The following is a 53,731-nucleotide window of genomic DNA, read 5'->3' as shown; positions in this document are numbered from 1 at the left end:
GGCCGGGGGCCGGACAACGAACCGCTCGTCGGGGACGTGCGGCCGATGTGCTGGATCGACCCCGGCGTGATCGACGAGGCGCGGGCCGCGGTGGACCGGGAGGAGAACCCCTGGGGGCCACTGCGCCGCACGGGCGGCCACTGAACGGGCCCGGTCAGCCGGACCCGTTCAGGCTCGCCCCTCAGCCGGACCTTCTCCGCGCGGCGGCCGCGCGGCGGGCCAGCGCACGGCGTTCCGTCTCGCTGGTGCCTCCCCAGACGCCGATGCCCTGCCCGGTGTCCAGGGCCCACTGCAGACACTGCCCCTGGACGGGGCAGCGCCGGCAGACCGACTTGGCCTGCTCCGCCTGCACCAGTGCGGGGCCGGTGTTGCCGATCGGGAAGAAGAGATCGGGGTCCTCGCGGCGGCACGCGGCATGGTCTCGCCAGTTGTCCATCAAAGTCACCTGCGATCTGGTCGTACGTGCCCTCGTGGATGCCTTACACGTTTTCGGGTCACCTGTCGATGCGCAGTGAAACAACCGGGTCCTGTGAGATGTGTCCGGTCACTGCTCGCGGATGCCCCACGGGGAGCCGTACGCGGTCAGCAGATCCAGGAAGGGGCGGGCCGGGAAGGCCTCAGGACCGAGGACGCCCGTGCCGGTCCAGGCGCCGCCGGCGAGGAGTTCGAGGGCGACGACCGGGTTCACGGCGGTCTGCCACACCACGGCCTGACAGCCGTACTCCGCCATGGACCACTGGTTGTCGACCACGTGGTAGAGGTACACCTCGCGCGGCGCCCCGTCCTTGACGCCCTTCACCCAGGTGCCCGCGCAGGTCTTGCCGTGCATCCGGTCGCCCAGCGTCGCCGGGTCGGGCAGACATGCGGCCACGACATCCCGGGGCGAGACGGCGACCGGCCCGGCGGGACTCGGCACGGTCACCGGCTCGGTGCGGTCAAGGCCCAGCCGGTGCAGCGTCTTCAGCGTCTCGACGAACTCGCGGCCCAGGCCGTACTTGAAGGTCACTCGGCGGGCGCCGACCTGGCGGGGCACGAGCAGCACCTCCTCGTGCTCCACGTTCACGCACTCGACCGGGCCGATGCCCTCGGGGAAGTCGAAGACCTCCGGCTCGCTGAAGGGCTCCGTCGTGAACCAGCCGCGGTCGGCCTCGTACACCACCGGCGGGTTGAGGCACTCCTCGATGGTGGTCCAGATGCTGAAGGAGGGCGCGAAGTCGTAGCCGTCGACGGTGAGGTTCGCACCGTCACGGACACCGATCTCCTCGATCTCGTCGAAGAGTTCGTCGGCCGCGTACCGGGCGAAGACGTCCGAGAGGCCGGGCTCCACGCCCATGCCGACCAGGGCCAGCGCTCCCGCCTTCTCCCACTCCTCGGCCTGGGCGAACTGCTCGTCGCCCAGCTTGACCCCGCACTCCTCGTACGGCCGCTCGGCATGCGGACGTGACAAGGACATCGCCATGTCGACATAGGCCGCCCCGGCCGAGCGCGCCGCCCGGAACAGGGGCATGACGAACCGTGGGTCGGTGGCGTTGAGCAGGACGTCGCAGGCGTGCCGCTCCAGCAGCGCGGTCACCGCCGACTCGTCGCTCGCGTCCACCCGTTCGGCAAGGAACCGGTCGCCCAGGTCGCCCAGGTCGCCCAGCGCGGCCACCGCGGCCTCGGCGCGGGCCGGGTCGTAGTCGGCGACGACCATCGTGTCGAAGAACGGCCGCCGGGCCGCGATCCGGGTGATCGCGGTGCCGACGCCCCCGGCGCCCACGAGCAGTACACGCATGACAAACACTCCCTTACGGGTCGAAGGCCGCAGATGTGCGGGGCCCTGGCGGAGATACAACGCCGTGCGCTCGTTTAAGGTCAATGGCGTTGGCATAAGGAGGCCTGCGATGCCGAAACCCGTGGTCCCCGAGGAGAAGCGCCGTCGGCGCAGGCCCACCAGGAGCGGGACCGTGCTCTCCGAGGAGCTGATCGTCGAGACGGCCCTGCGCATGCTCCGCGAGCACGGCAGCACCGGCCTCACCGCGCGCCGCCTGGGCCTGGCCCTCGACGCCGACCCGAGCACGCTCTACCGCTACTTCCGCGGCATGGACGACCTGACGCTGGCCATCGGCGACGCCCTGATGGGCCACGCGCTGGAGGGCTGGCGGCCGACGGGGGAGTGGCGAAGGGACCTGCGCGAGGTGGGCCTGCGCATCCACGCCGCCTACGTGGCCCACCCGCAGGCCGCTGTGCTGACGACCAGCAGGGTCACCGGCCGGGCCAACGAACTGGCCGCGGACGAGGCGGTCCTCGGCGTCCTGCGCACAGCGGGCTTCCCGCTGGCCGACACGGTCCGGATCTACCACGCCTTCATCGACCAGACGCTGGCGTTCGCGGCCCTGGACGCGGCGTCGCTGGCCCTGCCGAGCGCCGCACTGGACGCCGACGAGGACCAATGGCACTCGACGTACGCGCGCCTGCCCGCCGACCGCTATCCCCGCATCGCCGAGGCGGCACCCCTCCTGGCGGCCCGCATGGTCACCAGCGCCTACGAGACGGCCTTGGACATGCTCCTGGACAGCGCGGAGAAACAGCTCGGCGGCGCCGGCAGGTCATCGGAGGGTTTCTGACGCCGCCGCGGCCACCGCCTCCGCCACAGCGGCCAGCGCGGGTGAGTCCAGCTTCCACTGCTGCCAGTGCAACGGGACGTCGACCGGCCGGTCCGGCGCCAGGGCGATCAGACGTCCCGCACGCAGAAGGTCCACGGCCTGCACCTCCGGCACCATCCCCCACCCGAGCCCCAGTGCGACCGACTCCACGAACCCCTCCGACGTGGGCACCGCGTGCCGCACAGGGCTTGCCCCAGCACGTCCCAGCCCCCGCAGGAACCCGTCCTGGATGTCGTCACTCCGGTCGAAGGTCACCACCGGCGCCCCCGCGAGTCCGTCCGCGAGCGGCCCGCCGAGATACCGCTCGACGAACCCGGGACTCGCCGCCGCCAGATACCGCATCCGCCCCAGCAGCCGTACGGAACAGCCCGCGACGGCCTCCGCCGAGGACGTCACCGCCGCCATCACGACCCCCTCCCGCAGCAGCTCCGCCGTGCGCTTCTCGTCCTCGCGCCGGAGCTCGAAGCAGAGCCGCTCCCGCTGCGGGACCCGCGTGAGCGCCCCCAGGAACCAGGTCGCCAGGGAATCCGCGTTCACCGCGACCGAGACCCGCGTCACCTCCCCCTCGCCCGGCATGCCCAGCTCGGCGAGCGCGTCCCGCTCCAGGCGGGCCAGCTGCCGGGCGAACCGCACCACCACCTCGCCGGACTCGGTCGGCCGCACCGGCTTCGTGCGCACCAGCAGCACCCGCCCCGTGCGCTGCTCCAGCGCCTTCACGCGCTGGCTCACCGCAGAAGGCGTCACATGCAGAGCCGCCGCCGCGGCATCGAACGTGCCCTCGTCGACCACGGCGAGCAGAGTCCGCACCTGATCCAGCGGAAGCTCGGTCATCATCACGACAACTAATGATACGTAAGAATCTTTAGCTGTACGGGCAGTGATCGACTCCGTACCGTCGAAGCCATGCCAGCCTCTCTGTCCGCCGCCGCCGCAGGTTTCGGCACCGGCCTCTCGCTCATCGTCGCCATCGGCGCCCAGAACGCCTTCGTCCTGCGCCAGGGGATCCGCCGCGACGCGGTCCTGGCCGTCGTCGGCATCTGCGCCCTGTCCGACGCCGTCCTCATCGCCCTCGGCGTCGGCGGAGTCGGTGCCGTCGTGGTCGCCTGGCCGGGCGCGCTGAGCCTGGTCGGCTGGATCGGCGGCGGATTCCTGCTCTGCTACGGCGCCCTCGCCGCCCGCCGGGTCTTCCGCCCGGGGGAGTCGGGTCTGCGGGCCGAGGGCGAGGCGACGGGCTCCCGCAGGCGGGCGGTGCTGACCTGTCTGGCGATGACCTGGCTCAACCCGCACGTCTACCTGGACACCGTCTTCCTGCTGGGCTCGGTGGCCGCCGACCGCGGCCCGCTGCGCTGGACCTTCGGGCTCGGCGCCGTGCTCGCCAGCCTGTGCTGGTTCGCCGCGCTCGGCTTCGGTGCCCGGCTGCTCAGCCGGTTCCTCGCCAAGCCGACCGCCTGGCGGGTGCTCGACGGCCTGGTCGCCGCGACGATGATCGCCCTCGGCGCCGCGCTCGTGGCCGGAGCGTGAAGACTCGGGCGCACGGTCCACACCCTGAGACATCGCGTCCCGAACGCCTGACGATGCTGCGATAGTCGACCCTGGATCCGTTAGATGTAACGAGCAACCAGGAAGCGCGTGGACACCGGCGAGAGCAGCACCGAACCCCGGACACCGGCCGCGGACGAGGCGCCGCCACCCCGGCGCGGCCGGCGCCGCTGGGCGATGGACACCCGCCCGCTGGGCATCCCGGCCTACCGCCGGCTGTGGAGTTCGACCATCGTCACGGCCGTCGGCAGCCAGCTCACCGCGGTCGCGGTGCCCAAGCAGATCTACGACATCACCGGCTCCTCCGCCTGGGTCGGCGCCGCGAGCATGGCAGGACTGCTGCCGCTGATCGTGTTCGCGCTGTGGGGCGGCGCGGTCGCCGACAGCATGGACCGCCGCAAGCTGCTCCTGATCACCAACAGCGGTATCGCCGTCACCTCGGTCCTGTTCTGGCTCCACGCGGTCAGCGGGCTCGACTCGGTGGCGGCCCTCATGATCCTGCTCGCGGTCCAGCAGGCCTTCTGGGGTCTCAACTCCCCTGCCCGCAACGCCTCCATCGCCCGTCTGGTGCCCGAGGACCAGCTGCCCGCCGCCAACGCCCTCGGCTCGACGGTCATGCAGACCGGCCAGGTGATGGGCCCGCTGCTCGCGGGTGTGCTGATCCCGGTGATCGGCCTGCCAGAGCTGTATCTCATCGACGCCCTGGCGCTCTGCGTGACGGTGTGGGCCGTGTACCGGCTGCCCTCCCTGCCGCCGCCGGCGAGCGCGGTGGCGCGCCGGGCGGGCGTGCGCGAGATCGCCGAGGGCTTCCGGTACATCTCCGCGCACAAGGTGCTGCTGCTGTCCTTCCTCGCCGACATCATCGCCATGGTGTTCGGCATGCCCCGCGCCCTGTTCCCGCAGCTGGCCTCCGAGGCCTACGCCCCCTACGGCGAGGGACTCGCGCTGGGCCTGCTGTTCGCCGCGATCCCCATCGGCGCGGTGGTGGGCGGGCTGTTCTCGGGCACCTTCTCCCGGGCCCGCCGGCACGGCTGGATGGTCATCGGGGCGGTCGTCGCCTGGGGCGTGGCCATCACCGGGTTCGGGCTGAGCGGGAGTCTGTGGCTCGCCGTGGTGTTCCTGGCGGTGGCCGGGGTCGCCGACATGGTGTCGATGGTCTTCCGCGGGGCGATCCTGCTCTCCGCCGCCAGCGACGAGATGCGCGGCCGGATGCAGGGGGTCTTCACGGTGGTCGTAGCGGGCGGCCCGCGCCTCGCCGACGTCCTGCACGGCACCGCCGGCTCGGCCTTCGGTGCCCGCGCCGTGGTTGCCGGGGGTGGTCTTCTGGTCGTTGTCGTCATGCTGGCCTTGGCTTTCGCCGTGCCGGGGTTGCGCCGCTACCGGGTCTGAGGCCGGCCGTTCCTGCGGCGAGGTACGGCGTTGCCGGCTCGGTGTTCCGGGTCGGCGCCGCGGTTGCCGGGGGTGGTCTTCTGGTCGTCGTCGTCAAGTCGACCCCGGCTTTCGGGGTGCCGGCGCCGCGTCGCTGTCGAGCGTGAGGCCTGCAGGCCGTTTCTGCGGCGGGGCGTGGCACCGCCGGCTTGGCCTTCGCCGTGCCCGCGCTGCGCCGTCACCGCGTCTGAGACCTACAGGCCGCTCCTGCGGCGCGAACCGTACTGCTCCATCAGCTTGCCCCGGGTGGTCTCCAGCCGGTGGGCCAGGATCTCGGCCACGCTGCGGACCAGGATCATGCCGAGCTGCTGGTCCTCCTCGCACAGTCGCAGCACCGCCTGCGCGTCGAACTCGTGGGCCCGGACCGGGCTGAAGGCCTCCGCGCCGAAGTCCCACCGGTACGGCGGGAACAGCCACGACCAGCCGAGCAGGTCGCCGGAGCCGAGCGCGGCGACGGTGACCCGCTGATGGGTGGTGACCTCCTGGGTGAGCGAGACCGCCCCGGAGCGGATGACCCAGAAGCGGTCGGCCGTACCGCCCGCCTCGAAGATGTGGAAGTCCTCGGGGAAGGAGACTTCCTTGGCGAGCTTCATCAGGCTCTGGCGTTGCGGCTGCGGCAGTGCGGTCAGCAGTTTGATCGCTTTGGTCATGAGGCGTGGCTCCTCGCCGGCGATGGATTCCGGTGTTGTGCCTACGCCCATTTCAGCGGCTGCCGCCGTCCGGGGCACCTCGGCGGATGTGAGGATCTGCGCGGGGCATGAAAAAGCCCTGGCTGGACGGGGGAGGCCAGCCAGGGCAGTCATAGGTGGTGTCGGAGGACGGTGTGTCGACCCCGTCACCACGTATGGATGAACCGTAAACCATCCATGGCGATTTCGCGCAACCAAATCCGAGGTGCGTGACCGGTTTCACTGCGTGGGTGTGTTTACGACCCTGATCGTCTCCAGCTTCGGGTCGGCGGGATCGGGCAGATTCATGCCCGCGGCCAGCCCGGACCGCAGGTACTCCAGCACCGGCTTGGTCAGCAGCTCGCCGGGCAGCACGGCGGGGATCCCCGGCGGGTACGGCGTGATCATCTCGGCCGCGACCCGCCCGGCGGCATCGGCGACCGGGACGTTCTCGGCCGGCCCGAAGAACGCGTCCCGGGGCAGCGTGACCTGTTCCATGCGCAGCTCGGAGGGCGGCGGGACCTCCATCCGCGGGGCCGGGTCCAACCCGGGCGCGGCCCGGGCGAGATCCCTGAGCGCCGCGAGCAGCTCGCCGGTCGTCTCCTCGTCGTCGCCGTGGGTGATCTGCATCCCGATACGCCGGTGGTCGTTGAGATGGGCGTCGATGTGCCGGTGCCGGTGCAGCCAGTCCGCGGCCTGGAAGCCGCTGATCCCGAGTTCGGAAAGGTCGATGACGCCGGGCAGCGTGTCGAGATCGTCGGCCAGACCGGGCCCGCAGAAGTCGTCCCGGTCGTTGACATGCATTCCGTCGATCTCCTCGATCGCGGCATGGACGCGAGCCGCCAGGTCCAGCGCCCCGCCCATCAACTCCTTGCCCCGCAGCGCCATCTGCCGGCGCCAGCCGTCCAGGCCGGCGTACAGCAGCACCGAGGGGCTGGTGGTGCCCAGCAGGTCGGCGCGCATCTTCAGCAGGTCCGGCGGGACGAGATCGCCCCGCAGATGGAAGACGGAACCCTGTTCGAGGCCGCTGCCCATCTTGTGAATGCTGGTCACGCAGATGTCGGCGCCCGCGTCCATGGCCCACGACGGCAGGTCGGGATGGAAGGGAAGGTGCGCACCCCACGCCTCGTCCACGATCAGCGGGACCGAACGGCGGTGACAGACCTCGGCGATGTCCCCGAGCGCCGCGCAGGCGCCGTACGGGGTCGGGCTGGTGACCAGGGCGCCCTTCGCGTCGGGGTGGGCCTCGAAGGCCTGCTCGTACTCCGCGGCCGACGGCGGGTGCGCCAGGTGGCGCTCCGCGTCCCACCGCGGCTCGACCCAGACCGGCTCGATCCCGGACAGGATCAGACCGGACACCACCGACTTGTGCGCGTCCCGCCCGATCAGCAGCTTCTCGTGCGGTCCCGCCACGGCCAGCATGGCCGCCTTCACGGACAGGGAACTCCCGCACGTGGTGAAGAAGGTGTGGTCGGCGTGCACGGCGTCGGCCATCAGCTCCTCGGCCCGCTCCAGCACCCGTCCCCGGGTCAGCCGGTCGTCCAGACCGCCCGAGGCCAGCACATCCCCCAGGAAGACCGCGTCGCCCAGCGTCTCCCGCACCGCGGGATCGGCGCCACGGGCCTGTTTGTGTCCCGGCGGCGCGAAGGACAGCTGTCCCCTGCGGTGGTAGTCGGCCAGGGCTTCCAGAACCGGTGCTTGGGTGTGGTCGGCAGTCATTGCCTCCGGGTGCCCGGCCCGGACATGGATCAATCAGTACGGACCGGAGCCCCGGCGGCCAGGAGGCCGTACGGCACCGGGGTCAGCGACTGCCGGGCCTGAGCACCTCGTCCAGCACCCGGGTCACGGCCTCGTAGGCCAGGGTGCGTACGGCGGCGTCCTGGGCGGCAGCCGGATCGGAGGGCCGCAACTCCTCGCTCCGCGTCCGCCAGGACTGTTCCTCCTCCGCCGCACAAGCCCGGGCGCGCTGCAGCCGGCGCAGCAGTTCATCTGAGTCCACCACATCAGTCATGCGGTTCGCGTACCCCCGGAACGCGATCGAATGGCCGGGCATCCCGCCCGAATCGGGGAGGTTTGACCGGGCGGGGAAGGGTCAGCCGAAGAAGAGAGGTCCACGGAGAGCGCGCACCGTAACCGGCAGCCCCGCTGTCCGTGGGCCGGGCCGGGCCCGGCTTCTGCTTCTCCGACCTGAAAGCCAGTCGATCCATGATCAGGAGCCACGTCATGTGCGAGCAGCACAGGACCGAAGCCACCCCCGACCTCTCCATCCCACGTCGACGCGTTCGTTCCCGCCCGTGCAGGCCGGCCGAGGCACGCCAGGCGGTCGAGCGGGCCGTGTCCGAGCGGTGCCGCGCCACCCACACCCCGTGCGACGCGCAGGCACTGTCGGACGCGTTGCTCGTCGCCTCGGAGCTGACCACCAACGCCATCCTGCACGGCGGCGGCGTCACCGACTTCCACGTCACCGTGGAGGGCCGGGGTGTGTGCGTCTCGGTCAGCGACCGCAGCGCCGCACTGCCGGTCACCAAGGAGCCCGTCGACCCGAACGGCAGGTGGCGGCCCGGCGGCCACGGCTGGCCGATCGTCTGCCGGCTGGCCCGCGACGTCCGCGTGACCGACCTGCCCTCGGGCGGCAAGCGCATCACCGCCGTGGTGCCACTGAGCTGATCCGACGCCCCTGGGGAAACCGCCGGAAACGGAGTTTCGACAGCGGAGTTTGGGCCCCATACAGCAGGGCAGACGCAGTTTCGTGCTTCGGACCGGAGGCGCGCCAGCGGGAGCGGTATGGCTGCTGCGGGCCACCCTTCGGCGGCCCCGGCGTCGTTCCTCCCGCGGTCAGACCCTGAACCCGTTCTTCAGGAGCGAATCCGCATGCTCACCGACACGTCGACCAGCCGTCCCACCACCCAGGACCGTCCCACCACCTCTGGCAGGCGGCGGCACGACGACGCCCCCGACACCATGGCCCAATTCGCCCGGCTCGCCGGGCTGGAGGAAGGCCCCGAACGCGACGCCCTGCGCGACGAACTCGTCACCGCCTGGCTCCCCATGGCCCACCGCATCGCGGGCCGGTTCCGCGACCGCGGCGAGTCCCTCGAGGACCTGCGCCAGGTCGCCGCCCTCGGGCTCGTGAAGGCCATCGACCGGTTCGAACCGGAACGAGGAGCCTTCGAGAGCTACGCCGTGCCCACCATCACCGGCGAGGTCAAGCGCCACTTCCGCGACCGCATGTGGGCCCTGCGGGTGCCCCGCCGCGTGCAGGAACTGCGCAACAAGGTGCGGGTGGCCCGGCGCGAACTCACCCAGAACCCCGGTGCCCCCGAACCGACGCCCGCCGACCTCGCCGCCCACACCGGCCTCACCGAGGAAGAGGTCACCACCGGACTGGAAGCCCTCGAAAGCTTCAGCACCCTGTCCCTGGACGCCGAACTCTCGGCCGGCGACGACGGCTACAGCCTCGCCGACACCCTCGGCGGCCCGGACACCTCCTACGACGTCGTGGTCGACCGCGAGTCCGCCAAGGAAGGCCTGCGCAAGCTGCCCGAACGCGAGCGCGCCATCCTCTACATGCGTTTCTTCGAGGACATGACCCAGAGCCGTATCGCCGACCAGCTCGGCATCTCGCAGATGCACGTCTCCCGCCTCATCAGCCGCAGCTGCGCACGCGTGCGTGACGAGGCACTGGCCGACCGGGCCAGGCGGCAGGCCGACGGACCGGCCGAGGCCTAGAGAGCACGAGGAGGCAGCCGGATGCTGATACCCGATCGCACCTTCTTGCGGCGGCTCGTCGAGGAGTACGAGGCGCTGCGGGCCGAGGAGGCCGCGAGGACGGCCGAACCGAGTCCGCGCGCCCGGGACCTCGCCTACACGCTCTGCGTATCCACCGGCACGCGGGACGTGCGGCTGGCCCTGGAGACGGCTCACCGCCTGCTCGCGGCCATACCCGAACGCGCCCGGCTGGCCGACTGACCGTATTCCAAGGGACCGCCCGCCAGGGCGGTCCGGACTTCAGGGAGTCGACATGACCACGAGCTCCACGGCCGGTACCGGCCGGATGGAGGCCGGACGCGCGGCACGCGGCTCCGTCATGGAGGGCGCCGCCCGTGCGGGCTTCACCGCCCGCGGGGTGATCTACCTGCTGGTCGGTGTACTGGCGCTGCAGATCGCCTTCGGCGACGGCAAGCGCCAGGCCGACCGCGGCGGCGCCCTCGCCGCCCTCGCCGACAAGCCGTTCGGTTCCGTCGTCCTGTGGGCGCTGGGCATCGGGCTCGTCGGCATGGCCCTGTGGCGGCTGTCCGAGGTCGTCTTCGGCGCGGTCGGCCCCGACGGCGGCAAGGCCACGAAGCGGCTGCTGTCGGCGGCCCGCTGCGTCTTCTACGCGTTCGTCGCCTACTCGGTTCTCTCCTTCGCCGTCGGCTCCGGCAGCGGCGGATCCAGCGACAAGCAGTCCAAGGACGTCACCGCGCGGATCCTGGAGTGGCCGGGCGGCCAGTGGCTGGTGGGTGTCGCGGGCGTCGGCGTCGCGGTGGCCGGTGTGTGGATCGCCGCCCAGGCGCTGCGCAGGTCCTTCCACGACAAGCTCAAGCTCGGCGCGATGAGCCCGCGGGTCAGGAAACTGGTCGACGTGACGGGGGTCGGCGGCGGAGTGGCGCGGGGTGTGGTGTTCACCGCGGCCGGCGCGTTCGCCGTCAGCGCGGCGGTCGACTACGAGCCCGACAAGGCGAAGGGCCTCGACGACACGCTGCGTTCCTTCGCCGGCACCCCGCTCGGGCCGTGGCTGCTCGTCCTGGTCGCCGTCGGGCTGGTGCTGTTCGGGGTGTTCTCGTTCGCGATGGCCCGCTGGCGGCGGGTCTGAGCGGCGGCACACGGGGAACCCGGGGTACATGAACGAACCCGAGCTTCCGCCCGACGGTAGGCCCGTGGACGTCTACCTGGACCTTCTGCGCGTCCGCATGGCCTCGAACGACTACGAGTTGCTGCTCAGTGTGGTCCGGCCGGTCCTGCGGGCCATCGAGGAACATCAGTTGCCCGCGCTCGACTTCGCGCTGGAGGACAGTCAGCAGGACGGGCTGCCCCAGGAGATCCGCGACGAGGCCGCCCTGGTCATCGCCACCGCGGTGACCGGCCGCATGGACAACCAGGTGATCGAACTCCATGTCGATGACAGCCCCAGCCCGATCCGGGTGGTCACCGACGCGGACACGGCCTCCGACCCGGTCCGCCTCGGTGAGATCGCCGACTACATCCGCGAACGCCGGCGGCTCGACGACGAGCTGCGCGGCATCGCCGAGGTGAGCGGTCTGCCCACGGACCTGTGACGAGAAGAACCGCGCCCTAGCGCTTGGGCGCCGCGACCGGCACGTCCAGCGGCCGGGCCAGGCCCACCAGGGTCTCGTCCAGCCGCTGGACGTGCCGCAGTACGCGGTCGGTGACCCGGCCGAAGCGCGGGACGCCGGGCGTCTCGGACTCCAGGAGCGACGCGATGCTCGGCCCCGTCTCCACCCGGGCGGTGGAGCGCTCGTCGGCGACGTGCGCGGCGATGGCCGCGATGTTGTCCCCGATGCGCCGGCCGGCCCGGCGCAGCCGGGGATCCGCCGCGATCGAGGGGTGCGTGGGCAGCAGTTCGGCCGTGGCCGCCAGCGACCGCGCGTGGTACGCGCACGTCTCGAGGAGCGCCACCACATAGCGGGCCGTGTCGCGCCGGGCCCGCAGCGGCGTGATCGGGTGGGTGAGCGGCTGGGTGGCCGCCCGCAGATCGGCCAGCGCCTGGTCCAGGTCGCGCGCCTGGTCGAGCAGGTCGACGGGGGTACCGCCGCTGAGCTGGTCCACGGCGGCCTCGGTGACCTCGTCGAGCCGTTCCAGAACGGTGACGAGCAGGTCGTTGGTACGGCGGTCCGTGCGCACCGGAAGGACGAACGCCGCCGCGATGACCCCGCAGGCCGCGCCGAGCGCGGTCTCCTCCACACGCAGCACCAGCACCGAGAGGCTGTAGGTGTGCAGCAGCGTGTAGAGCAGGCCCAGCGCCGCGGTGACGAAGAACGACATCAGGGTGTAGGAGAGCGGCGCGGTGTAGAACATCGCGAACACCAGCACCAGCACCAGGGCGAACGCCGTCCAGGTGTGCTGCCCGACGGCCCCGGCCAGCACGATCCCTGCGAGCACGCCGAGGACCGTCCCGACCAGCCGGCGGTAGCCCTTGACCAGGATCTCGCCGGTGGACGCGGTGTTGATGAAGACGATCCAGCAGGTGAGCACCGCCCAGTACCAGCGCTGGCTGGACAGGAACTCGCCGCCGACGATGGCGAGCGAGGACCCCACGGCGACCTGCACCGCGGCCCGGGTCGTGGGCCGCCCGAGCCCGGTGGGTTCCTCCTGCGTCCCGTCGTCCTCCTCGCGGGCGTCCAGGACGGCGTCCTCGGCGTCCAGCTCCTCGCGCGAGCGGGCCGTCGCGGGGGAGTCGTCCGACTCGTCCTGCGGGCCGTCCAGCGCGATCCTGAGGCCCAGGACCGCGCGGGCGGCCTCGCCGACGCCCCGGAACACGTCCTGGACGGCGGGCGGCGCGGGCGGCAGGTTCTCCTCCTCGCGGTAGCCGAGGAGCCGGTTGCGGATCTGGGACAGGGCGGTGCCCGACCTGGCGGCCGCCGGCCGCAGCACCAGCTGCCGCAGTGCCTCCAGATCGCGGCGCACCCTGGCCATCGCCTCGTCCCGGCCGGGCATGCGGCCGGCCCGGGGGGCGGGCGCGCCCGGCAGATGCAGGGTGAGGGTGTCCGCGCGCTCGGCGCTGCGAGCAGACAGCAACAGCAGACCCAGCCGCTCGGCGGCGATCTCGGCGTCCGCGACACGCCGCTGCACGAGCCGCGCCGCGGCCTCGTCGGACGTTCCCTCCGCCAGCCGCCCCTGGATCATCAGCGCCGTCTCGTGCAGCCGCGCGGTGCCCTCGCGTACGTCCTTCAGCGCCTCGTCGATCTCCTCGGGCCCGGCGTCCAGCAGCTCGAGCTGCGCGGACACCAGCTGGGCCAGCCGGGCCCTAAAGGCCTGCCGCAGGCGTTCGAGAAGGCCCGCGGGAGTCTCCGGTACCAGCAGGAAGCGGGCCGCCGCGCTGCACAGGAAGGCGACGCCGAGGACGCCGTACAGCTCGGGCAGGCCGGAGACGGTGGCGCCGACGAACAGGGACACGAAGTAGATCTGGAAGCCGATCAGGCCGAGCGCGGTGCCCCGGTCGCCGAAACGGCGGCTGTAGACGGCGCAGAAGATCAGCGCGACGAAGAAGAGGTCACCGGCCAGCACCCGGGAGCTCAGGAGCGCGCCCAGGGACAGGGAGGTCATGGCCACCGGGAGGCCCAGCGCCAGCGTCACGGCCTGCGGGGCGCGCTGCTTCTCCCGGATGGCGAAGGTGGCGACCATCGCCGCGATGGCGCCGGCCACCAGATGCCGGACATCGACCCCCACCAGACCGAGCACGGCAAGGGTGAGCGCGATCGCGCCCACCGTGCGCAGGCCCGCGGCCAGCCGCAGCAGCCCGGGGTCCGACGCCGCCACCCGATCGCGCAGCCTCGCTGTGTTCACTCCGCCGTTCCCACTCCCCGTCTCGCGTCATGATCCGTTTCCAGCATGGCACGGCGGGGTGGATCACTCGCTTCAGCCCTCCGCGAGGGTGTGGGCGACCAGCGCGTTGGCGTGGCCGTGCCCGAGCCCGTGCTCGGACTTCAGCCAGGCGACCAGCTCCATGTGCCGGGTCAGCGGCGAGGAGCGGACGAGCTCCTGCCACTCGGCGATCGGGCGGCCGTACTTCTTCTCGATGGAGGGGAAGTAGCTCGCGGGGCCCTTCACGGTCTCTGCCATGGCGGTGTCCTCTCGGAAAGCGCTGTGCCGTCCCTCCTACGACCGCCGACCGGCCGGAAACCGATCGGCGGCCCGGGAGTGACGTCCGCCACACCTACTGGTCCAGCTGCCGCGTTCCCTCGACCTGCGCCCTGACCTGTTCCGGCGTCAGGTACGCGTCGGTGTACTCGAAGTCCTTCAGCTTGGCGGGCTTGCGGGCCTGGAAGCCGGTACGGACGAAGTCGTCGCCCGCGATGGCGTTGAGCGTCCAGTTCGTCGCCACGCGGACCTTGGCGACGTTGGTGCGCAGCGCCATCCAGTGGTAGCCGCGGGCGGCGAACTGGGCGGGCAGGCCGCGCAGTTCGATGCCGAGCGGCTTGGAGACGGCGTCCGTGCCGCCGAGGTCGACGACGAGACCGAGGTCCCTGTGGACGTACGGCTTCAGCGCCTGGCCCCGCAGGGTCGCGATGACGTTGTCGGCGACCACCTTGCCCTGACGCATGGCGTGCTGCGCCGTGGGCGGGCAGATCGCGCTGTCGTCGTCCTTCGCCTTGTCGGGTACGGCGGCCGAGTCGCCGAGCGCGAAGACGCCGTCCTGGCCCGGCAGGGTCATCTCGGCGGTGACCGCGAGCCGTCCGCGAACCGTTTCCGCGCCGAGCGTGGCGATGAGCGGGCTCGCGACCACCCCGGCCGTCCAGATCAGGGTCCGGGTGGGGATCACCCGGCCGTCGGTGAAGGTGACCTCCTCGGGGCCCGAATTCTCGATGGAGACGCCCAACGACACGTCGATACCGCGCCGGCGCAGGATCTCCTGCGCGCTGCGTCCCAGCTTGTCGCCCAGCTCCGGCATCAGCTTCGGAGCGATGTCGATCAGATGCCACTTGATGAGCGACGGGTCGATGCGCGGGTAGCGCTTGACCGCCGCGTGGGTGAGCTTCTGCAGACAGGCGGCCGTCTCGGTACCGGCGTATCCGCCGCCGACGACCACGAACTGGAGCCGGGCCGCCCGCTCCGCCGGATCCTGGCTGGCGTCGGCGAGGTCGAGCTGCGAGATGACGTGGTCGCGGATGTAGGCGGCCTCGGCGAGCGTCTTCATGCCGAAGGCGTGCTCGGTGAGGCCGGGGATGTCGAAGGTGCGGGTGATGCTGCCGGGGGCCAGCACGATGTAGTCGTAGGGCTCGTTGACGATCTCGTCCGTGATGGTGCGGATCACGCAGACCTTGGACTTGAGATCCACGCCGATCGCGCCGCCCGGGATGATCCGGGTGCGGTACTTCCTGCTGCGGCGCAGGGAGACGGCGATCGACTGGGGCGTCAGCACGCCGGAGGCGACCTGGGGGAGCAGCGGCAGATAGAGCTGGTAGGCGAACGGCGTCACCAAGGTGACGTCGGCTTCGTCCGGGGAGAGTTTCCGCTCCAGCCGGCGAACGCATTCGACACCGGCGAAGCCGGCGCCAACCACCAGGATCCTGGGTCGTGTCACGGTGTTCATCCCTTTCTGCGGCTCCAGGCGGTTTGCCTCGAACGCCCTTCGTCTGCCCATGCGGAGGCGACGAATGCGTCGAGGACCACCATGCCCGCCCTGGCCTGAAAGTGCACCGGGAGAAAGGTGAAGGAGGTGCGCGGACCGGACCGGGGGAAACCGCTTGTGAGGGTGCCGGTCGCCGAATGTGTGTGCGGCAGAGGGGTATGGGGTGCTGTGGGCCCGCCCGCAGCGGAGAGCCGGGCCCGTGCAGCGCTCGGGAGGGAAGGGAGCAGTGTGACCACCGACAGAATCTGGTCGTACGCGCCGGACAGCGGATACGTCGAGGGACAGGACCTGACCGGCTTCAGCGTCGTCGCGAGCGACGGCACGATCGGACATGTGGACCGGCAGGCCGCCCCCCACGGCCTGGCCCACCTCGTCGTCGACACGGGCGTCTGGATCTTCGGCCGCAGTGTTCTGGTCCCGGTGGGCGTGGTCACCGGCGTCGACACCGAGGGCCGGCGGGTCACGCTCGCCTGCACCGGGGCGGAGGTGAAGGCGGCCCCGCGCTTCCGCACCGACAGCGAGACCAGGGACCCTGAGTACCTCACGGGGGTCGGCGCCTACTATCTGCGGCTCACGGCCACCGCCTGACGAGAGCGGGGCACGTCACCACGGCAGGAACACGTGGACGTCCTTGCCCCGCTCGTCCGTCACCACGCTGACCTGGTCGCACAGCGCGTGGACCAGGTGCCAGCCGATGCCGCCCCCGCCCGTGCGGGGATCGAAGGAACGCGGGGCGGGCGGCGTCGGGTTGGTGTCGCGCAGGGTCACGTGCACCCCGTCGAAGGTGCGGCGCAGGCGCAGCACGAAGGGGCCGGGGGCGTACTGGACGGCGTTGGCGGCGAGTTCCGTGACCACCAGCAGGATGTCGTCCCAGTGCTCGGGGGCCGCCGGCGGCACGCTCTCGCCGAGGTCGCTCAGGAATTCTTCAGCGGCGAGCCGCGCACCCGTCACGCAATGCGGTTCGCCCGCGAAACGGGTGATGCGGCTCGGAATCGCCTCGGAAGTCAGTGTCTCGTCCCAATGCGGCTCGGTGCCGTGGCGCTTGCGCGGCCCCGGCGTCAGGTGGTCGTCGTACTCTCTCATGTCGCCACTGAGCCGTGTTCCCGAGGGCACGCGGCCCAATCGTCCGCACCTTCGGAAACGCGGCCCGCACGCGGAGTTCCGCCGGATCTTCACCGGAACACGTTGTCCGAGTCGTCCCAGCTCAGCACGTCCTCCACCGGAGCGCGCCGGGCGCCGGCCGAGCGGGCCTGGTACATCGCGTCGATCTCCATCGCGTACCGGCGCACGATCTCGTCCCGGCGCAGCTTCATCGACGGCGTCAGCAGCCCGTTGGCCAGATCGAACGGTTCCGGCAGCACGCGGAACACCCGGATCGACTCCGAGCGCGAGACCGTGCTGTTGGCGGCGGCCACGGCCCGCGCGATCTCCTCCCGCAGCGCGTTCTCCTCCCGGGCCTCCCGCGCCGAGGGATCCTGCTGGGCCACCAGGACCCCGCGCCAGTGCGCCAGGAACTGCGGGTCCAGGGTGAGCAGCGCGCCCACGCAGGGCCGGTTGTCACCGACCACCACGGCCTGGTGGACCAGCGGGTGCATCCTCAGCCGGTGTTCCAGGGCGGCGGGGGCCACGCTCTTGCCGCTGGCGGTGACGATGACGTCCTTCTTGCGGCCGGTGATCGTCAGATAGCCGTCGGCGTCCAGCCGCCCCAGGTCCCCGGTGGCCAGCCAGCCGCCGTAGAGCGCGGCCCGGGTCGCGGCCTCGTCGTTGACGTAGCCCTGGAAGACCGACGGCCCGCGCACCAGGATCTCCCCGTCGTCGGCGACCCGCAGGTCCACGCCCGGCAGGGGCCGGCCCACGGTCCCGGACTTCTCCCGGCCCAGCGGCTGCATGGTGATCCCGCCGCAGGTCTCGGTGAGGCCGTAGCCGTCGTGGACGTAGAGGCCGATGCCCTCGTAGAAGAGGGAGAGCTCACGGTTGAGGGTGGAGCCGCCGGAGGTGGCGCGGCGGGCCCGGCCCCCCAGCGCGGCCCGCAGTCTGCGGTACACCGTCCGCTCGTACAGGGCGTGCTGGAGCCGCAGGTCGAACCCGGGACCGGGGCCCTCGCCCAGCCGCTGCCGCTCGCAGGCCAGGGCGAAGTCCCGTGCCGTGTCCGCGGCCCGCTCGAACAGGGCGCCGCGGCCCGCCTGCTGGGAGGCGCGCAGGAAGTTCTTGTAGATCTTCTCGAAGACCGAGGGGACGGCGTAGAAGTAGGTGGGGCGGAAGGACTGCAGGGACGCCGCCAGCGCCTCCTCGCTCAGGTCCGGCTCGTGGGCCATGAGCAGACCGCCGCGGATGCACACGGCCTGGATCATCAGGCCGTACACATGGGAGAAGGGCAGGAAGGCGAGGACGGACGGCTGCTGTCCCGGGGGTGCCGTGATGTGGCGCCAGCCCTCCAGCAGCGTGTCGACGGGGCTCGCGAGACCGCGGTGGCTGAGCGCGCAGCCCAGCGCCTGGCCCGTGGTGCCGGAGGTGTAGGCGACGACCGCCGTGGAGTCCGGCAGCACGATGCGGCGCAGCGACTCGACCGTGGCGAGCGGGATCATCCCGCCGCGCTCCGTCAGCTGCTCCAGCGCGCCCGCGTCCAGCTGCCAGACGTGGCGCAGCCGGGGCAGCGAGGCGCACACCGAGCCGACCGTCATCACCGCCTGCTCGTCCTCCACCACCACGGCCACGCACCCGGTGTCGCGCAGGATCCACTCCACCTGTTCGCGCGAGGACGCCGGATAGATCGGGACGACCTCGGCACCGACCGTCCACAGCGCGTAGCTGAGGACGGTCCACTCGTAACGGGTGCGCGCCATGATCGCCACCCGGTGTCCGGGCGAGACCCCGGACGCGACCAGTCCCTTGGCCAGGTCCACGACCTCGTCCCGCAGCTCCACGGCCGTGACCTCCTGCCAGCCGCCCGAGGAACCCTCGGGACGGCGGGCGAGCACCGGCAGGGTGGGGTCGAGCTCCGCCCTCTCGAAGACGCTGTCGGCCAGACCGCCGCTGGAGCGCGAGATGGTCCGGGGAGCGAGGGCGAAGTCGCGCATGCGCTGCTCCTGACGTGTACGGGCTGTGACTGCGCCGACGGGCTCAGTCATCGGCGGTGCTCGAATCTAGCCCAGGTGCGGGCGGGTGGTACCTGGAATACGGAAGTAAGCGGTCACCCGTGATCTGCTCGAGATCGGGGCACTCGGACCGCATGAGTTACACGAACCCCGATCCCGAACCAGAACGCACCACCGGACTGGAACCGGGCGGCGGCGTACCCCCGGGCGAGACCCCGCCGGCCGAGAGCAGCCTGCCCGAGGCCGGCCCCCGGGAGACGCACAACCCGGCCAAGGGCTGGGCCAAGGGGCCGCTGGCCGTGATCCTGCTGCTGGTCGTCCTCGTCGCCGCGTTCTTCCTGGTGTACGCGATCGTCCTGGCGGTGTGAGGACGACAGCCGTCTGAACTACGTCTGGGTCAGCCGCACGCATTCGGTGACCACGCTGCGCAGGCTCCCGGTGCGCTCCAGCAGTTCGCGCTGCACCCGGGCGCCGTTGCCGTGCCGGAGCAGTTCGGCGCAGGACTCACGGGCCCGGTCCAGGTCGCCGCTGTCGGCGAGCGCGTCCTCGACGTGCTCCAGCAGGGCCCGCACCACCGTCTCGGCGGGCATGCGGTGCATGGTCGCGGGGTGGAGCAGTTCCTCCGACAGACCGGAGCGCGCCGCCTGCCAGGCGGCCATTCGCAGCAGGCTCACGCTGTGCGTCACCGGCTGCTTCTCCGCCCGCCACTCGCGCGCGGCCGTCTCCACCAGCCCGCGGGCCAGGGTCGCCAGGAGTACAGCGGTGTCCGCGTGCAGACAGACGTCCGCGACCCGGATCTCCACCGTCGGGTAGTTCCTGGACAGCCGGGCGTCGAAGTAGATCATCCCCTCGTCCAGGATGACGCCGGTCGCCACCATGTCCGCGACCCGCCGGTGATAGCGCTCCGCCGACCGGAACGGTTCGGTCGGGCCCGCCGACGGCCAGCGCTGCCACACCCTGCTGCGGTAACTGCTGTAGCCGGAGTCCTTGCCCTGCCAGAAGGGCGAGTTGGCGCTGATCGCGGCCAGCACGGTCAGCCAGGGCTGGATGCGGTCGACGACGGCCACGGCCTCCTCGTCCGATTCCACGGACACATGGACGTGACAGCCCATGACCAGCTGCTCGCGGGTGGCGATGCCGTACTGCTCCGCCATCCACTGGTAGCGGCGGCCTATGCCGACGGAGGGGCTGACCGGCAGCGGCGAGGTGGCCAGCGAGGCCACGGTGCAGCCGCTGTCGCCGGCGAGCCGGGCGGCCTCCTTGCGGCAGCGCACGATCTCCGCGCGGAGTTCGTCCATGCCCGACTGCGGGTGGGTGGCGAACTCCAGCATCTGGTTGTGCAGTTCCTTCTCGAAGACGTCCTGGCCCGGCTCGTCCTGCGCGGCCCGCGCGAGTACGGCCGCGGACAGCGCCTGCGGCTCGCCGGTCTCGGGGTCGACCAGGAGGAGTTCCTCCTCCACTCCCACGGTGCGCACGTGACAACGCCCTTTCTGTGGCCCTCGGCGACGACGAGGATGCTCGTTCTCGTACGACCCCGACTGCCCCTTCGGAGCCGGTCGGACACCTCCCGCGTCGCCCGCGGACTCAGCCGGGCATCGGGACCAGCCACACCGTCGCGAGCGGCGGCAGGGTGAGCCGCAGCGTCCCGTCCTCCGCCTTGACCGGGTCACGCCGGACGATGTCGCCGCCGCCGTACCGGGCGTCGTCGGTGTTGAGGGACTCCTGCCACAGGGGGAGACCGTCGGGGACGGTGAGGCGGTAGTCCTCGCGCACGACGGGGGAGAGGTTGGAGACCGCGAGCAGCGGGCCGCCCGCCGCGTCGAACCTCAGGAAGGCGAAGACGTTGTCCTCGGCCGCGTCCCCGACCACCCACCGGAAACCGCCGGGATCGGTGTCGCGCTCCCACAGGGCGGGAGTCGCGCGGTAGACCGTGTTCAGATCGCGCACGAGGTCACGGACGCCCCGGTGGTCGGCCTCGGCCCCGTACTGCGGGTCGAGCAGCCACCAGTCCGGGCCGTGGGCCTCGGACCACTCCGCGCCCTGGGCGAACTCCTGGCCCATGAAGAGGAGCTGCTTGCCGGGGTGGGCCCACATGAACCCCAGGTAGGCGCGGTGGTTGGCGCGCTGCTGCCACCAGTCGCCCGGCATCTTGGACACCAGTGCCTGCTTGCCGTGCACGACCTCGTCGTGGGAGATCGGCAGGACGTAGTTCTCGCTGTACGCGTACACCATCGAGAAGGTCATCTCGTTGTGGTGGTACTTGCGGTGCACCGGCTCATGGCTGATGTAGCCGAGCGAGTCGTGCATCCAGCCCATGTTCCACTTCAGGCCGAAGCCCAGGCCCCCGCTGTCCGTGGGCCGGGTCACGCCGTCCCAGGCCGTGGACTCCTCGGCGATCGTGACGACCCCGGGCGCCCGGCGGTACACGGTCGCGTTCATCTCCTGGAGGAAGGCGACCGCGTCGAGGTCCTCCCGGCCCCCGAACACGTTGGGGCTCCACTGGCCGGAGTCGCGCGAGTAGTCCAGGTAGAGCATCGAGGCGACCGCGTCCACGCGCAGCCCGTCGATGTGGAACTCCTCGCACCAGTACACGGCGTTGGCGACCAGGAAATTGCGTACCTCGACCCGCCCCAGGTCGAACTCGTACGTCCCCCAGTCCGGGTGCTCGGCACGCCGGGAGTCTCCCGGCTCGTACAACGGCTCCCCGTCGAAGCGGGCCAGCGCCCAGTCGTCCTTCGGGAAGTGGGCGGGCACCCAGTCCATGATCACGCCGATGCCGGCCCGGTGCAGGGCGTCGATCAGGTACCGGAAGTCGTCGGGGGTGCCGAGCCGGGAGGTCGGTGCGTAGAACCCGGTGACCTGGTAGCCCCAGGAGCCGCCGAAGGGGTGCTCGGCGACCGGCATCAGCTCGACGTGGGTGAAGCCCAGGTCCTTGACGTAGGAGGGGAGTTCGTCGGCGAGCTGACGGTACGTCAGTCCCTGGCGCCAGGAGGGCAGATGGACCTCGTAGACCGAGAACGGCGCACGGTGAACCGGAACTTCGCCGCGCCGGGCCATCCACTCCTGGTCGCCCCACTCGAAGTGCGAGGCGGTCACCACGGACGCGGTCGCGGGCGGCACCTCGGTGCCGCGCGCCATCGGGTCGGACTTGAGGAACCGGTCGCCGTGGCGCGAGGTGATCTCGAACTTGTAGCGGGCGCCCTCGGCGATCCCCGGCAGGAACAGCTCCCAGACCCCGGACGAGCCGAGCGAGCGCATCGGGAAGGCCTGGCCGTCCCAGAAGGTGAACTCCCCGGCCACCCGGACCCCCTGGGCGTTCGGCGCCCAGACGGTGAAGCGGGTGCCGGTCACTCCCTGGTGGATCATCGGTTCGGCGCCGAGCGCCTTCCACAGCTGTTCGTGGCGGCCCTCGCGGATGAGATGGAGGTCGATGTCGCCGAGCGCGGGCAGGAAGCGGTAGGGGTCGTGCACCTCCTGTTCGCCGTCCGCGTAGGCCACCAGCAGGGTGTAGTCGGGGATCGCGTCGAGGGGCAGCAGACCGGAGAACAGGCCGTCGCCCTCCGAGGTCAGCCGTCTGCGCTCGCCGTCGATCACGACGCTCACCGCGCGGGCGAACGGGCGCAGTGCCCGGAAGACGATCCCGCCCGCGACCGGATGGGCGCCGAGCAGGGCGTGCGGGTCGTGGTGGGCGCCGGCCAGCAGCCGGCCCCGGTCCGCGGGGTCGAGCGCGGGGGCCGGGGCACAGCGCGCCGGTCCGGACGGCTCGGGCAGTGAGATGTCGCGCAGGGCCACGGCTCAGTCTCCTCTCACGGCGAGGCGTTCGATCGCCGCCATGGGCACCGGCAGCCAGTCGGGCCGGTGTCGTGCCTCGTACAGGACCTCGTAGACAGCCCGGTCGGTCTCGTAGGCGCGCAGCAGGCCGTGCTTCTTGCGCGGATCCCACCCGGCGAGGGCGGCATAGCCCCCGCAGAAGGACTCCCGGCAGCGGCGCGCCCACTCCGGCCGCCAGGGCCGGCGCTGCCGGGCCGCGTAGTCGAAGGAGCGCAGCATGCCCGCGATGTCCCGCACCGGGGACTGGGCGGTGCACCGCTCGGCGAGCGGGCGGGACGGCTCGCCCTCGAAGTCGATGACGAACCACTCGCGACCCGCCCGCAGCACCTGCCCCAGGTGCAGGTCACCGTGGACGCGCTGGGCGGGCGGCCCGGAGTCGCAGGTGGCGAGCGCGCCGAACGCGCCCCGCAGGCCCGGCACGAACGGACGCAGCGCGGGCACGCTGTGCGCGGCGGAGTCCAGACGCGCGGTCATCGCGGCCGCCGTGGCGCCGTTGTCGTCGTGGCCGCCGGCGGGGAAGGCGGCGGCCAGCGCGAGGTGCACCTCGGCCATGGCCCGCCCCAGCTCGTGCGCCTGCGCGGTGAAGTCGTCACCCGAGGCCAGTGCCTGAAGGGCCAGCGTCCAGCCGTCGTGCGCGTCGCGCAGATACGGCTGGAGCACGCCGAGCGTCGCCTCCTGCGGATGCGTGGTCCGGAACCAGGCGACCGGTGTCGGCACCCGGCGGCAGCCCTGTCCGGCCAGCGCCGCCGGCACCTCCAGGTCCGGATTGATGCCGGGCTGGACGCGCCGGAAGACCTTCAGGATCAGCTCGTCGCCGTACACCAGGGAGGTGTTCGACTGCTCGGCCTCCAGCAGCCGCGGCGGGAGTCCGGCGGGCACCCGCGCCGAGGGGGTGCGCTCGAAGCGCAGGGGGCCCGCCGTGCCGGGATGCCGCAGCCGTTCCAGCAGCAGCTGGGCCGAGCGCGGATCGTGCAGGGCGTCGTAGACCGTGAGGCCGGCCAGCGGGCCGTGCTCCACCCGGCCGACGAGGGCGCGGCCGAGGCGCGGCGAGAGGTGCTTGCGCACGCCGAGCAGCAACTGGTAGCAGTCGCCCGCCGAGGTGCCGCCGGGCCCGGGCGGCCCGCCGTGACCGGTGTGGACCAGCAGATGCAGACAGCCCGGGAACAGCTCGGTCATCGACAGCAGACCCAGCTCGCTCACCGGACGGTCCTTGCCCGCGAACCAGCGCTGCCGCGGCAGCCATTGGCGCAGCAGGTCGCCGAGCGAGGCCATGAGATCGGTCGCGTGCGCGGGTCTCGAGCTGATGGATGCGGTCTTCGGCATGGTGACGCGTCCTTTCGTCGGCACGCTCACAGGCGTCGGCCGATGCGGGATGCGACTCGGGAGAGCCGGAACCAGTAGAAGCCGTGCCCGCCGAGGGTCAGCAGATACGGCAGTTCACCGATGGCCGGGAACCGCACCCCGCCGAACAGCTCGACCGGGTGCCGGCCGTCGAACTCACGGAGATCCAGCTCGGTGGGCTGGGCGAACCGCGAGAAGTTGTTCACACACAGGACCAGGTCGTCCTCGTACTCCCTCAGGAAGGCCAGCACCGCGGGGTTGGAGGAGTGGAGCTCGGTGAAGGTGCCGAGACCGAACGCCGGGTTCTGCTTGCGGATCTCGATCATCCGGCGGGTCCAGTGCAGCAGGGAGGCCGGTGAGGCCATCGAGGCCTCGACGTTGGTGACCTGGTGTCCGTAGACCGGGTCCATGATGATCGGCAGGTTGAGCCGGCCCGGATCGGCCGTGGAGAAGCCCGCGTTGCGGTCGGGGGTCCACTGCATGGGGGTGCGTACGGCGTCGCGGTCGCCGAGCCAGATGTTGTCGCCCATGCCGATCTCGTCGCCGTAGTAGAGGATCGGCGAGCCGGGCAGTGACAGGAGCAGGGCGGTGAACAGCTCGATCGTGTCCCGGTCGTTGTCGAGGAGCGGGGCGAGCCGGCGGCGGATGCCGATGTTGGCGCGCATCCGTGGGTCCTTGGCGTACTCGGCCCACATGTAGTCGCGTTCCTCGTCGGTGACCATTTCGAGCGTCAGCTCGTCGTGGTTGCGCAGGAAGATGCCCCACTGGCAGCCGGAGGGGATCGCGGGGGTTTTGGCGAGGATTTCCGAGATCGGGTAGCGGGACTCACGGCGGACGGCCATGAAGATGCGGGGCATGACCGGGAAGTGGAAGGCCATGTGGCATTCGTCGCCGCCGGCCTGGTAGTCGCCGAAGTAGTCGACGACGTCCTCCGGCCACTGGTTGGCCTCGGCCAGCAGTACCGTGTCCGGGTACATCGCGTCGATCTCGCGGCGCACCCGCTTCAGGAACTGGTGAGTGGCGGGCAGGTTCTCGCAATTGGTGCCCTCCGCCGCGTACAGATAGGGGACGGCGTCGAGGCGGAAGCCGTCGATACCGAGGTCGAGCCAGAAGCGGAGGGCGGCCAGGATCTCCTCCTGGACGGCCGGGTTCTCGTAGTTGAGGTCCGGCTGGTGGGAGAAGAACCGGTGGAAGTAGTACTGGCCGCGCACCGGGTCGTGACTCCAGTTGGAGGCCTCGGTGTCGACGAAGATGATCCGCGCTTCCTCGTACTGCTTGTCGTCGTCGGCCCACATGTAGTAGTCGCCGTACGGCCCGTCCGGGTTCTTGCGGGACTCCTGGAACCACGGGTGCTGGTCGCTGGTGTGGTTCATGACGAAGTCGATGATCACGCGCATGCCGCGCTGGTGGGCGGCGTCGACGAACTCCACGAAGTCGGCGAGGTCGCCGAACTCCGGCAGGACGGCGGTGTAGTCGGAGACGTCGTACCCGCCGTCCCTGAGCGGGGACTTGAAGAACGGCGGCAGCCACAGACAGTCGACACCGAGCCACTGGAGGTAGTCCAGTTTGGCGGTCAGGCCCTTGAGGTCGCCGACGCCGTCGCCGTTGCTGTCCTGGAAGGAGCGGACCAGCACCTCGTAGAAGACCGCGCGCTTGAACCAGTCGGGGTCCCGGTCCTTCGCCGGGGTGTCCTCGAAGGTGTCGTGGACGGGCTCGTTGACAGTCACGCTGTGGATCCTCCGATCTGAGGCGCCGACCTACGGACCTGGAACACGTGTGCGGGCGCCCGGCCGGGCTCCAGGCGCACGTAGTTGGTGCTGCCCCAGCGGTAGGTCTCACCCGTCAGTTCGTCGTGGACGGACAAGGACTCGTGCCGTTCCAGGCCGAGTTGCGGCATGTCCAACGAGACCGTGGCCTCCTGGGTGTGGTGCGGATCGAGGTTCACCACCACCAGGACGGTGTCGTCGCCCGTGCGCTTGCTGTAGGCGATGACCGCGTCGTTGTCGGTGTGGTGGAAGCGGATGTTGCGGAGACGCTGGAGGGCGGGGTGGCGGCGCCTGATGGTGTTGAGCTGGGTGATCAGGGGGGCCAGGCTGTCCTCGCGGTCCCAGTCGCGGGTCTTGAGCTGGTACTTCTCCGAGTCCAGGTACTCCTCGCTGCCCGCGCGCAGCGGGGTGTTCTCGGCGAGTTCGTAGCCGGAGTAGATGCCCCAGGTCGGCGAGAGGGTCGCGGCCAGCACCGCACGCAGCGCGAACGCCGGACGGCCGCCGTGCTGAAGGAAGGCGTGCAGGATGTCCGGGGTGTTGGCGAAGAAGTTCGGCCGCATGTAGGAGGCCGCCTCACCCGAGAGCTCCGTCAGGTACTCGGTCAGCTCCTGCTTGGTGTTGCGCCAGGTGAAATAGGTGTACGACTGCTGGAAGCCGATCTGCGCCAGCGTGTGCATCATCGCCGGCCGGGTGAACGCCTCCGCCAGGAAGATCACATCCGGGTCGGTGGCGTTGATGTCGCCGATCACCCGCTCCCAGAACACCACCGGCTTGGTGTGCGGGTTGTCCACGCGGAAGATCCGCACCCCGTGGTCCATCCAGTGCCGCAGCACCCGGCACGTCTCCGCGATCAGCCCCTCCAGATCGGCGTCGAAGGCGATCGGGTAGATGTCCTGGTACTTCTTCGGCGGGTTCTCCGCATAGGCGATCGTGCCGTCGGGACGGTGATGGAACCACTCCGGGTGTTTGTGCACCCAGGGATGGTCCGGGGAGCACTGCAGGGCGAAGTCCAGCGCGATCTCCAGCCCGTGGGCCGCGGCCTGCTGGACGAACCAGTCGAAGTCCTCGATCGTGCCCAGATCCGGGTGGACCGCGTCATGGCCGCCCTCCGGGGAGCCGATCGCCCAGGGCACCCCCACATCGTCCGGACCGGCGGACAGGGTGTTGTTGCGGCCCTTGCGGAACGTGCTGCCGATCGGATGGATCGGCGGCAGATACACCACGTCGAAGCCCATCGCGGCGATCGCCGGCAGCCGGCGGGCCGCGGTGCGGAACGTGCCGTGCGGCCGCTCCACCGTGCCCTCCGAACGCGGGAAGAACTCGTACCACGACCCGAACAGCGCCCGCTCCCGCTCCACCAGCAGCGGCAACGTCTCCGACGCCGTGATCAACTCCCGCAGCGGGTGGCGGGCGAGCACCGCGTCCACATCCGGTGTCAGGGCCGCGGCCAAACGGGTGGCGACCGGCAGCGAGTCGTCCGCGAGCGTCTGCGCCGCCGCCAGCAGCACCGCGTGCTGCGGACCCTCCGGGACGCCCGCCGCCGCACGGGTGTAGAGCTCGGCGCCCTCTTCGAGGACCAGTCCGGTGTCGAGACCCGCAGGAACCTTTATGCGGGCGACGCGGCGCCAGGTGCCGACCGGGTCGCTCCAGGCCTCGACGCGATAGGTCCAGCGGCCCTCCACGTCCGGGGTGACCTCCGCGCCCCAGCGGTCGCTGCCGGGGGCCAGTTCCCGCATCGGCGTCCACGGCCCGTGCCGCCCTTCCGGATCGGTCAGGACGACGTTCGCGGCGACCGCGTCATGGCCCTCGCGGAACACCGTCGCCGTGACCTCGAACGTCTCTCCCACGACCGCCTTCGCCGGGCGTCTGCCGGACTCCACGGCAGGGCGGACGTCCCGTACCGGGATGCGGCCGATGACCGGGGTGGAACTCATGCTCTCGCCTCCGCCGTGCTAGAGGCCGGGCGCTGACTGCGCCCGGCCGGGGATCGAAGCTGCGCCGGAAGGGTTACCTCCCCGCGGGGGAACGTTCCGCGGATCTCGGCGGACCGCGTCTGGCGACGGTCCCCGCGCGGGGAAGGTCGCTCTGCTCCTGGAGGTAGGCCACCACGCTGGAGCGCAGATAGCGTTCGGCGGCCTCGGCCGCCTCACGGGCGCAGCGCTTGCCCATCAGCACGCACAGCGTGTAACCCGAGTCCTCGAAGGTGGCGCGGACGGTGCGGTCGGCGGGGGAGGCCAGCATGACGCGCTCCCAGGCGCGATACCGCCGCAGTTGCCTGGCGACTTCGGCTTTGGCCGGTAGCAGCATGGCGCCGTTCACCTTTCGGGGCTGGAGCAGATCCGGGACTCGCGAGATCTTCACTCATGGTGCACGCGTAACGACTCAGCGTCTTGTTGGCTCTTCAACGACCTCACCGATCGCTCGTGTTGCACGAATGGCGTAGCACTCCCACTCTGGAGTGACTCTGAAGCGATCAGCGCTCACGCTCCGTGTTTCGGGGTCCGGTCCCGCGGGGGCCGGGAGGAGTGGGAGCTTCGCCGGTGAGGAGCGACGATGAAGACCGCAGTGCCCTGCTACTACCACCTCGACGTGGAGGTCAGCCCGGAACGGGTCGGGCAGGTCAGGCGCATCCTGGCCGCCCATCTACGGCTCTGGGACCTGGACACCCTGGTCGAGCCGGTCTGCCGTGGTACCGAGCTGCTGCTCAAGGCCATCGACGAGCACGCGACGGACAAGAACACCTCCATCGAGCTGTGGTGGAACGGCCAGCACCTCATCACCGCAGTCGCCGAGAACGACTGCGACCTGCGTCCGGACCTGGATCTGCGCGGCTGTCTGGAGCGCATCGCCGCGATGAGCGACGGCTGGGGCTGCTGTGCCACCGACACCGGCAGCAAGGTCATCTGGTTCTCGCAGCGGGCCCGCGCCGGCGAGCGCGTCCCGCTGGTGCCGACGGCTCCCGCGCCCAGCCTGCGGGAGGTGCTCCAGGTGCCGCGCGAGATGCCGGTCGCGGCCCTGGCCGCCTCGGCCGCGGACGGCGGGTGCTGAGCGTGCCGTCGTCCAGGAAGAAGACACACGGGAACGGGAAGCGGGTGCCGGCCTGGGGCGGGCACCCCTACCCGCTGGGCGCCTCGTTCGACGGCGAGGGAACCAACTTCGCCTTGTTCAGCGAGGTCGCCGAGCGCGTGGAACTCGTCCTCGTCGACGAGCGGGGCGCCCACACGGGCGTCCCGCTGACCGAGGTCGACGGCTTCGTCTGGCACGGCTACGTGCCGGGCGTCGGGCCCGGGCAGCGGTACGGCTACCGGGTGCACGGGCCCTGGCAGCCCTCGCTCGGCCACCGGTGCGATCCGGCGAAGCTGCTCCTCGACCCGTACGCCAAGGCGGTGGACGGGCAGATGGACAACCACCCCTCCCTGTACACCCCCGAGGCCGACAGCGCCGGGCACACCATGCTCGGCGTGGTCACCGACCCGGCCTTCGACTGGGGCGACGACCGGCCGCCGAGGCGCCCTTACGCCGACAGTGTGATCTACGAGGCCCACGTCCGCGGACTCACCCGCACCCACCCCGACGTCCCGCCGGAACTGCGCGGCACCTACGCCGGTCTCGCGCACCCCGCGGTGGTCGACCACCTGACCTCCCTCGGCGTCACCGCCGTCGAGCTGATGCCGGTGCACCAGTTCGTGCAGGACGGGGTGCTCCAGGACCGCGGCCTCGCCAACTACTGGGGCTACAACACGATCGGCTTCTTCGCCCCGCACAACGCCTACGCCGCCCACGGCACCCGCGGCCAGCAGGTCACCGAGTTCAAGACGATGGTGAAGGCGCTGCACGAGGCCGGCCTCGAAGTCATCCTCGACGTCGTCTACAACCACACCGCCGAGGGCAACCACCTGGGCCCCACGCTCTCCTTCCGGGGCATCGACAACGCCTCCTACTACCGCCTGGTGGACGGCGACTGGGGGCACTACTACGACACCACCGGCACCGGCAACAGCCTGCTGATGCGGCACCCGTACGTGCTCCAGCTGATCATGGACTCGCTCAGGTACTGGGTGACCGAGATGCATGTCGACGGCTTCCGCTTCGACCTCGCGGCGACCCTGGCCCGGCAGTTCCACGAGGTGGACCGGCTCTCCGCGTTCTTCGACCTCATCCAGCAGGACCCGGTGATCAGCCGCGTCAAGCTGATCGCGGAGCCGTGGGACGTGGGGGAGGGCGGCTACCAGGTCGGCAACTTCCCGCCGCTGTGGTCGGAGTGGAACGGCAAGTACCGGGACGCCGTACGGGACTTCTGGCGGGGCGAGCCGCACACGCTCGGTGAGTTCGCCTCCCGGCTGACCGGCTCCTCCGACCTGTACCAGCACAGCAGGCGGCGCCCGCGGGCCAGCGTCAACTTCGTGACCGCGCACGACGGGTTCACCCTGCGCGACCTCGTCTCGTACAACGACAAGCACAACGAGGCCAACGGGGAGGACGGCCAGGACGGTGAGAGCACCAACCGGTCCTGGAACTGCGGGGCCGAGGGCGCGACCGACGACCCCGGCGTCCTGGAACTGCGGGCCCGCCAGCAGCGCAACTTCCTCGCCACCCTGCTGCTCTCGCAGGGCATCCCGATGCTCTGCCACGGTGACGAACTCGGCCGCACCCAGCAGGGCAACAACAACGCCTACTGCCAGGACAACGAGATCTCCTGGATCGACTGGGCGCTGAGCCAGGAGCAGCGCGAACTGGCCGACTTCACGCGGCATGTGATCGGTCTGCGCGCGGCGCATCCCGTGCTGCGCAGGCGCCGGTTCTTCCGGGGCGAGACCGTGACCCACGCGGGGCAGCCGCTGCCCGACCTGGTCTGGCTGCTGCCGGACGCCCGCGAGATGGCCGAGGAGGACTGGCAGCGCTCCGACGCGCACGCGGTCGGTGTCTTCCTCAACGGCGACGCCATCGCCGAACCCGACGCACGGGGGAACCGGGTGGTGGACGACTCGTTCCTGCTGCTGCTGAACGGCCACTGGGAGCCCGTCGACTTCCGCCTCCCGGACCCCGCGTACGGCGAACGCTGGACGGCCGTACTCGACACGGCCGAACCCCAGGGCGCCGACGAGGCGGAACACAAGGCCGGCACGGAGATGACGGTCGAGGCGCGCAGCCTGGTGCTCCTGTCGAGGCCGTCCCGCGCGGGGGCGTGAGGGCGACGCTCCGGCGCCTTGCCCTCGGGGCGGTCAGCGCGGTGCGGGGGTGACCGTGGGCTGGGCGCGGGTCGGGGTGGAGGGCGAGGCCGGTGCGCAGGTGGACGGCGTGGCGTGGCGTGGGGTTGTAGGGGGCGGGCGCCGGTGTCTCGTCCTCACGGCGCGGGGCGGAGGTGACCGTGGGCGGGGCGCGGTCGGGGTGGAGGGCGAGGTCGGTGCGCAGGTGGAGGGCCTGGGGTGTGGGGCCGGGGGTTTCGCCCTCAGCTTGCGGCGGGAGGTGATCGTGGGGTGGGTGCCCTCGGGGCGGGATGCGAGGCCGGCGGCGGGTGCCGGGCGGGCGGCGGGGTCTCGTCCTCAGCGGGCGGGGCGGGAGGTCACCGTGAACAGGGCGCCGTCGGGGTCGCGCAGGACCGCCTCCGTGGCGTTGTGCGAGAGCACGCTGCCGCCGTGGACCTCCGCGGCCTTGGCGCAGGCGGCCACGTCCGCGACCGCGAAGTGGACCTGCCAGTGCGGCCGGATACCGGGATCGGGGGCCGAGCCCAGCGCCCCCGACTCGATGCGGGCCACCACGTCACCGCCGCTGTGCAGCACCACCTCGCCGCCCTCGTAGCGGACCTCGCAGCAGCCGGGGCGCTCCGAGGCCCAGTCGAAGACCTCGCCGTAGAAGATCGCGGCGTCGAAGGCGTCGCGGGTGTGCAGCCGGACGAAGGCCGGCTGGGCGCGGCGCCAGACGTCCCAGTTCGCGACGAGCTCGCCCTCCCAGATGCCGAAGGTCGCTCCGTCGCGGTCGGAGAGCAGGGCCGCCCGGCCGGGCGGGAAGGACAGCGGGCCGACCGCCAGGGTGCCGCCGCGTTCCTGCACGCGGGCCACCGCCTCGTCGGCGCTCGGCACCGCGAAGTACGGCGTCCAGGCCACCGCCATCTGCCACATCGAGGCCACCGCGGCGATCCCGGCGACCGGCGTGCCGTCGACCAGCGCGACCCTGAAGCGCTCGCCGAGTTTGGCGGGCCGCCACTCCCACCCGAGGACGGCCCCGTAGAACTCCTCCGTGGCCTGCTCGTCGCGGCTGGTCAGGCTCACCCAGCAGGGGGCACCGAAGACATGGTGCGTGGAGACGACGTCCGCGGTCGCGGTGGGATGTCTCGGATCGTGGTTCATGGCAGTCGCGTCCTGCTCTCGTCGGCCGGCGGCCACTGGGCGGTCTTGCACCAGTCTGTCTCCGGAACCGCGTCGGGCGCCTGCCGAGTACCCCGGGGGCGACGCCGAAACGGTGGCCCGTTCGCCTCCGCCCGGTGGCGTCGCCCCGTCCGAGTGACAGGATGGAGACGTGCCAGTCGTACCGAACGAACCCGCCGACGAGTCGGACCGGATCTTCGCGCTGCAGGAGGAGATCGGCCAGCTCAAGGAGGCGGTCGCCTCCCACGCGGTCGTGGACCAGGCCATCGGCATGGTCGTCGCGCTCGGCAGGGTCGGCCCGGACGAGGGCTGGCAGGTGCTGAAGGACGTCTCGCAGCACACGAACATCAAGCTGCGCAACGTCGCCGACCTGATCCTCATCTGGGGCCGGACCGGGAACATGCCCCCGGAGATCCGCGTGGAGCTCGAAGAGGCCCTCGACCGCTACGGTCCCACGCAGATCCCGGGTGCGGCCCCCGAGTGACGCGGGCCGGGAGGCTCAGCCGCAGTCCGAAAGGACTTCCTCGCGCAGGTGGGCGAAGCAGGTGCTGAGCAGCCGGGACACATGCATCTGCGAGATGCCGAGTTCCTCGGCGATGCCGCTCTGTGTCATGCCCCGGAAGAAGCGCAGGTACAGGATGGTCCGCTCGCGCTCGGGAAGGGCCTTGAGGCAGGGGCCGACGGCGACCCGGTCGACGACCACGTCGTAGCCGGGGTCGGGGCCGCCGAGCGCGTCACTCAGGGCGTAGCCCTCGGTGCCGGGCATCTCCGCTTCCAGGGACAGCGCCGAGAAGCACTCCAGCGCCTCCGCGCCGGTGCGTACCTCGTCCTCGGTCAGATGGGCCAGCTCGGCGATCTCGGCGACGGTGGGCGACCGCCCTGGCGTCTGCGAGAGCTCCTTCGAGGCCTGCCGGACCCGGTTGCGCAGGTCCTGCACCCGCCGCGGTACGTGCAGCGTCCACATGTGGTCGCGGAAGTGCCGCTTGATCTCGCCGGTCACGGTCGGCACCGCGTACGCCTCGAAGGCGCTGCCGCGGGCCGGGTCGTAGTGGTCGACGGCCTTGACGAGCCCGAGGGCGGCCACCTGGTAGAGGTCTTCGAGGGACTCCCCGCGGCCCCGGAAGCGCACGGCGATCCGCTCGGCCATGGGCAGCCAGAGCTCCACGAGCTCGTCCCGCAGGGCCTTGCGCTCCGGGCCGTCCGGAAGCTGTGCCAAGCGCTCGAACGCCGCGTTGGTGTCGGGGGCGTCGTCGTGCGGATGCGGCTTCGTTCTGGTGGCGACGGACATGTCGCGCACCTCCCTGAGCGGGTGCTGGGTGGACAGACACCGTGGGAGATCGCGCATTCGGATCCTGAGAAGTCATCCAGGAGACATCCGGGACCCGCTCGGCGGGGCTCCCACGGACGTGCCTCCTGTCCGAAGCACTGGTGCCAGCATACCCCCTTCCGGGTGAAACAAAACAAATGTCGCAGATCGCCACATATGTGTTTGACCAGGTCTTGGGTGAGATGCCTCTGACACAGAGGTAATGTCAGGCGGGTGGACGAAGAGACCTTCCCGGAAGAGCTGGCCGACGCCCTCGTCGGCGTGCAGCGGCTGCTCAGGCGCAGGCTGCGCGCCGGGCTGACCGTGCCGAGACTGCGTGGCGCCGAGGTCGAACTGCTGCGCCTGGTCGAGTCCCGGCCCGGCATCGGCGTCTCCGATGCCGCCAAGGAACTGCATCTGGCCGGGAACTCCGTCTCGACCCTGGTCAACCAGCTGGTCAAGGACGGCCACCTGGTCCGCGAGACCGACCCCGCCGACCGGCGCGCCGCCCGGCTGCTGCTCACCGAGAAGGCCGAGACCCGGCTCTCGGAGTGGAAACAGCGGCGGGTCGCGCTCGTGAGCCGGCAGGTCACCCGGCTGGACGCGGCCGATCAGGAAGCCCTGCGCGCCGCCCTGCCCGCCCTGCGCGCGCTCGCCGTCAATCTGCACGAGGAGGCCGAGGACGCATGACATCCGACGCTGTTTCCTGTACCGGGCTGACCTACGCCTTCGGGGACACCAAAGCGGTGGCCGGGCTGGACCTGACCGTCGAGGAGGGCGAGGTCTTCGGACTGCTCGGCCCCAACGGCGCCGGCAAGACCACCGCCATCCGCTGCATCACCACCCTGCTCCCCGTCCCGGCCGGCATGATCCATGTCTTCGGCCGCGACACCGCCGCCGACCCGATGGCCGTACGCCGTCTGCTCGGCTACGTCCCGCAGCAGCTGTCCGCCGACGCCAACCTCACCGGCCGGGAGAACGTCACCCTGTTCGCCCGCGTCTTCGACGTCGCCCGCAAGGAACGCGCCGAACGCGTCGCCCAGGCCCTGGCCGCCGTCGACCTCACCGACGCCGCCAACCGGCTCGCCGGCACCTACTCGGGCGGCATGGTCCGCCGCCTCGAACTCGCCCAGGCCCTGGTCAGCGCGCCCCGGCTGCTGATCCTCGACGAGCCGACCATCGGCCTCGACCCGATCGCCCGGACCGGCGTGTGGGAGCACATCAACGCCGTACGCGAGGCGACCGGCATGACCGTCCTCGTGACCACCCACTACATGGACGAGGCCGACCAGTACTGCGACCGGGTCGGCCTCATGCACCGCGGCCGCGTCCGCGCCCTCGGCACCCCCGAAGAACTCAGGCGGGGACTGGCCGAGGAGCGGGGCACCGACGCGCTGCCGACCCTGGAGGACGTCTTCCGTGACGTCGCCGGCAGCGGACTCGAAGACGAGGGAGGGGATTTCCGCGATGTCCGAAGCACCCGCCGCACCGCGAACCGTGTCGGCTGACATCAGTCTGCTGCTGAAGCCGCCGGAGCCCCGCGCGGGCTGGCGCCTGCTGCCCGCCCGGGTGGTGGCGATGTGCGCCGTCGAGCTCCAGAAGCTCCGCCACGACCGCACCGAGCTCTACACCCGCGCCGTCCAGCCCGCCCTGTGGCTGCTGATCTTCGGCCAGACCTTCACCCGCATCAAGGCGATCCCCACCGAGGGCATCCCCTACATCGACTACCTGGCACCCGGCATCATCGCCCAGTCGGCGATGTTCATCGCGATCTTCTACGGCATCCAGATCATCTGGGAGCGGGACGCGGGCATCCTCAACAAGCTCCTGGTCACCCCCACCCCGCGCTCGGCGCTCACCACCGGCAAGGCCTTCGCGGCCGGCGTGAAGTCGTTGATCCAGGCCGCCGTCGTCATAGTCATCGCCGCCCTGCTCGGAGTGTCCCTGACCTGGAACCCGCTCAGGCTCCTCGGTGTCGGGGTGATCGTGATCCTCGGCTCGGCGTTCTTCTCCTGCCTGTCGATCACCATCGCCGGCATCGTGCTCAGCAGGGACCGCCTGATGGGCATCGGGCAGGCCATCACCATGCCGCTCTTCTTCGGCTCCAACGCCCTGTACCCGCTGTCCGTCATGCCGGGCTGGCTCCAGGCCGTCAGCAAGGTGAACCCGCTCAGCTACGAAGTCGACGCCCTGCGCGGCCTCCTCCTCGGCACGCACGCCCATCTGGCGCTCGACTTCGGAGTGCTGGCGGTGGCCGCGGTCCTCGGCATCACCGCGGCCTCCTCGCTCCTGGGGCGCCTGGCCCGTTGATCATGCGTGCGGAACGTGATGTGCGGCACGCCCGCGCAAGGGTTTTTCCGGCCGCTCGGCGGATTGTTCCTGCGCACGGCTTGATCAGCGATCAAAGGGGGTGAATTCCCTGGCCACAGCGCATTCTGCTCATTTGACAGTGCATTGAGCACACAGATAGGAAGCAGCTCTCTGAGGTCGAAGAGGTGCACTGTGTACGAGCCCAACGTGGTCGGGGACTGGCAGGAGTACGACGAGCATGCCGGTCTGCGTGTCCGCGTCCACCGTCTGGAGGCGGCCGAGCCGCCGCGCGGACGCGACGACGCCGCCGAAGGGCTCACGTACTTCAGCGTCCGGGTGACCGTCGAGAACCGCGGCGCCCTGCATCCCACCGTCCACCTCGAGGACGGCCAGATCGATGTGCGGCTCGGCCCCGACGGCGAGAGCGCCTTCATCGACTGGCGCAACTCGCAGTTCATCGAGGGCTTCGACGTCTACCCGCTGCGCCGCGCCACCGCCGTGCTGTTCGCGGCGGGACCGGAGGCGAGCCTCGGCCAGATCGACGTGCAGATCCAGCTGCGGGTCGACGACGAGTGGGCGGACCGCCGGCTGTGGGCGGGCGGCATCGGACTCGACGAGGGCGCCGCCCACGTGGGCGCGGGCCGTGAGGGCCTGGCCTGCCAGATCAGCAACTTCCTGCGGGACCAGGCCGAAGAGGGCACCGCCTGATCCCGCGCGGGCCTCAGTGCGGGATGCCGTCGATGATCTCGCGGGCGCCCTGACGCAGCAGCGCCACGGCGACCGAGGTGCCCAGCGTGGCCGGATCGAGCCGCCCCGCCCACTCGTGGGCGTTCAGCCGCGTCTTGCCGTCCGCGGTGAACACACAGGCCCGCAGGGACAGTTCGCCCCCGTGGTCCACGCGCGCGTATCCCGCGATCGGGCTGTTGCAGTGGCCCTGCAGCACATGCAGGAACATCCGCTCGGCGGTCGCCTCCCGGAAGGTGTCCGGATCACCCAGCGCGCTGACCGCGTCGATCAGCGCGGTGTCGCCCTCCCGGCACTGAAGGGCGAGGATGCCCGCGCCGATCGGCGGCATCATCGTCTCGGGGGAGAGGATCTCGCTGATCACGTCCTCTCGGCCGATGCGCTCCAGGCCGGAGACCGCGAGCAGCAGCGCGTCCGCCTCGCCCGCTTCCAGCTTGGCCAGCCGCCGGTTGGCGTTGCCGCGGAACGGCACGCACTCCAGGTGCGGGTGGGTGGCGGCCAGCTGGGCCACGCGGCGCACCGAGGACGTGCCGATCCGGGTCCCCTCCGGGAGTTCGTCCAGGGTGAGGCCGCCCGGGTGGATCAGGGCGTCACGGATGTCGTCCCGCTTGAGGAACGCCGCGAACGTCGTGCCCGCCGGGAGCGGCCGGTCGGCGGGCACGTCCTTCACACAGTGCACCGCGAGATCGGCCTCACCGGCCAGCAGCGCGGCGTCGACCTCCTTGGTGAACGCGCCCTTGCCCTCGACCTTCGACAGGTCGCCCATCCACTTGTCACCGGTGGTCCTCACCGGCACGACCTCGGTGCGCACACCGGGGTACAGGGCCGTCAACTCGCTTCTGACACGCTCCACTTGGGCCAGCGCCATCGGCGAGTCACGGGAGACGATGCGGATCAGTTCCGGGAGGGACATGCGGGACACGATAGACCCTGCGGAGGTTCGGTGTTTGACGCTCAGGGCTCAACGGGTAGGGAGTAGCGCGCCTTTTGCCTCGCGCGGGCGCCCATCCGGTCGTAGAAGCGGATCGCCCCTTCGTTCCACGTCGGCGTCTGCCACTGCACCTCGCCCAGCCCGAGCGCTCGGGCCTGCGCGACGACGGCGTCCATGAGCAGCACACCGAGTCCGAGACCGCGGTGCCCGGGCAGCAGGAACAGGCAGTCCATGTGCAGGTACTCGCGGCCCTCCCAGGTGGAGAGTTCGGGCGCGCAGGTGGCGTAGCCGACGAGTTCGCCGTCCGGGAGCTGGGCCACCAGGCAGCGCAGGCGGGGCGTGGGATTGTCGAAGAGGAGCGCGGCCAGCCGGGCGGGCAGGTCGGCCGGGGGCGGCGCGGCCTTCTCGTACTCGGCGTGCCGGGCGGCGAGTTCGGCGACCGCCGGGAGGTCGGCGCGCTCGGCGTGCCGGACGACGGCGGCCTTGCTCATCGGACCTCGCCCGTGAGGGTGTCCGCGCTCCAGGCCGCCAGCCGGCCGGCGAGCGGTCCGGTGCCGTCCAGGACGTGCCGGGAGTACGCGTTCCGTTCGTGCGCGAGTACGGCGGCCTCCCACACGCACGGCGAGAGTCCCGCCCGGCCGGGTCGCAGCGCGTCGGGCTTGCCCGCCGGGCCGGCGAAGATCACCAGGTCCGCCATGTCGCCCTCGATCCAGCTGTGGACGAGGACGTAGTCGCCGTCGCCGCCCGCGTGCACGATCGGGACGGCGAGCCCCAGGGAGCCCCGCAGCGGGCCGAGTTCGAGATGGCGCGCGGCGATCCGCAGCCCGGCTTCGGCGTCCTGGTCGGACACGGTGCGGCCGGGGGCCTCCAGCGCGTACACCTTCACCAGGTGACCGGCGGCCTCCCTGGTGCCCAACGGCCGCACGGGACGGGCGTGGTGGGAGTCGGCGAGGGCCGGCAGGGCCTCGGTGTCGACGGCGGCGGGCAGCTCCTGGTGAAGATCCATTCGGCCATCATCGGACGCCGGGCTCGGGTGCGTCCACCGCCGCCCACGAGACGACCGGTTCCGGCCGGGACAGCACCGCGAGCGCGACCGGCGCCAGGGCTCTGCGTCGCCATGAGGTGGTCTCAGGCGAGCGGCTCGCTGAGTTCGACCGAGCGCAGGGCGGCCGCGAGCGCCTGGTCGTCGCCGATGTCCAGGGCCGTGTCGGTGAGCTTGATGACGTGCTCGTCGCCGTGGGCGAGTGCTCGTTCCACGACCTCCTCGGCGGTGAGGCGTCCGGGCGGGGAGAAGGCGACGGCTGCCGCGGGCGCGTACATCGCCGTGACCGCCGCGGACGCCGTCCAGGCCGCCTGCAGACTGGGGACCCACTGGTCACGCGGCAGGGAATCCAGGGCCCGCAGCACGGCGTTGGGGGCCGTGGCGGCGTGCACGAGCATGGTCGGCTCGCCGTGGCCGTGGGTGGCGTAGCGGTGGGTCGCCGCGCGGACGAGCTCGGTGAGCCGCGCCTTCGCGGTGTCGGGGTCGGTGACGTCCCGCGCCCACACCGGCAGTCGGCGCACGGCGGCCAGCCGGTTCCGGAACCCCACGTGCCCGCGCTCGATGGCCGGTACGGCTTCCAGGGCGTCCGCGGCGGTGGTCGCGCCCGGCAGTTCCGCGAGCCCGGTCACGGGCTGGTGCCGTGCCGCCCAGTAGCCCAGCGCGTGCGCGAGCTCGGTGAGCCGGGGCGTGTTCTCGTCGGCCTCCAGGGCGCGGACGGCGTGGCCGACCCGGATGACGGTGTGCGTGGCACCGCCGTACAAGCCCGGCAGCAGGCGCGGCCACCACTCGGCGAGGACGTCCTTCCAGGGGCGCTCGGCGAGGGTGCGGGAGAAATGGTCCGTCCAGTCCGCGATCCGGCGCGGATCGCCCAGTGCCGAGGGCCAGTTGTCGTCCGTGACGGGGGCGGTGCGATCGGGGAAGTCCTCCAGCCTGTCCCGGTACAGGTCCAGCCACCGGTGCACCGAGCGGGCCTGGCCGTGCGCGGCGAGCGCCTCGACGACCATGGGGGCGTGGTTGGTCAGCCAGCCCTCCCGCTCCGGGCCCGACGCGTGGACGCGGTCCAGGGCCTCTTCGAGGTACCCGCTCTTGTCGCTCGTGTTGGTCGTGTCCATGCACAGGACGTTATGCGGGTGCGGACCGGCGGGGATCGGGCGCGGGACGGAACCCGCGGCCACGGAGGACCTAGGTCCCGCGCCCGATCGTGTCACCGGCTCAGGCGTTGGGGTCGAAGGAGATCCCCGACGGCTTCGCCGACGACAGGTGGGCCGCGAAGTTGGCGTCCTTGAGGCCGAAGTTGGCGCTGCCGAAGTCGTACGCGCTCAGCTTGTCGCGCAGCCCCGACGGGTAGCCGTTCCAGCCGACCAGCGGCGGGTACTGCCAGGTGCCCTTGGCGTTCTCCGGCGGCTCGTCGTTGGAGTTGGCCAGCCGGAAGCAGTGCGTGCTGATGCCGTCCTTGTGGTAGACGATCTTCGCGTGCGTGCCGTCGAAGCGGACGCTCGAGGCCGCGCTGACCGTGAACGAGCCGTGGTTGGACGTCGACACGTACTGGACCGTGCCGTTCTGCACCCAGACCACGACGTGCTCCCAGTCGTTCCGGTGTCCGCCGATGCTGCTGTTCGCGACCGCCTGGTCCTTCTCGAAGTACAGGCCGTACATGTAGGCGCACCAGCCGTTGTTGCACTTGTAGCGCGAGTACGTGTTGGTGTTGTCCAGGTCCGAGGCGTCGTGGCAGTCGCCGCTGAGCGAACCCGTCGGGTTCAGGCCGCCGTTGATCGTGCCGTCGGGGCCGATGGCGGGCGTCGAGTAGCAGCCGTCCGTGTCGTAGTCGAAGGCCGGCTGGTAGGTGAACTCGGCGCTCTCGGCGTTGGCGGGCAGCGCCTTGGGCGGAGCGGCGAACGCGGCGGAGGGGAAGGCGACGACGAGCGCGGCGGCGCCGGCCAGGCCGGTCAGCCACCTCGTACGGTGCTTCTTGAGCGACGATGACGCCACTGCGTCCTCCTCGTGATCCGGGCGCAGCCCAACGGCTGTGGGGTTACTGGGGAGTTCAGCTTCCCGGCTTTTCATGTCCGCGCCAAGAGGTCGAAGGCGTCGTTCCGGTTAAGGCCCGCCCAATTCTCCGATCATGACGGTTCGTCGGGGAGGTCGGCCGAGGAGTCCTCCGGCGCCAGATCCGGTCGCAGCCGCAGCCAGGACGGCTGGCGCAGCAACCCCGCCCGGGTGCGGGTGCTGTAGCGGACCTCGCCGACCAGCCGGGGCAGCACCCAGCGCGCGCCCGGGACCCGGGGCGCGGGGTCGAAGGGGCACACGTCCGTCGCCGCGGCGGCCAGCAGCGAGGCGAGCTCCGTCCGTTCCGCCTCGCTCCAGCCGGTGCCCACATTGCCGACGTACCGCAGCCGCCCTCCGCCCCGCTGGCCGACCAGCACCGCGCCGGGCAGGCCCGTGAGCCGGCCCTTGCCGGGCAGCCAGCCGCCCACGACGACGTCCTCGCTGAGCATGTTCCGGATCTTGATCCAGGCGCGGGAGCGCACCCCGGGTTCGTACACCGAGTCGAGCCGTTTGCAGACCAGGCCCTCCAGGCCGTGCTCACGGGTGGCGCGCAGGGCCTGCTCGCCGTGACCGACGAGGGCGGCGGGTGTGGACCAGTGCGGCCCGAAGAGTTCCAGCTCGTCCAGTCGCGCCCGCCGCCGTGTGTAGGGGAGGGCGAGGAGCGAGCGCCGCCCCAGGTGCATCAGGTCGAACAGCACGAGATGGACGGGCGCTTCGGCCGCCCGGCGCGCGGCCCTGGCAGGGGCGTGGGCCAACTGCATGCGCGGCTGGAGCAACTGGAAGTCCGCGTGCCCCTGTTCGTCCAGCGCCAGGATCTCCCCGTCGAGCACGGCGGGTGTGGCACCGAGCGCGTCGCCCAGCGACCGCAGTTCGGGATAGGCGCCGGTGATCTCCTCCCCGGACCGGGCGCGCAGTACGAGGTCGCCGTTCCCGGCGAGGTAGACGACCACCCGCTGGCCGTCCTGCTTGGTCTCGTAGGCCCAGCGTCCGTCCTGCGCGGCGGGCGGCAGGGTGCCGGGAGTGGCGAGCATGGGCGGGATCAGCGGGAGGGTCACGGGTGAGTTGTCGACGCGGGCGCCCGCCGCCACGCGCCCCGCCCTGCGGTTTCCCCTGAACGGGCGGCGCCCGGGAGCCTGCTCGGCCCTCTGCGCGAAGGGTGACGGACGGCAAGGCCGTCTACTTCAGTTCTCCTGGTACAGGTTGACGATGTTGCCGTCCGGGTCCCGCAGCCACACCGACCGGCGGCCCCAGGGCTGGGTGGTCGGCGGCTTGAGGATCTCGACGCCCTGGGTCGTGAGCCGTTCGTGGCGTGCGTCCACGTCGGTGACCCGGAACTCCAGGGTGAAGCTTCCGCTCGCGGCGGCGCTCATCGAACCGGGCACCATCGACTCCATCCCCTGGGTGGAGAAGAAGGACAGGACGGCCCCGGGAACCGTCACGCGGGCGAAGGGCCCCTCGCCCTCCACCTGCGCGTCGAGGACTCTCGCGTAGAAGGCGGCGAGCGCCGGGACGTCGTCGGTGATCAGGGAGGTGCCGGTGAAGTGTGGCCGCATCCGGGCATCGTAGGCGGCGCATCGGACAACACGGTGGGCGGCGCTGGTGACGGGCGGTCAGATGATGCCGCCGTTGGCCCGCAGCACCTGGCCGTTGACCCAGTGGCCCGCCGGGCTCACCAGGAAGGACACGACATGGGCGATGTCCTGCGGCGTCCCCAGCCGCTCCAGCGGAGGCTGTGCCGCCAGACGGGCGACGGTCTCCTCGTCCTTGCCGTCGAGGAAGAGGTCGGTCGCCGTCGGGCCGGGTGCCACGGCGTTGACGGTGACGTCCCGGCCGCGGAGCTCACGGGCGAGGATCAGGGTGACGGCCTCGACCGCGCCCTTGCTGGCCGCGTAGGCGCCGTACCCGGGAAAGGCGAGCCCGACGACCGAGCTGGAGAGGTTGACGAGCGCGCCGCCCGGGCGCAGTCGGCGCGCTGCCTGCTGGTCGACGACGAAGGTGCCGCGGATGTTGGTGCGGTACAGGGAGTCGAGCTCGGCGAGGTCGAGTTCCGCGACAGGGGACAGCGGCATCCGGCCCGCGGAGTGGACCACCGCGTCGACACCGCCGTACGTGGCCTCCGCCAGGTCGAACAGGGCGGCCACCTCGCTCTCGTCGGCGACGTCCGCGCGGGCGGCGAAGGCGGTGCCGCCCGCCTCCTCGATGGTGCGCACGGCGTCGGCTGCGGCCTCCTTGTTGCCCGCGTACCCGACGACGACCGCGAAACCGTCGGCGGCGAGCTGCTGGGCGATCTGCCGTCCGATGCCGCGCGATCCGCCGGTCACGATCGCGACGCGCTGTTCCGTCCGGGGCTGAGTGGTCATGACCGCATCCTTCTCTGTTAGCGCTGCTACGACCTGTCCGTATCAACGATAACACAGATTCGTAGCGTCGGTAACAGTGAATTCGTATCGTCGATACGAATGGCGTACGGTGGGGGCATGGATGCGAGGGAAAAGATCCTGGAAGCGGCCACCGAGCTGCTGGCCGGCGCGTCGGCCGCAGATGTCTCCACGCGTGCCGTGTGCGAGAAGGCAGGGGTCGGGGCGCCGATGCTCTACCGGCTCTTCGGCGACAAGGCCGGTCTGCTGGCCGCTGTCGTCGACCGGGGGTTCGAGCGGTACCTCGCGTCCAAGCGGGCGGCGCGGCCGAGCCAGGATCCGGTCGAGGACCTGAAGAGCGGCTGGGACAACCACATGCGCTTCGCGCTGGAGCACCCCAGCCACTACCGCCTGATGTACTCGCCCGAGCTGACCGTGCCCCCGGCGGCGGCCCAGGAGGCGCACGACCTGCTGCACGGCATCCTCGAACGCTGCGCGGCCGAGGGGCGGCTGACGGTGCCGCCCGCTCTGGCGACGCAGATGATCATGTCCGCCAATGTCGGCGCGGCCCTGTCGATGCTGACCAGACCCGAGCAGTACGCGGACGCGAAGTTCTCGCGGCGGCTGCGCGACGCGGTGCTGGACTCGGTGCTGGACTCGGCGACCCGGCCCGCCGACCTCGACGCCGACCTCGACGCGCCTCGGGAGGGCGGCTCGGTGCCCGTCGCGGCCGCCACGCTCGCGGCACGCCTGCGTGCCGAGCTGCCGCCGACGCTCACCTCGGCGGAGTCGGCCCTGCTCCAGCAGTGGCTGGAGAGACTCTCCGAGAGGTGAGGGTTCAGCGCTCCTCGGGCGGCAGCGCTGGCACCAGACCCGACTGATAGGCCATCACGACGAGCTGGGCCCGGTCCCGGGCGCCCAGCTTGGTCATCGCGCGGTGGACGTGGGTGCGCACGGTCAGGGGGCTGACGAAGAGCTTGGCCGCGATTTCGTCGTTGGAGTGCCCCTCGGCGACCCAGGCCATCACCTCGCGTTCGCGGGTGGTGAGACCGCTCAGGCCGTCGGCGGCCGCGAGCCGGGTGCCCAGGCCGGGGGCCGACAGGAAGCGGGTGATGAGGGTACGGGTGGCGCCGGGGGAGAGCAGGGAGTCACCGGCCGCCACGGTGCGGATGCCGTCGAGCAGGGCCTCGGCGGTGACGTCCTTGCCCAGGAAGCCGCTGGCACCGGACCGCAGCGCCTGCGCGACGTACTCGTCGATCTCGAACGTGGTCAGGATCAGGACCCGGGTGCCGGTCAGCTCAGGATCCGCGCAGATCGCGGACGTGGCGGCCAGGCCGTCGGTCCCCGGCATACGGATGTCCATCAGGATCACGTCGGGTCGGTGGACGCGCGCGAGGTCGGTCGCCGCGGCGCCGTCGGTGGCCTCCGCGACCACCTCCACGTCGTCGCACGAGTCGATGAGGATGCGGAAGGTGGCCCGCAGCAGGGCCTGGTCGTCCGCGAGCAGTACGCGGATGGTCATGAGATCCGTTCCCGGCGTTCCGGTGCGGCGAGGTCGGGCGGGAACCGGGGGCGGCCCGCCGCGTCCGGCCGGCCGGTGTCCCTGCGGCTGACGTCCGCCTGGAGGAGCGCGGGCAGCGGCAGCCCGGTCGCCATGGCGACGACCGTACGGACATGATCGTCGGCGTAGCGCCTCAAGGGGATGTCCATCTGCTCTCCGGTCGTGTCCTGGAACCCGGTCGTCTCCCGGAACCATGGTGGTCCCCGCGTGCCGGGCGCGGCGCGCGGCGTCCCGCCGACGGGCTTCGCGTCCGAGCAGCGCGGTCGGATCGTCAGTCTTCCCGAACCGGGTCCGCTCGTCGTCGTACCACCGCCGACTGTCGCGCCTACTGAGACGCAGTACGCGCCAGGGCCGGGTCCACCCCGGGCAGGACCTGATGGCCGGCGGTCGCCGGCCATCAGGGGCGGGGCGTCAGTGCCCGGACGGGGCCCCGGTCGACGTCTCCGCGGTCGCGGGGGCGGGAATCTCCGCCGGGACCGCGGCGCGCGGGCGCGGGATGAAGGAGGCGAGGGCGAAGGCGAGGAGCGCGGCACCCGCGCCGACCGCCATGACGGTCCTGAAGCCGCTCTCGGACGGCAGGGCGTAGCCGCCGAGGTCGATGGTCATCTGCGCGAGGACGACACCGGCGATGGCGCTCGCACAGGACGTACCGATGGACCGCATCAGGGTGTTGAGGCTGTTCGCGGCCGCCGTCTCCGAGGCGGGTACGGCGCCCATGATGAGCGCGGGCATGGAGCCGTACGTGAACCCGATGCCGGCGCCGATCACACACGAGACCAGCACCAGGTGCCAGACCTCGGACATCAGCACGATGTTCAGCCCGTAGCCGGCGGCCACGATCAGGGCGCCGATCATCAGCGTCACCTTGGGGCCCTTGGCTTTGGACACGGCAGCGGAGACCGGCGCCAGGGCCATCATCACCAGTCCGGACGGCGCCATGACCAGACCGGCCGTCAGCAGGGACCTGCCCAGGCCGTATCCGGTCCGGGTGGGCAGCTGGAGCAGCTGCGGCAGCACCAGCGACATCGCGAACATCGAGAAGCCGATCGCGATCGAGGCGAGGTTGGTGAACAGGACCTGGCGGCGGGCGGTGGTGCGCAGGTCGACCAGCGGCTGGACGGTGCGCAGTTCGAAGAAGCCCCAGGCCAGCAGGATGATCACGGCCGCGGCGAACAGGCCGAGCGTGGTGCCGCTGGTCCAGCCCCAGTCCGCGCCCTTCGAGATGGCCAGCAGCAGGGAGACCAGGCCGGCTGCCATGCCGACCGCGCCGACCGCGTCGAAGCGGCCGCCGGTGCGCACCCGGGACTCCGGCACGAGTGCCAGGACGAGGACGAGCGCTGTCGCGCCCATCGCCGCCGAAGCCCAGAACAGGACGTGCCAGTCGAAGTGGTCCGCGATCAGCGCGGCGGTCGGCAGACCCAGGGCGCCACCGACGCCGAGGGAGGCGCTCATCAGCGCGGTGGCCCCCGCCAGGCGCTCGGCGGGCAGCTCGTCGCGCATGATGCTGATGCCGAGCGGGATGACACCCGAGGACAGGCCCTGGAGGGCACGGCCGACGATCATCGGGACCAGAGCGTCACTGAGTCCGCAGACCACCGATCCGGCCACCAGCATCACCACGCTGAGCAGCAGCATCCGGCGCTTGCCGAACATGTCGCCGAGCCGTCCGACGACCGGGGTGGCGACCGCGGCCGCGAGCAGGGTCGCGGTGACCGCCCACGCGGTGTCCGAGGCCGGGGCGTCGAGCAGCTTGGGCAGCTCCGGCACGATGGGGATCACCAGGGTCTGCATCAGCGAGACGACGATTCCGGCGAAGGCCAGCACCGCCACGACGGCGTTCGGCCGCGGCGGGGCCACCGCACCCGCGTCGGCGGATCTGGCGGGAGCGTCGGACATGAGGGGCCTCCAAGGCAGGGGAGCGGCCGGAACCTGGCCGAGTTTAAGTCATGTGCTTGACTTAGCTTACTGAGCTCGCCTGTCGTGGTCCTGCGGTGATCGCGGGAGCGATGAGTGGGTTGCGTAGGCTTCCGGCACTGGAACGCGCCGTACCCCGGCGGACCTCAGGCGGCTCGAGGGACTGGCCGTCGGAGCGCTCAGTGAAGTCCCGGTGCGGGTGGTGAGCATGGCCGGCAGGACGGTACGCGAGGAACAGGTCAGCGCGACCCGGGAACTGATCCTCGCCGCCGCGGAGCGGCTCTTCGCCGAGCGCGGTGTCCTCGCGGTGTCCAACCGGCAGGTCAGCGAGGCCGCAGGGCAGGGCAACAACGCCGCGGTCGGCTACCACTTCGGCACCAAGGCCGACCTGGTCCGGGCGATCGCCCGCAAGCACCACGCCCGCATCGAGGAGATCCGCGCCCGGCTGCTGGCCGGGGCGCGCGGCTCCACGGATGTACGCGACTGGGTGGACTGCCTGGTCCGGCCGGTGCCCGAACACCTCGCCGCGCTGGGCAGCCCCACCTGGTACGCCCGGTTCTGCGCGCAGGTCATGACCGACCCGGTGCTCCAGCAGATCATGGTCGAGGAGTCGATGTCCTCGCCGTTGCTCCGGGAGATCGTCGAGGGCCTGAACCGCTGTCTGCCCGAACTGCCCGCCGACGTCCGCGCCGAGCGGGCCGAGATGATCCGCCACCTGATCGTGCACATGGCAGCCGACCGTGAGCGGGCGCTCGCGGAGAACACTCCGACGCCCCGCGCCAACTGGTACGACGCCGCCACCGGTCTCGGTGACGTCGTGGTCGCCATGTGGACGGCGCCGGTCACCCGGTAGAGGGGGGCCTGAGGCGGGCGGGGAGGCCGCCGAGAGGTGCGCGCTTCCCCACGAAGGGGCGGGGCTCCTGACCCGCGGGCAGCGTCGGCGACCGGCCGGCACCCGCCCTCCTCGCCGCTCAGCCCATCAGGGGCAGCTTTCCGACGATCTTGGAGACGCGGTTGCCCGGGCCGACGATGCTGACCGCGCAGTAGTCCAGTTCCGTGCTGTCGGTGTTCTCCACGGAGGCGGCGTAGTCGGTGTAGACGAGGGTGTGCTGGGCGACAGCGGGCATGTCGGCGACGAAGGTGTCGGCGTACGAGGCCGCCTTCTCGCGAATGGCGCGCAGCGTGGCCGGATCGGCGGTCAGTACGGAGCAACCCACCCAGGGCAGCGCCGGGTGGACGGACCCCGTGGCGTCCAAGACGTCCGCCCCCAGCAGGCCGGGAACTCGCGACACGGTCGGAGCGGCGGCGCAGACCGCGGCGTTCGCGGCGCGGCCCGGCGGCAGCTCGCTGTTGACGACGATCACCCATTTCAGGCGAGCCGAGCGGGTCGACAGGCTGAGGTCGACCTCGTTCGGGGTGAAGCCGACCGCCGTGCCGTCGGACTGATTGACCGTGGCCACACTCATGGGCTCGCTCCTCATTTCGTACGGAAGCTGAGCGAGATGCTAGACATGCCTACGGAAGTAAGCCAAAGAGACCGTACGTATGACGGAAGGATGGTTCCTGAGGTGGCCATGGACGAACTTGATACGGCGATTCTGAGGGAATTGCAGTCGGATGCACGGAAGACCAACCGGGAGGTGGCCGCAGCGGTCGGTGTGTCCCCGACCACGGCGCTCGACCGCACCCGGGCTCTGCGCCGACGCGGGATCATCCGGGGCGCGATCCTCGACGTGGACCTCACCGCGATCGGGCGCCCGGTGCAGGCACTCATCGCCGTGCGCGTCCGGCCACCGTCCCGCCCGGTGATCGAGAGCTTCCGCAACTGGGCCATGGGCCTGCCGGACATCCTCGGCGTCTTCGTCACCACGGGCACCGAGGACTTCATCCTGCACGCCGCCGTTCCCGACAACGCCAGCCTCTACGCCTTCGTCATCGACCGCCTCACCGAACGCCCCGAGGTCGCTGATGTGCGCACCTCGATCGTCTACGAACACCTCACGAACCACCGCATCCGCCCAGCGCACGGCATCGAGTAGTCGCCGTGGAGCCTCGGAGAAACGGCTTCTCCAGCGGGCGCAGGCCATCGCTTCGCCGGAGCGCCGGTTCAGGCGGCGCGGCCGGTCCGGGTGTGTCTCATCAGTCCCACCTGGGCCGCCCAGAAGGCGCAGTGGAAGCTGATGTTCGGCGACAAGGCCGTGCCGCACGGGCCGATGCCCGCGGCCGATCCCCGCCTGACCGCGCTCTGCGCGCTCGTCCACGCGGACCCCGCCGACCCGCGCACCCTGGCCGCCCTCGGTGCCGCGACCCAGGCCTCCGAGCGCACACTCAGCCGTCTCTTCCGCGGCGAGTCCGGCATGACGTTCCCGCAGTGGCGCACCCAGTCGCGCCTGTACCACGCGGCCCTGCGCATGCCGGCCGACGACGTCCCCGGCACGGCCGTCGCCCACCGCTGCGGCTGGTCCTCCGCGAGCGCCTTCATCGACGTCTTCCGCCGCTCCCTCGGCTACACCCCGGGCACCCACAACCGCCGCTCCCCGTAACCCCCGAGGCCGCCGTAGGAGGTGTCTGTACCGTCCAGTAATGTGCGCGGCAGCCCCCTGAAGGAGGAACCGTGTCACGGTCCCCACGTTCGCCCCTGCTGCTCGCCGGCCTGCTGGCCACCGCGGGTGTCGCCCACTTCCGCGCACCGCGCTCGTTCGACGCGACCATCCCCGAGGCCCTGCCCGGAAAGCCCCGGACCTGGACCTACGCCAGCGGCGCCGTGGAGCTCGCGCTCGCCGCCGGTCTGGCGCTGCCGAAGACCCGGCGGACCGCCGCGCTCGCCACCGCCGCCTTCTTCGTCGGGGTGTTCCCCGCCAACGTCAAGATGGCCGTCGACTGGCGCCACCGCCCCGCGCCCCAGAAGGCCGCGGCCATCGGGCGGCTGCCGCTCCAGCTCCCGCTCGTGCTGTGGGCGCGCAGTATCGCCAAGAACGCGGAGGGCCAGGCATGAGCAAGGTGATGGAGACCGGCGACACCGTCGAGGACTTCGAGCTCCCGGACGAGACCGGCACCAGCCGCAAGCTGTCCGAGCTGCTCGCCGACGGCCCGGTCGTCCTCTTCTTCTATCCCGCCGCACTCACCGCGGGCTGCACCGCGGAGGCCTGCCACTTCCGCGACCTTGCCGCCGAGTTCGCCGCCGTCGGCGCACAGCCCGTCGGCATCAGCGGCGACACCGTCGAACGCCAGCAGGAGTTCGCCGGACGCCACACCCTCGGCATGCCCCTCCTGTCCGACGTCGACGGCAAGATACGCGAGCTGTTCGGGGTCAAGCGCGGCTTCTCCCTGGCGCCCACCAAGCGGGTCACCTACGTCATCGCCGAGGACCGCACCGTGCTGGAGGTCGTCCGCAGCGAACTGCGCATGAACACCCACGCCGACCGCGCCCTCGAGGCCCTGCGCGCACACCGCGAGTGACGGACGGGGCCCGGTTGCCCCGTTTCGGTTGATGCGGTCTGACAAAGGGACCATCCTGGACGATATGGAGCACGTCTCCGCTACGGCGGTCACTGATGCCGCAGGCATGGTGACGGGGTGGAGCGAGGGTGCCCGATGGCTGACGGGACACACGGCCGAACAGGTCGTGGGGCGGCCGGCCCGGGAACTGCTTGCCGAGGACCCGCCCGGATCCGCCATGTCGGCGCTGAAGGGGACCGTCGTACTGCGGCACCGCGACGGCTCCCTCCTCACCGTCGTCCTGGACGCGTGCCCCATGCTGGGCGGTGACGGCACCCCGACCGGATACGTGATCACCGGCCGGCGCCCCGGCACCGAGCCGACCCTGGCCGGGCAGGCCTTCCAGCAGGCCTCGATGTCCATGTCGGTCTTCGACGCCCGACAGCACTACCTGCGCCTCAACGACGTGGCCTGCCGGGTCATGGGGGTGTCCGAGGACGCCCTGCTCGGCCGCTTCTTCTCGGAGACCGTCGAGGACGCCGAGCACAGCCGCGGATTCCTCGCCAACCTGCGCCAGGTCGTAGAGACCGGCAGACCGGTCCGCTACGAGAGCTTCACCGGCGCGCCCGCCCTCAACCGCGAACACGCCTGGACCTGCGAGATGTGGCCCGTCCGGGACGAGGGCTCCGCGGAACCGGTCGGCGTCGCCCTGGCCGCCTTCGACAGCAGCGACCAGTACTGGGCCCGGCAGCGGCTGGCCCTGCTCAACGAGGCGGCGGCCACCATCGGCACCACTCTCGACGTGGTGCGCACCGCCGAGGAACTCATCGGGCTCCTCGTGCCCCGCTACGCCGACTTCGCCAGTGTCGACCTCCTCGAATGGGTCCTCGGCGCCGACGAACAGCCGACCGCGCTGGAGGGCGACATCGCCCTGCGGCGCGTCGCCCACGGCTCCGCCCACGAGGGCACCCCCGAGGCCGCCGTCCGCCTCGGCGAGACGGACATCTACCCCGCCCCCTCACCGCCCGCGCGCGCTCTGCGGGACGGGCGGGCGGCCCTCAGCCAGGCCGGCGAGCCCGACTTCATGCGCTGGGTCGCCGAGCGCAACGCCCGCTCCCCGGAAGGCCGCTCCTACCGCAAGGGCGTCCACTCCGTCCTGGCGGTGCCGCTCAAGGCCCGCGGCATCACCCTGGGCGTCGTGGTCGCCGTCCGCATCGCACACCCCGACGACTTCGGTGACGACGACGCCGTCGTCGGCGAGGAACTCGCCAGCCGGGCCGCCGTCTGCATCGACAACGCCCGCCGCTTCGCCCGCGAGCGCACCACCGCCCTGGCCCTGCAGAACAGCCTCCTGCCGCGCGGTCTGCCCGGACAGGCCGCGGTCGAGGTCGCCCACCGCTATCTGCCCTGCGGCTCGCTGGCGGGCATCGGCGGCGACTGGTTCGACGTCATCCCGCTCTCCGGCAGCCGCGTCGCCCTCGTCGTCGGCGACGTCGTCGGCCACGGCATCCCCTCCTCGGCGACCATGGGCCGTCTGTGCACGGCGGTGCGCACCCTCGCCGACGTCGACCTGCCGCCCGACGAACTCCTCACCCACCTCGACGACCTGGTCACCCACCTCGCCTCGGACGACAGTGACGACCAGGTCGCCGAGCTGGGCGCCACCTGCCTGTACGCCGTCTACGACCCGGTCTCGCGCCGCCTCACCGCGGCCGCCGCAGGCCATCCGCCGCCGGCCCTCGTGCTGCCCGACGGCACCACGCGGCTCATTCCCGTCAGTGCCGGACCCCCGCTCGGCGTCGGCGGCCTGCCCTTCGAGGCCACGGAGATCGAACTGCCCGAGGGTGCCGTCGTCGCCCTCTACACCGACGGTCTCATCGAGGACCGGGACCGCGACGTCGACCACGCCATCGACGAACTGTGCCGCGCGCTCACCGCGCGGACGGACACCCTCGACGACCTGTGCGACACCGTCCTGAAGGCCGTACTGCCGGAAGAGCCCGGCGACGACGTGGCCCTGCTGCTGGCCCGGACCCGGGCCCTGGGCGCCGACCGGGTCGCCACCTGGGACGTCGAGCCCGACCCCGCGCACGTGGCCGCTACCCGGCAGGCCGCCACCGAGCAACTGGCCGCCTGGGGGATGGAGGAGGCCTCCTTCGTCACCGAACTCGTCGTCAGCGAACTGGTCACCAACGCCATCCGCTACGGCGAACCGCCCATCCAGCTACGGCTGATCAAGGACCGTACCCTCATCTGCGAGGTCTCCGACGGCAGTTCCACCTCACCCCACCTGCGGCGCGCCCACGCCTTCGACGAGGGCGGCCGCGGGCTGCTGCTGGTCGCCCAGCTCACCCAGCGCTGGGGGAGCAGGCAGACGGGCAGCGGCAAGACGATCTGGGCCGAACAGTCGCTGGAACCGCCCGACTTCTGACCGTCGCGCTCACGGGAAGGAGCACGCTCACTGGAAGGAGCAGCCGGGGTTCGGCACGTCCTCCGAGTACGGCGACCCGTGCGGGAGTACGTACAGCACCTCCAGGACGAGCGGGGTGTTCCCCTCGTTGCGGCCGAGGTGGACGTCGCCCGGCCCGCCCGGCTCGCGCACCACGGTGCCCTGCGGATAGACCCCGTCACTGGCGCAGTCGGCGTGGTAGTGGCTGAGCGTGCCCTGCTTGACGTACCCGTAGACGAGGCCGTCGTGGTAGTGCCAGCCGGTCGCCTGGCCCGGCGGGACGGTGATCTTTCTGAGGACGTAGTCGGTGTCGCCCACGGTCTTCCGGGCGATGAGCGTGCCGGTCACTCCGGGGCCGGGCGGGGTCGCCTGTGCGACGCCGCCGGTGAGGACGGTGGCGGTGACGACGGCGCCGGTCATGGCGGTACGGAGCGCGATGCGCATACGGAAGGCCTCCTGGCTCGAGTGTGTGAGCGACGACGTGCGGTGCGGAACGCCGCGGTGCGGAACGCCGCAGTGTGGAACGCAGTGAGTATCGCTGTGAACATAGAGGCACACAGGGCCAGTTGGGGTGTTGTTCGGGGGATCTTCCGGCTCAGGTCTCCTCGGCGGCGACCTGAGCCAGGGTCCGGCCGGACCGTACCGAGCGGGCCCGGCGCGGATTCGGCGCGCCGTGTCCGCGCGCCCGGCCCGCGGCGGTCTTCACCAACAGCCAGTTGTCCTCGCGGAAGCGGGTGAGCGCGTACTCGCCGCGCAGCTTCGTCCCATGGAGCCGGAACCTGGCGTGCCCGTCCGCCAGCGACCGCGCGAAATCGACGGGGTGCCCCTGACGGTCGTGGCTCAGGGGTTCGTACGTGCCCCGGTCCCAGACGATCACGGTGCCGCCGCCGTACTCGCCCTCAGGGATCACGCCCTCGAAGTCCTCGTACTCCAGCGGATGGTCCTCCGTCGGCACGGCGAGGCGCTTGTCCTTGGGGAGGCCGGAGGGGCCCTTCGGGACCGACCAGGACTTCAGCACGTCGCCGACCTGGAGCCGGAAGTCGAAGTGCGTCGTGCTGGCGTCGTGGATCTGCACGACGAACCGGGGCGCGGCGCCCGTGGGGGCCGCCCGCCCTTCCGGCTCACGTGTCCGTCCGAAGTCCCGCTTGCCGTGGTAGTCCCTCAGTCGCTCACTCACCTGCGGCTCCTTTCGGAGACCCCGGGTACCCCTGCCGGTGCTCAGAACTCCTCGTGCGTCTCCGGGTCACCACCCAGGCGCCGGTGCGCACGGTCACCGATCGCCGCCACCTCGGCCTCGCTCAGCTCGAAGCCGAACACGTCGAGGTTCGCGCGCTGCCGCTGAGGGTCGCCGGACTTCGGGATCGGCAGGGCGCCGAGCTGGATGTGCCAGCGCAGGATCACCTGGCCGGGCGTGACACCGTGCGCCTCGGCGACGCCCGCCACGGCCGGGTCGTCCAGGAGGTCCGAGCCCCGGCCCAGCGGGCTCCAGCTCTCGGTGACGATGCCCTTGCCGGCGTGGAAGGCGCGCAGCTCGTCCTGGGGGAACAAGGGGTGCAGCTCGATCTGGTTGACGGACGGCAGGACCCCGGTCTCCTTCTCCAGC

General features: G+C 71.4%; 58 protein-coding genes and 1 pseudogene (2 of these 59 only partly in view). 25 read left to right on the top strand and 34 right to left on the bottom strand.

All coding sequences use genetic code 11. The features are described 5' to 3' along the window. Positions 1 to 144 carry the 3' portion of a DUF6098 family protein gene (locus ACFYZ8_RS07775; protein ID WP_359036764.1) on the top strand. Its footprint begins 309 nt before the window's first position, so 144 of the gene's 453 nt are visible here — the last part of the coding sequence; its start codon lies beyond the left edge, outside the window; its stop codon occupies positions 142 to 144. A 37-nt stretch (positions 145 to 181) separates the two neighbouring features. Here the strand turns inward: ACFYZ8_RS07775 and ACFYZ8_RS07770 are convergent, their stop codons facing one another. Together ACFYZ8_RS07770 and ACFYZ8_RS07765 are read right to left on the bottom strand one after the other, a co-directional pair. Beyond that, positions 182 to 436 (bottom strand): WhiB family transcriptional regulator, encoded by a 255-nt coding sequence (locus tag ACFYZ8_RS07770; protein ID WP_359036762.1) that lies wholly within the window; start codon positions 434 to 436, stop codon positions 182 to 184. Between the two features lie 108 nt (positions 437 to 544). Next, positions 545 to 1,774 (bottom strand): saccharopine dehydrogenase family protein, encoded by a 1,230-nt coding sequence (locus tag ACFYZ8_RS07765; RefSeq protein WP_388531468.1) that lies wholly within the window; start codon positions 1,772 to 1,774, stop codon positions 545 to 547. Positions 1,775 to 1,883: 109 nt separating this feature from the next. On the opposite strand from ACFYZ8_RS07765, the gene ACFYZ8_RS07760 reads away from it, so the two are divergent. Continuing rightward, complete coding sequence (locus tag ACFYZ8_RS07760) at positions 1,884 to 2,606, top strand: TetR/AcrR family transcriptional regulator (RefSeq protein WP_388531470.1); 723 nt, start codon at positions 1,884 to 1,886, stop codon at positions 2,604 to 2,606. On the opposite strand, the gene ACFYZ8_RS07755 is transcribed toward ACFYZ8_RS07760, so the two are convergent. After that, a complete protein-coding gene (locus ACFYZ8_RS07755) occupies positions 2,589 to 3,479 on the bottom strand; it encodes a LysR family transcriptional regulator ArgP (RefSeq protein ID WP_388532118.1) in 891 nt (296 codons plus the stop codon). The genes ACFYZ8_RS07760 and ACFYZ8_RS07755 overlap by 18 nt on opposite strands. 69 nt (positions 3,480 to 3,548) lie before the next feature. On the opposite strand from ACFYZ8_RS07755, the gene ACFYZ8_RS07750 reads away from it, so the two are divergent. Both ACFYZ8_RS07750 and ACFYZ8_RS07745 read left to right on the top strand, forming a co-directional pair. Beyond that, the gene (locus ACFYZ8_RS07750; protein ID WP_359036755.1) at positions 3,549 to 4,166 is read left to right on the top strand and encodes a LysE/ArgO family amino acid transporter; all 618 of its coding nucleotides are present in this window, start codon (positions 3,549 to 3,551) and stop codon (positions 4,164 to 4,166) included. Positions 4,167 to 4,274: 108 nt separating this feature from the next. Further along, a complete protein-coding gene (locus ACFYZ8_RS07745) occupies positions 4,275 to 5,573 on the top strand; it encodes an MFS transporter (RefSeq protein WP_388531472.1) in 1,299 nt (432 codons plus the stop codon). Positions 5,574 to 5,806: 233 nt separating this feature from the next. Here the strand turns inward: ACFYZ8_RS07745 and ACFYZ8_RS07740 are convergent, their stop codons facing one another. The 3 genes from ACFYZ8_RS07740 to ACFYZ8_RS07730 form a co-directional block, all read right to left on the bottom strand. Beyond that, complete coding sequence (locus ACFYZ8_RS07740) at positions 5,807 to 6,262, bottom strand: cyclic nucleotide-binding domain-containing protein (protein ID WP_359036751.1); 456 nt, start codon at positions 6,260 to 6,262, stop codon at positions 5,807 to 5,809. A gap of 258 nt (positions 6,263 to 6,520) precedes the next feature. After that, positions 6,521 to 7,999 (bottom strand): aminotransferase class I/II-fold pyridoxal phosphate-dependent enzyme, encoded by a 1,479-nt coding sequence (locus ACFYZ8_RS07735; protein WP_388531474.1) that lies wholly within the window; start codon positions 7,997 to 7,999, stop codon positions 6,521 to 6,523. 82 nt (positions 8,000 to 8,081) lie between these two features. Next, positions 8,082 to 8,291 carry a hypothetical protein gene (locus ACFYZ8_RS07730; RefSeq protein ID WP_359036747.1) on the bottom strand — a complete coding sequence of 70 codons (210 nt, stop codon included), beginning with the start codon at positions 8,289 to 8,291 and terminating at the stop codon, positions 8,082 to 8,084. A gap of 212 nt (positions 8,292 to 8,503) precedes the next feature. On the opposite strand from ACFYZ8_RS07730, the gene ACFYZ8_RS07725 reads away from it, so the two are divergent. From ACFYZ8_RS07725 to ACFYZ8_RS07705, 5 genes are all read left to right on the top strand, one after another. Beyond that, on the top strand, positions 8,504 to 8,947 hold the full coding sequence (locus ACFYZ8_RS07725; RefSeq protein WP_359036745.1) for an ATP-binding protein: 444 nt from the start codon (positions 8,504 to 8,506) through the stop codon (positions 8,945 to 8,947). A 204-nt stretch (positions 8,948 to 9,151) separates the two neighbouring features. Continuing rightward, complete coding sequence (locus ACFYZ8_RS07720; protein ID WP_359036743.1) at positions 9,152 to 10,009, top strand: SigB/SigF/SigG family RNA polymerase sigma factor; 858 nt, start codon at positions 9,152 to 9,154, stop codon at positions 10,007 to 10,009. 21 nt (positions 10,010 to 10,030) lie between these two features. Then, a complete protein-coding gene (locus ACFYZ8_RS07715; RefSeq protein WP_359036741.1) occupies positions 10,031 to 10,249 on the top strand; it encodes a DUF5133 domain-containing protein in 219 nt (72 codons plus the stop codon). Between the two features lie 52 nt (positions 10,250 to 10,301). Continuing rightward, entirely contained in the window at positions 10,302 to 11,135 is an 834-nt protein-coding gene (locus ACFYZ8_RS07710; RefSeq protein WP_359036739.1) for a DUF1206 domain-containing protein, read from the top strand. Between the two features lie 28 nt (positions 11,136 to 11,163). Then, complete coding sequence (locus tag ACFYZ8_RS07705; protein WP_359036737.1) at positions 11,164 to 11,598, top strand: hypothetical protein; 435 nt, start codon at positions 11,164 to 11,166, stop codon at positions 11,596 to 11,598. Between the two features lie 16 nt (positions 11,599 to 11,614). On the opposite strand, the gene ACFYZ8_RS07700 is transcribed toward ACFYZ8_RS07705, so the two are convergent. The 3 genes from ACFYZ8_RS07700 to ACFYZ8_RS07690 form a co-directional block, all read right to left on the bottom strand. After that, positions 11,615 to 13,846 carry an FUSC family protein gene (locus tag ACFYZ8_RS07700; RefSeq protein WP_388531477.1) on the bottom strand — a complete coding sequence of 744 codons (2,232 nt, stop codon included), beginning with the start codon at positions 13,844 to 13,846 and terminating at the stop codon, positions 11,615 to 11,617. 72 nt (positions 13,847 to 13,918) lie between these two features. Then, complete coding sequence (locus ACFYZ8_RS07695; RefSeq protein ID WP_359036733.1) at positions 13,919 to 14,122, bottom strand: DUF4287 domain-containing protein; 204 nt, start codon at positions 14,120 to 14,122, stop codon at positions 13,919 to 13,921. A gap of 94 nt (positions 14,123 to 14,216) precedes the next feature. Beyond that, on the bottom strand, positions 14,217 to 15,593 hold the full coding sequence (locus tag ACFYZ8_RS07690; RefSeq protein WP_388531479.1) for an NAD(P)/FAD-dependent oxidoreductase: 1,377 nt from the start codon (positions 15,591 to 15,593) through the stop codon (positions 14,217 to 14,219). A gap of 267 nt (positions 15,594 to 15,860) precedes the next feature. Between ACFYZ8_RS07690 and ACFYZ8_RS07685 the strand changes: the two genes are divergently transcribed. Further along, positions 15,861 to 16,220, top strand: coding sequence for a PRC-barrel domain containing protein (locus tag ACFYZ8_RS07685; RefSeq protein WP_359036729.1), 360 nt, complete (start codon positions 15,861 to 15,863; stop codon positions 16,218 to 16,220). A 15-nt stretch (positions 16,221 to 16,235) separates the two neighbouring features. Here the strand turns inward: ACFYZ8_RS07685 and ACFYZ8_RS07680 are convergent, their stop codons facing one another. Together ACFYZ8_RS07680 and ACFYZ8_RS07675 are read right to left on the bottom strand one after the other, a co-directional pair. Beyond that, positions 16,236 to 16,715, bottom strand: coding sequence for an ATP-binding protein (locus ACFYZ8_RS07680; RefSeq protein ID WP_388531481.1), 480 nt, complete (start codon positions 16,713 to 16,715; stop codon positions 16,236 to 16,238). An 89-nt stretch (positions 16,716 to 16,804) separates the two neighbouring features. Further along, positions 16,805 to 18,709 (bottom strand): AMP-dependent synthetase/ligase, encoded by a 1,905-nt coding sequence (locus ACFYZ8_RS07675; RefSeq protein WP_388531483.1) that lies wholly within the window; start codon positions 18,707 to 18,709, stop codon positions 16,805 to 16,807. Positions 18,710 to 18,861: 152 nt separating this feature from the next. Between ACFYZ8_RS07675 and ACFYZ8_RS07670 the strand changes: the two genes are divergently transcribed. After that, a complete protein-coding gene (locus ACFYZ8_RS07670; RefSeq protein WP_359036725.1) occupies positions 18,862 to 19,095 on the top strand; it encodes a DUF6480 family protein in 234 nt (77 codons plus the stop codon). Between the two features lie 18 nt (positions 19,096 to 19,113). Here ACFYZ8_RS07670 and ACFYZ8_RS07665 read toward each other — a convergent pair whose 3' ends face one another. The 6 genes from ACFYZ8_RS07665 to ACFYZ8_RS07640 all read right to left on the bottom strand — a co-directional run bounded on the left by ACFYZ8_RS07665 (position 19,114) and on the right by ACFYZ8_RS07640 (position 27,972). Further along, positions 19,114 to 20,202: a glutamate--cysteine ligase gene (locus ACFYZ8_RS07665; RefSeq protein ID WP_359036723.1), complete on the bottom strand. Its 1,089-nt coding sequence runs from the start codon at positions 20,200 to 20,202 to the stop codon at positions 19,114 to 19,116. Between the two features lie 109 nt (positions 20,203 to 20,311). After that, the gene (glgB, locus tag ACFYZ8_RS07660; RefSeq protein ID WP_359036721.1) at positions 20,312 to 22,519 is read right to left on the bottom strand and encodes a 1,4-alpha-glucan branching enzyme; all 2,208 of its coding nucleotides are present in this window, start codon (positions 22,517 to 22,519) and stop codon (positions 20,312 to 20,314) included. Between the two features lie 3 nt (positions 22,520 to 22,522). Continuing rightward, positions 22,523 to 23,881, bottom strand: a complete 1,359-nt coding sequence (locus ACFYZ8_RS07655; protein WP_359036719.1) for a maltokinase — start codon at positions 23,879 to 23,881, stop codon at positions 22,523 to 22,525. Positions 23,882 to 23,907: 26 nt separating this feature from the next. Then, entirely contained in the window at positions 23,908 to 25,626 is a 1,719-nt protein-coding gene (treS, locus tag ACFYZ8_RS07650; RefSeq protein ID WP_359036717.1) for a maltose alpha-D-glucosyltransferase, read from the bottom strand. Beyond that, positions 25,623 to 27,599, bottom strand: a complete 1,977-nt coding sequence (locus tag ACFYZ8_RS07645; protein WP_388531486.1) for an alpha-1,4-glucan--maltose-1-phosphate maltosyltransferase — start codon at positions 27,597 to 27,599, stop codon at positions 25,623 to 25,625. Before ACFYZ8_RS07645 ends, treS begins: the two co-directional genes overlap by 4 nt. A gap of 73 nt (positions 27,600 to 27,672) precedes the next feature. Then, positions 27,673 to 27,972, bottom strand: coding sequence for a DUF5133 domain-containing protein (locus tag ACFYZ8_RS07640; protein ID WP_388531488.1), 300 nt, complete (start codon positions 27,970 to 27,972; stop codon positions 27,673 to 27,675). A gap of 246 nt (positions 27,973 to 28,218) precedes the next feature. Here ACFYZ8_RS07640 and ACFYZ8_RS07635 point away from each other — a divergent pair, with 246 nt between their 5' ends. Beyond that, positions 28,219 to 28,713: a pep a2 gene (locus tag ACFYZ8_RS07635; protein ID WP_359037769.1), complete on the top strand. Its 495-nt coding sequence runs from the start codon at positions 28,219 to 28,221 to the stop codon at positions 28,711 to 28,713. 44 nt (positions 28,714 to 28,757) lie between these two features. Beyond that, entirely contained in the window at positions 28,758 to 30,854 is a 2,097-nt protein-coding gene (gene glgX, locus ACFYZ8_RS07630) for a glycogen debranching protein GlgX (protein WP_388532120.1), read from the top strand. Between the two features lie 354 nt (positions 30,855 to 31,208). On the opposite strand, the gene ACFYZ8_RS07625 is transcribed toward glgX, so the two are convergent. Then, the gene (locus tag ACFYZ8_RS07625; protein WP_359037767.1) at positions 31,209 to 32,012 is read right to left on the bottom strand and encodes a VOC family protein; all 804 of its coding nucleotides are present in this window, start codon (positions 32,010 to 32,012) and stop codon (positions 31,209 to 31,211) included. Between the two features lie 169 nt (positions 32,013 to 32,181). On the opposite strand from ACFYZ8_RS07625, the gene ACFYZ8_RS07620 reads away from it, so the two are divergent. Continuing rightward, positions 32,182 to 32,514, top strand: coding sequence for an ANTAR domain-containing protein (locus ACFYZ8_RS07620; RefSeq protein WP_359037765.1), 333 nt, complete (start codon positions 32,182 to 32,184; stop codon positions 32,512 to 32,514). 15 nt (positions 32,515 to 32,529) lie between these two features. Here the strand turns inward: ACFYZ8_RS07620 and ACFYZ8_RS07615 are convergent, their stop codons facing one another. Further along, positions 32,530 to 33,318: an RNA polymerase sigma factor SigF gene (locus tag ACFYZ8_RS07615; protein WP_388532122.1), complete on the bottom strand. Its 789-nt coding sequence runs from the start codon at positions 33,316 to 33,318 to the stop codon at positions 32,530 to 32,532. Between the two features lie 252 nt (positions 33,319 to 33,570). Here ACFYZ8_RS07615 and ACFYZ8_RS07610 point away from each other — a divergent pair, with 252 nt between their 5' ends. From ACFYZ8_RS07610 to ACFYZ8_RS07595, 4 genes are all read left to right on the top strand, one after another. Next, positions 33,571 to 34,026 carry a MarR family transcriptional regulator gene (locus ACFYZ8_RS07610; RefSeq protein WP_359037763.1) on the top strand — a complete coding sequence of 152 codons (456 nt, stop codon included), beginning with the start codon at positions 33,571 to 33,573 and terminating at the stop codon, positions 34,024 to 34,026. Then, positions 34,023 to 34,844, top strand: coding sequence for an ABC transporter ATP-binding protein (locus ACFYZ8_RS07605; RefSeq protein ID WP_388531490.1), 822 nt, complete (start codon positions 34,023 to 34,025; stop codon positions 34,842 to 34,844). The genes ACFYZ8_RS07610 and ACFYZ8_RS07605 overlap by 4 nt, the downstream gene beginning before the upstream one ends. Further along, a complete protein-coding gene (locus ACFYZ8_RS07600; protein WP_388531491.1) occupies positions 34,804 to 35,646 on the top strand; it encodes an ABC transporter permease in 843 nt (280 codons plus the stop codon). The genes ACFYZ8_RS07605 and ACFYZ8_RS07600 overlap by 41 nt, the downstream gene beginning before the upstream one ends. Positions 35,647 to 35,838: 192 nt before the next feature. Next, complete coding sequence (locus ACFYZ8_RS07595) at positions 35,839 to 36,354, top strand: hypothetical protein (RefSeq protein ID WP_359037757.1); 516 nt, start codon at positions 35,839 to 35,841, stop codon at positions 36,352 to 36,354. A 13-nt stretch (positions 36,355 to 36,367) separates the two neighbouring features. Here ACFYZ8_RS07595 and hemC read toward each other — a convergent pair whose 3' ends face one another. The 8 genes from hemC to ACFYZ8_RS07555 all read right to left on the bottom strand — a co-directional run bounded on the left by hemC (position 36,368) and on the right by ACFYZ8_RS07555 (position 42,769). Next, the gene (hemC, locus tag ACFYZ8_RS07590) at positions 36,368 to 37,303 is read right to left on the bottom strand and encodes a hydroxymethylbilane synthase (RefSeq protein WP_388531493.1); all 936 of its coding nucleotides are present in this window, start codon (positions 37,301 to 37,303) and stop codon (positions 36,368 to 36,370) included. 41 nt (positions 37,304 to 37,344) lie between these two features. Beyond that, positions 37,345 to 37,812: a GNAT family N-acetyltransferase gene (locus ACFYZ8_RS07585; RefSeq protein WP_388531494.1), complete on the bottom strand. Its 468-nt coding sequence runs from the start codon at positions 37,810 to 37,812 to the stop codon at positions 37,345 to 37,347. Further along, positions 37,809 to 38,327, bottom strand: coding sequence for a hypothetical protein (locus ACFYZ8_RS07580; protein WP_388531496.1), 519 nt, complete (start codon positions 38,325 to 38,327; stop codon positions 37,809 to 37,811). Before ACFYZ8_RS07580 ends, ACFYZ8_RS07585 begins: the two co-directional genes overlap by 4 nt. A 122-nt stretch (positions 38,328 to 38,449) precedes the next feature. After that, positions 38,450 to 39,475: a questin oxidase family protein gene (locus tag ACFYZ8_RS07575; RefSeq protein WP_388531497.1), complete on the bottom strand. Its 1,026-nt coding sequence runs from the start codon at positions 39,473 to 39,475 to the stop codon at positions 38,450 to 38,452. Positions 39,476 to 39,575: 100 nt separating this feature from the next. Next, positions 39,576 to 40,352 (bottom strand): NPP1 family protein, encoded by a 777-nt coding sequence (locus ACFYZ8_RS07570; protein ID WP_388531499.1) that lies wholly within the window; start codon positions 40,350 to 40,352, stop codon positions 39,576 to 39,578. A gap of 131 nt (positions 40,353 to 40,483) precedes the next feature. Beyond that, the gene (locus tag ACFYZ8_RS07565; protein ID WP_388531501.1) at positions 40,484 to 41,464 is read right to left on the bottom strand and encodes an ATP-dependent DNA ligase; all 981 of its coding nucleotides are present in this window, start codon (positions 41,462 to 41,464) and stop codon (positions 40,484 to 40,486) included. Positions 41,465 to 41,590: 126 nt separating this feature from the next. Beyond that, positions 41,591 to 41,962, bottom strand: a complete 372-nt coding sequence (locus ACFYZ8_RS07560) for a VOC family protein (RefSeq protein ID WP_359037742.1) — start codon at positions 41,960 to 41,962, stop codon at positions 41,591 to 41,593. Between the two features lie 57 nt (positions 41,963 to 42,019). Next, entirely contained in the window at positions 42,020 to 42,769 is a 750-nt protein-coding gene (locus ACFYZ8_RS07555; RefSeq protein WP_359037740.1) for an SDR family oxidoreductase, read from the bottom strand. A gap of 117 nt (positions 42,770 to 42,886) precedes the next feature. On the opposite strand from ACFYZ8_RS07555, the gene ACFYZ8_RS07550 reads away from it, so the two are divergent. After that, positions 42,887 to 43,600 carry a TetR/AcrR family transcriptional regulator gene (locus tag ACFYZ8_RS07550; RefSeq protein WP_388531503.1) on the top strand — a complete coding sequence of 238 codons (714 nt, stop codon included), beginning with the start codon at positions 42,887 to 42,889 and terminating at the stop codon, positions 43,598 to 43,600. 4 nt (positions 43,601 to 43,604) lie between these two features. On the opposite strand, the gene ACFYZ8_RS07545 is transcribed toward ACFYZ8_RS07550, so the two are convergent. From ACFYZ8_RS07545 to ACFYZ8_RS07535, 3 genes are all read right to left on the bottom strand, one after another. Further along, positions 43,605 to 44,288 carry a response regulator gene (locus tag ACFYZ8_RS07545; protein ID WP_388531505.1) on the bottom strand — a complete coding sequence of 228 codons (684 nt, stop codon included), beginning with the start codon at positions 44,286 to 44,288 and terminating at the stop codon, positions 43,605 to 43,607. Then, positions 44,285 to 44,476: a hypothetical protein gene (locus ACFYZ8_RS07540; RefSeq protein ID WP_388531506.1), complete on the bottom strand. Its 192-nt coding sequence runs from the start codon at positions 44,474 to 44,476 to the stop codon at positions 44,285 to 44,287. Before ACFYZ8_RS07540 ends, ACFYZ8_RS07545 begins: the two co-directional genes overlap by 4 nt. Before the next feature lie 262 nt (positions 44,477 to 44,738). Beyond that, the gene (locus ACFYZ8_RS07535; protein WP_359037732.1) at positions 44,739 to 46,223 is read right to left on the bottom strand and encodes an MFS transporter; all 1,485 of its coding nucleotides are present in this window, start codon (positions 46,221 to 46,223) and stop codon (positions 44,739 to 44,741) included. Between the two features lie 226 nt (positions 46,224 to 46,449). On the opposite strand from ACFYZ8_RS07535, the gene ACFYZ8_RS07530 reads away from it, so the two are divergent. Then, complete coding sequence (locus tag ACFYZ8_RS07530; RefSeq protein WP_359037730.1) at positions 46,450 to 47,094, top strand: helix-turn-helix domain-containing protein; 645 nt, start codon at positions 46,450 to 46,452, stop codon at positions 47,092 to 47,094. A gap of 118 nt (positions 47,095 to 47,212) precedes the next feature. Here ACFYZ8_RS07530 and ACFYZ8_RS07525 read toward each other — a convergent pair whose 3' ends face one another. Beyond that, positions 47,213 to 47,707, bottom strand: coding sequence for a DUF2000 domain-containing protein (locus ACFYZ8_RS07525; RefSeq protein ID WP_388531508.1), 495 nt, complete (start codon positions 47,705 to 47,707; stop codon positions 47,213 to 47,215). A 108-nt stretch (positions 47,708 to 47,815) separates the two neighbouring features. Between ACFYZ8_RS07525 and ACFYZ8_RS07520 the strand changes: the two genes are divergently transcribed. From ACFYZ8_RS07520 to ACFYZ8_RS07500, 5 genes and pseudogenes are all read left to right on the top strand, one after another. Continuing rightward, on the top strand, positions 47,816 to 48,280 hold the full coding sequence (locus tag ACFYZ8_RS07520) for an Lrp/AsnC family transcriptional regulator (protein WP_388531510.1): 465 nt from the start codon (positions 47,816 to 47,818) through the stop codon (positions 48,278 to 48,280). A 171-nt stretch (positions 48,281 to 48,451) separates the two neighbouring features. Next, a pseudogene (locus ACFYZ8_RS07515) lies at positions 48,452 to 48,784 on the top strand (helix-turn-helix transcriptional regulator); the annotation flags it as partial. Between the two features lie 71 nt (positions 48,785 to 48,855). Beyond that, positions 48,856 to 49,236: a MauE/DoxX family redox-associated membrane protein gene (locus ACFYZ8_RS07510; RefSeq protein ID WP_388531512.1), complete on the top strand. Its 381-nt coding sequence runs from the start codon at positions 48,856 to 48,858 to the stop codon at positions 49,234 to 49,236. Then, on the top strand, positions 49,233 to 49,700 hold the full coding sequence (locus ACFYZ8_RS07505) for a peroxiredoxin (RefSeq protein ID WP_359037710.1): 468 nt from the start codon (positions 49,233 to 49,235) through the stop codon (positions 49,698 to 49,700). Before ACFYZ8_RS07510 ends, ACFYZ8_RS07505 begins: the two co-directional genes overlap by 4 nt. Before the next feature lie 64 nt (positions 49,701 to 49,764). After that, the gene (locus ACFYZ8_RS07500; protein WP_388531514.1) at positions 49,765 to 52,110 is read left to right on the top strand and encodes a SpoIIE family protein phosphatase; all 2,346 of its coding nucleotides are present in this window, start codon (positions 49,765 to 49,767) and stop codon (positions 52,108 to 52,110) included. Positions 52,111 to 52,137: 27 nt separating this feature from the next. Here the strand turns inward: ACFYZ8_RS07500 and ACFYZ8_RS07495 are convergent, their stop codons facing one another. The 3 genes from ACFYZ8_RS07495 to ACFYZ8_RS07485 form a co-directional block, all read right to left on the bottom strand. After that, entirely contained in the window at positions 52,138 to 52,572 is a 435-nt protein-coding gene (locus ACFYZ8_RS07495) for a cupin domain-containing protein (RefSeq protein WP_388531516.1), read from the bottom strand. Between the two features lie 151 nt (positions 52,573 to 52,723). Further along, entirely contained in the window at positions 52,724 to 53,305 is a 582-nt protein-coding gene (locus ACFYZ8_RS07490; protein WP_388531518.1) for a DNA polymerase ligase N-terminal domain-containing protein, read from the bottom strand. 41 nt (positions 53,306 to 53,346) lie between these two features. Continuing rightward, a protein-coding gene (locus ACFYZ8_RS07485; protein ID WP_388531520.1) for an aldo/keto reductase crosses the window boundary here: on the bottom strand, positions 53,347 to 53,731 show its 3' portion. The gene runs 446 nt beyond the window's last position; the window shows 385 of its 831 coding nt (coding positions 447–831); the start codon falls outside the window, past its right edge; it ends in the stop codon at positions 53,347 to 53,349.

The sequence above is a fragment of the Streptomyces sp. NPDC001668 genome (assembly GCF_042893155.1).
Classification (GTDB): Bacteria; Actinomycetota; Actinomycetes; order Streptomycetales; family Streptomycetaceae; genus Streptomyces.
This window is presented reverse-complemented; position numbering and strand designations above follow the sequence as displayed.

Excerpts from the sequence above, each read along its gene's own strand:
- ACFYZ8_RS07730 (WP_359036747.1), bottom strand. The coding sequence starts at position 8,291 with ATGACTGATGTGGTGGACTCAGATGAACTGCTGCGCCGGCTGCAGCGC.
- ACFYZ8_RS07710 (WP_359036739.1), top strand. The coding sequence starts at position 10,302 with ATGACCACGAGCTCCACGGCCGGTACCGGCCGGATGGAGGCCGGACGC.
- ACFYZ8_RS07600 (WP_388531491.1), top strand. The coding sequence starts at position 34,804 with ATGTCCGAAGCACCCGCCGCACCGCGAACCGTGTCGGCTGACATCAGT.
- ACFYZ8_RS07670 (WP_359036725.1), top strand. The coding sequence starts at position 18,862 with ATGAGTTACACGAACCCCGATCCCGAACCAGAACGCACCACCGGACTG.
- ACFYZ8_RS07765 (WP_388531468.1), bottom strand. The coding sequence starts at position 1,774 with ATGCGTGTACTGCTCGTGGGCGCCGGGGGCGTCGGCACCGCGATCACC.
- ACFYZ8_RS07575 (WP_388531497.1), bottom strand. The coding sequence starts at position 39,475 with ATGGACACGACCAACACGAGCGACAAGAGCGGGTACCTCGAAGAGGCC.
- ACFYZ8_RS07505 (WP_359037710.1), top strand. The coding sequence starts at position 49,233 with ATGAGCAAGGTGATGGAGACCGGCGACACCGTCGAGGACTTCGAGCTC.
- ACFYZ8_RS07530 (WP_359037730.1), top strand. The coding sequence starts at position 46,450 with ATGGCCGGCAGGACGGTACGCGAGGAACAGGTCAGCGCGACCCGGGAA.
- ACFYZ8_RS07680 (WP_388531481.1), bottom strand. The coding sequence starts at position 16,715 with ATGAGAGAGTACGACGACCACCTGACGCCGGGGCCGCGCAAGCGCCAC.
- ACFYZ8_RS07735 (WP_388531474.1), bottom strand. The coding sequence starts at position 7,999 with ATGACTGCCGACCACACCCAAGCACCGGTTCTGGAAGCCCTGGCCGAC.
- ACFYZ8_RS07605 (WP_388531490.1), top strand. The coding sequence starts at position 34,023 with ATGACATCCGACGCTGTTTCCTGTACCGGGCTGACCTACGCCTTCGGG.
- ACFYZ8_RS07725 (WP_359036745.1), top strand. The coding sequence starts at position 8,504 with ATGTGCGAGCAGCACAGGACCGAAGCCACCCCCGACCTCTCCATCCCA.
- ACFYZ8_RS07540 (WP_388531506.1), bottom strand. The coding sequence starts at position 44,476 with ATGGACATCCCCTTGAGGCGCTACGCCGACGATCATGTCCGTACGGTC.
- ACFYZ8_RS07645 (WP_388531486.1), bottom strand. The coding sequence starts at position 27,599 with ATGAGTTCCACCCCGGTCATCGGCCGCATCCCGGTACGGGACGTCCGC.
- ACFYZ8_RS07750 (WP_359036755.1), top strand. The coding sequence starts at position 3,549 with ATGCCAGCCTCTCTGTCCGCCGCCGCCGCAGGTTTCGGCACCGGCCTC.
- ACFYZ8_RS07545 (WP_388531505.1), bottom strand. The coding sequence starts at position 44,288 with ATGACCATCCGCGTACTGCTCGCGGACGACCAGGCCCTGCTGCGGGCC.
- ACFYZ8_RS07715 (WP_359036741.1), top strand. The coding sequence starts at position 10,031 with ATGCTGATACCCGATCGCACCTTCTTGCGGCGGCTCGTCGAGGAGTAC.
- ACFYZ8_RS07635 (WP_359037769.1), top strand. The coding sequence starts at position 28,219 with ATGAAGACCGCAGTGCCCTGCTACTACCACCTCGACGTGGAGGTCAGC.
- ACFYZ8_RS07740 (WP_359036751.1), bottom strand. The coding sequence starts at position 6,262 with ATGACCAAAGCGATCAAACTGCTGACCGCACTGCCGCAGCCGCAACGC.
- ACFYZ8_RS07720 (WP_359036743.1), top strand. The coding sequence starts at position 9,152 with ATGCTCACCGACACGTCGACCAGCCGTCCCACCACCCAGGACCGTCCC.
- ACFYZ8_RS07500 (WP_388531514.1), top strand. The coding sequence starts at position 49,765 with ATGGAGCACGTCTCCGCTACGGCGGTCACTGATGCCGCAGGCATGGTG.
- ACFYZ8_RS07560 (WP_359037742.1), bottom strand. The coding sequence starts at position 41,962 with ATGCGGCCACACTTCACCGGCACCTCCCTGATCACCGACGACGTCCCG.
- ACFYZ8_RS07525 (WP_388531508.1), bottom strand. The coding sequence starts at position 47,707 with ATGAGTGTGGCCACGGTCAATCAGTCCGACGGCACGGCGGTCGGCTTC.
- ACFYZ8_RS07705 (WP_359036737.1), top strand. The coding sequence starts at position 11,164 with ATGAACGAACCCGAGCTTCCGCCCGACGGTAGGCCCGTGGACGTCTAC.
- ACFYZ8_RS07580 (WP_388531496.1), bottom strand. The coding sequence starts at position 38,327 with ATGGATCTTCACCAGGAGCTGCCCGCCGCCGTCGACACCGAGGCCCTG.
- ACFYZ8_RS07690 (WP_388531479.1), bottom strand. The coding sequence starts at position 15,593 with ATGAACACCGTGACACGACCCAGGATCCTGGTGGTTGGCGCCGGCTTC.
- ACFYZ8_RS07555 (WP_359037740.1), bottom strand. The coding sequence starts at position 42,769 with ATGACCACTCAGCCCCGGACGGAACAGCGCGTCGCGATCGTGACCGGC.
- ACFYZ8_RS07550 (WP_388531503.1), top strand. The coding sequence starts at position 42,887 with ATGGATGCGAGGGAAAAGATCCTGGAAGCGGCCACCGAGCTGCTGGCC.
- ACFYZ8_RS07695 (WP_359036733.1), bottom strand. The coding sequence starts at position 14,122 with ATGGCAGAGACCGTGAAGGGCCCCGCGAGCTACTTCCCCTCCATCGAG.
- ACFYZ8_RS07535 (WP_359037732.1), bottom strand. The coding sequence starts at position 46,223 with ATGTCCGACGCTCCCGCCAGATCCGCCGACGCGGGTGCGGTGGCCCCG.
- ACFYZ8_RS07760 (WP_388531470.1), top strand. The coding sequence starts at position 1,884 with ATGCCGAAACCCGTGGTCCCCGAGGAGAAGCGCCGTCGGCGCAGGCCC.
- ACFYZ8_RS07585 (WP_388531494.1), bottom strand. The coding sequence starts at position 37,812 with ATGAGCAAGGCCGCCGTCGTCCGGCACGCCGAGCGCGCCGACCTCCCG.
- ACFYZ8_RS07615 (WP_388532122.1), bottom strand. The coding sequence starts at position 33,318 with ATGTCCGTCGCCACCAGAACGAAGCCGCATCCGCACGACGACGCCCCC.
- ACFYZ8_RS07495 (WP_388531516.1), bottom strand. The coding sequence starts at position 52,572 with ATGCGCATCGCGCTCCGTACCGCCATGACCGGCGCCGTCGTCACCGCC.
- ACFYZ8_RS07675 (WP_388531483.1), bottom strand. The coding sequence starts at position 18,709 with ATGCGCGACTTCGCCCTCGCTCCCCGGACCATCTCGCGCTCCAGCGGC.
- ACFYZ8_RS07655 (WP_359036719.1), bottom strand. The coding sequence starts at position 23,881 with ATGCCGAAGACCGCATCCATCAGCTCGAGACCCGCGCACGCGACCGAT.
- ACFYZ8_RS07625 (WP_359037767.1), bottom strand. The coding sequence starts at position 32,012 with ATGAACCACGATCCGAGACATCCCACCGCGACCGCGGACGTCGTCTCC.
- ACFYZ8_RS07520 (WP_388531510.1), top strand. The coding sequence starts at position 47,816 with ATGGACGAACTTGATACGGCGATTCTGAGGGAATTGCAGTCGGATGCA.
- ACFYZ8_RS07770 (WP_359036762.1), bottom strand. The coding sequence starts at position 436 with ATGGACAACTGGCGAGACCATGCCGCGTGCCGCCGCGAGGACCCCGAT.
- ACFYZ8_RS07755 (WP_388532118.1), bottom strand. The coding sequence starts at position 3,479 with ATGATGACCGAGCTTCCGCTGGATCAGGTGCGGACTCTGCTCGCCGTG.
- hemC (WP_388531493.1), bottom strand. The coding sequence starts at position 37,303 with ATGTCCCTCCCGGAACTGATCCGCATCGTCTCCCGTGACTCGCCGATG.
- ACFYZ8_RS07640 (WP_388531488.1), bottom strand. The coding sequence starts at position 27,972 with ATGCTGCTACCGGCCAAAGCCGAAGTCGCCAGGCAACTGCGGCGGTAT.